The organism is Agrobacterium sp. 22-209-1 (assembly GCF_053522485.1).
Genome location: NZ_JBNWCH010000010.1, coordinates 57161 through 114112, shown reverse-complemented (window position 1 = coordinate 114112; position 56952 = coordinate 57161). Strand labels below are relative to the sequence as shown.

The following is a 56952-nucleotide window of genomic DNA, read 5'->3' as shown; positions in this document are numbered from 1 at the left end:
AGCCGTATCGCGTGCCGGGGCCTGCGTCGGAGACGGTCAACCGGTGAACGTCATCTTCACCGCGCGCCATCGGCAAACGCGCCGTTTCTTTTTCGCCCTTCGTATCGAAAAGGCAGAGATCGATCTGCGAGGCGTGCCGGGAGTAGACCGTGAATTCCGTTCCGTTTTCCGTCTGGATTGCGCCTTTGGGGAAAACGGAAGGTGTCTGCATGGTCGGTCTCTCCGGGAAATGGTGTTTCTCTTCCAGAATGGAGCAGGGAGGCAAGGCCGAGTGAGGGACGCTTTCAGTGCGTCCCTCATGAGCGGGCGGCAAGCCCTTACGTAATAACGCTCGGTGCGTTGCGGCCGGTATGAGCCTTGATGCCGGCGATGGTATCGGCAACGGAAATCAGGTCGGCAAGCGCCTCCTGGGTTTCGATACCGTGGCGGGCCGCATCCGGCTCGTAACGCTCGACATAGAGGCGAAGCGTGGCGCCCGCAGTACCCGTGCCGGAGAGGCGAAGCACGATGCGCGAGCCGCCTTCGAACAGGATGCGGATGCCCTGATTTTTGCTGACCGACTGATCGACCGGATCGTGATAGGCAAAATCATCCGCCGCCGCGACCTTCAGATTGCCATAGCTGGTGCCGGGAAGTGTGGCGAGTTTTTCGCGCAGGGTGGCGACCAGCGTGTTCGCCGCATCCGAATCCACTTCCTCATAGTCGTGGCGCGAATAATAGTTGCGGCCATATTCGGCCCAGTGCTTGGTGACGATGTCCTTCACACTTTCCTTGCGGGCGGCGACAATGTTCAGCCAGTAGAGCACGGCCCAAAGGCCATCCTTTTCTCGCACATGGTTGGAGCCGGTGCCGAAGCTTTCCTCGCCGCAAATCGTTACCTTGCCAGCATCCATGAGATTACCGAAGAATTTCCAGCCGGTCGGTGTCTCGTACATGCCAAGGCCGAGCTTTTCGGCGACGCGGTCGGCTGCAGCACTTGTCGGCATCGAGCGGGCGATGCCGGAAATGCCGGCGGCATAACCGGGCGCCAGTTTCGCATTGGCGGCGATGATGGCGAGACTGTCTGATGGGGTGACGAACATGCCCTTGCCGACAACCATGTTGCGGTCGCCGTCACCGTCGGAGGCCGCGCCGAAATCGGGGCCTTGCGGGCTCATCACATCGTCATAAAGCTCCTTGGCATGGACAAGGTTCGGGTCTGGATGGTGGCCGCCGAAATCCGGCAGCGGCGTTGCATTGCGGACGGAGCCCTTCGGCGCGCCGAGACGCTTTTCGAGGATTTCCACCGCATAGGGGCCGGTGACAGCGCTCATGGAGTCGATGACGACGCTGAAGCCGCCAGCGATGAGCGCACGGATGGCGTCGAAATCGAACAGTTCTTCCATCAGGGTGGCATAGTCTGTGACCGGGTCTATCACCTCGACTGTCAGCTCATCCACCTTGAAGCTGCCGATCTTGTCGAGGTCGATATCGGCGGCATCGGAAATCTTGTAGCTGTCGATGATCTTCGAGCGGGCATAGATCGCGTCCGTGATCTTTTCCGGCGCGGGGCCGCCATTGCCGATATTGTATTTGATGCCGAAATCTTCGTTCGGGCCGCCGGGATTATGGCTGGCGGAAAGAACGATGCCGCCGAAGGCCTTGTATTTGCGGATGATGTTGGAGGCGGCCGGCGTGGAGAGAATGCCGCCCTGACCAACCAGCACCTTGCCGAAACCGGCGGCGGCAGCCATTTTGATCGCCTTCTGGATGACTTCGCGGTTGTAATAGCGGCCGTCGCCGCCGATCACCAGCGTCTGTCCTTCAAAGCCTTCAAGCGCGTCGAAGATCGACTGGATGAAGTTCTCGGCGTAATTTTCCTGGGCGAAGACCGGCACCTTCTTGCGCAGGCCTGAAGTGCCCGGCTTCTGGTCCTGATAGGGCTTCGTCTGAACGGTCTTGATCATTGTTTCAATGGCCTTTCGAAATAAGCTGGCTGTAAAGCGCGGCGTAAAGACCGGCGCTCTTTTCCCAGGAAACATCGGATTTCATTCCGAGTTTCTGCATTTGTGTCCACAGTTTCGGGTCGTGGTAATAACGGACGGCCCGGCGGATCGCCTGTTTCAGACCATCGAGCGTGACGGGTGAAAATTGCACGCCGGTCGCCGATTTATTGGCGATGGCGGCATGGTTGGCGTCGATCACGGTATCGGCAAGACCGCCGGTGCGGGCGACGACCGGAATGCAGCCATAACGCAGCGCGTAAAGTTGGGTGAGGCCGCAGGGTTCAAAACGAGAGGGAATGATGATCGCATCGCAGCCCGCCTGCATCAGGTGCGAGAGTGGCTCGTTATAACCGATAGCGACACCGACGCGGCCATGGTGGCGGGGCGCCGCCGCCAGAAGCGCGCCCTCCAGCGCTACTTCCCCCGCGCCCAGCACCACGAGGCGACCGCCAAGGGAAACGATCTCGTCCACGGCTTCCGCCATGAGGTCGATACCCTTTTGCCAGGTGAGGCGGGAGATGATGCAGAAAAGCGGGCTGTCATCATCGTCGATGCGGAAATGTTCGGCGACCGCCTTCTTGTTCAGCGCACGGTTCTTGAGATTGGCGGCTGAATAATTGTCGTGAATCAGGTGATCGGTGGCCGGGTTCCAGACGTCGGCATCGATGCCGTTGACGATGCCGTGCAGTACATGGGCGCGGCTGCCGATGACGCCGTGCAAGCCCATGCCGAATTGCGGGGTGAGGATTTCCTCGGCATAGGACGGGCTGACGGTGCTGAGCGCCGTTGCCGTCTGCAGGCCGCCCTTCAGGAAGCTCACATCGTTGTAATACTCGATGCCTTCCATGCCGAAGGCATGGGCGGGGAGGCCAAGCTTGCTGAAGATATTCGCGCCGAACTGGCCCTGAAAGGCGATGTTGTGGATGGTGAGAAGGCTCGGAATCTCGGGCGTTTCGGCATAACGCATATAGACCGGCGCCATTGCGGCCTGCCAGTCATGGGCATGCACCATATCCGGCCGCCAACCGGGAAGCGCATCGGCGGCGATGCGGGCGGCGGCCAGGGAAAGCGCCGCGAAGCGTTTCCAGTTGTCAGAATAGTCCTTGCCGGTCTGGTCGAGATAGGGGCCGCCGGAGCGCTCGTAATAGGCGGGCGCGTCAAGAATGAGGAGGTTCAGTCCCTCATGCCGCACTTCGAGCACATCGGCTTTTTCGCCGAGCAGATCGGTAAATTCGAAGCATTTGACGGGATCCGTCACGGCGGCTTTCACCGCCGGATATCCGGGTATCAATGTGCGCGTCGTGACGCCATGGGCTTCCAGCGCGATGGGGAGTGCGCCAACAACGTCGGCGAGCCCTCCGGTCTTGATCAGGGGATAGATTTCGGATGAAACCGAAAGGACATTCATGGGCTCTACAGGTCCAGCTTGTCGATCATCGATTGGGTGATAAGGCAAATGCCGTTTTCAGTGCGGCGGAAACGTTTGGCATCCAGTTCTGGGTCTTCTCCTACAATCAGTCCTTCCGGAATGACCACGCCATGGTCGATGACGACATTGCTGAGCTGGGCGTGACGCCCGATCTTCACACTTGGCAGTACTACGGCATTCTCAAGGCGGGAATATGAATTAGCCCGCACACCCGTAAAGAGGAGGCTGCGGTTGAGGGCGGCGCCGGAAATGATGCAATCGCCGGAGACGACCGAAGACACGGCCGAGCCGCGGCGGTTCTCGTCATCGTGCACAAATTTCGCCGGCGGTGTGATTTCCGCATAGGTCCAGATCGGCCAGGATTTGTCGTATATATCGAGGTCCGGCACCACATCCGTCAGGTCGATATTGGCCTGCCAATAGGCATCGATGGTGCCGACGTCGCGCCAGTAGGGGCCATGCTCGAAATCGGAACGCACGCAGGAATCCGCGAAGCGATGGGCGACGGCTTTGCCGTGCTCGACGATGTAGGGAATGATGTCTTTGCCGAAGTCTCGGCTGGAGCTCGGATCGGCGGCGTCGCGGCGCAGCGCTTCCATCAGGAATTTCGTGTGAAAGACGTAGATGCCCATCGAGGCGAGCGCGAAGCCTTCATTGCCGGGAATGCCCGGCGGATCGGCCGGTTTTTCGATGAAATCAATGATCTCGTCTTTTTCATTCACATGCATCACGCCGAAGCCGGTCGCTTCCATGCGCGGCACTTCAAGGCAGCCGATCGTTACATCGGCGCCGGAATCGACATGCTGCTGCAGCATGTATTCGTAATCCATTTTGTAGATATGGTCGCCGGCGAGAATGACCATATATTCCGGCGCATAGGGCTCAATGATGTCGATGTTCTGGTAGACGGCGTCGGCCGTGCCTTCATACCATTGCGTTTCGGAAACGCGCTGGGAGGCCGGCAGAATATCGAAGCTTTCGTTACGCTCGGGACGGAAGAAGTCCCAGCCGCGCTGCAGGTGGCGGATGAGCGAGTGCGCCTTGTATTGCGTGGCGACGCCGATGCGGCGAATGCCGGAATTGAGCGCGTTGGAGAGCGCGAAATCGATGATGCGCGCCTTGCCGCCGAAATAGACGGCGGGTTTTGCCCGGCGGTCCGTCAGCTCCTTCAGGCGGCTTCCTCTGCCGCCTGCGAGGACATAGGCCATTGCATCGCGTGCCAAAGGCTGAACTCTTTTTTCCGACATGGTGTCCTCCCTCTGTGTCTGTCAGTTTTCCGGCTCGAGCATGATCGTCGCGAGCGGTGGCAGGACGAGCATTGTCCCGATGTCTCCTCCGGCATCGACCGCCTGAACGCGCCCGCCATTTCCCTTGCCGCTGCCGCCATAAATTTCGGCATCGGTGTTGAGAATCTCCCTCCATCGCCCCGCCTGGGGCAGCGGCACATAATAGTTTTCCCGATAGACCGGTGTCAGATTGCAGATGACGGCCACCGGTTTTTCGCCGGGCGCCGTGCGCAGCCAGGCAAAGACGGAGTTCTCGTGATCATCGACCACCAGCCAGCGGAAGCCGTCGGGTTCGCAATCGCGGGCGTGCAGGGCGGCTTTGGATCGATAGGTGAGGTTGAGATCGCGCACGAGGCGGCGCATGCCCTCATGCATCGGATATTGGCGCAGGTTCCAGTCGAGCGAACCCTTCTCGCTCCACTCGCTCCACTGCGCGAATTCCTGCCCCATGAACAGCAGCTTCTTGCCGGGATAACCCCACATGAAGCCGTAATAGGACCGCAGATTGGCGAATTTCTGCCAGTCATCGCCGGACATTTTGGCGATCAGCGATCCTTTGCCGTGCACAACCTCGTCGTGGGACAGCGGCAGCACGAAATTTTCGGTGAAGGCGTAAAGCAGGCCGAAGGTCAGCTCCTGATGGTGGAACTTGCGATGCACCGGCTCACGCGAGAAATAACTGAGCGTGTCGTGCATGAAGCCCATATTCCACTTGAAACCGAAACCGAGGCCGCCCTCGTGGACGGGCTGCGATACTTTCGGCCAGGAGGTGGATTCCTCGGCAATGGTCATGACGCCCGGATGGGTGCCATAAACGAGGGAATTCATCTTCTGCAGGAAGCGGACGGATTCCAGGTTCTCGCGCCCGCCATATTCGTTGGGGATCCACTCGCCTTCCTTGCGGGAATAATCGAGATAGAGCATCGAGGCGACCGCATCGACACGCAGGCCGTCGAGATGGAATTTCTCGGCCCAATAAAGCGCGTTGTTGATGAGGTAGGACATCACCTCGACGCGGCCGAAATTGTAGATGGCCGTGTTCCAGTCGGGATGGAAACCCTGGCGCGGATCGGCATGTTCGTAAAGCGCGGTGCCATCGAACCAGCGCAACCCGTGCTCGTCGGTCGGAAAATGCGCGGGAACCCAATCGAGCAGAACACCGATGCCGACCTTATGGGCGCCGTTGACGAAACGGGCGAAACCTTCCGGATCGCCGAAACGGGCAGTCGGGGCGTAAAGGCCAGTGGTCTGATAACCCCAGGAAGGGTCATAGGGATGTTCGGTGATCGGCAGGAACTCGATGTGGGTGAAGCCCATATCCGTGCAATAGGGAATGAGCTCGGCGGCCAGTTCGTCCCAGCTCAGGAACGTGCCGTCCTCGCGCCGCCGCCAGGAGCCGGCATGCACCTCATAGATACTGATAGGCTGGCGGCGCTGGTCCACCTGCGCCCAATGTTCCCGATGGGCCTGGTCTTCCCATTCCTGGGTGAGTTCAGGCGCGGTAACGGAGGCGTTCTTCGGCCGCAACTCGGCGCGCCGCGCATAGGGGTCCGCCTTCAGCGGCAGGAGCTCGCCGTTTGCGCCGAGGATTTCGAACTTGTAGGCGCAGCCGGCATAGACGTCAGGCGCGAAGATTTCCCAGATGCCGGTATCCTTGCGGAAACGCATGACATGCCGTCGGCCATCCCAATTGTTGAAATCGCCGACAACGGAAACGCGCCGCGCATTGGGCGCCCAGACGGCGAAGTGGAAACCCTCGACGCCCTCGAGCTTCAGCGGATGCGCGCCCATCCTGTCGAAGAGCCGCAGATGCGATCCTTCGCGAACGAAATAATCGTCCATCGGTCCGAGAACCGGGCCGAAACTGTAAGGGTCGGTCACCGCCCATTCGGCATCGTCGCGGCTGGCGCGATACCGCACCGGTTGGCGCTTTGAAAGATCGATCCGGCCTTCGAAAAAGCCGTCGGGATCGAGCCGCTTTAATTCGCCCACGAAGTTTCCGTCCAGCGTCAGGACGGAAACCTCCTCGGCGCCGGGAATGAAACAGCGGGCGGAAAATCCTTCCGGCGTTTCGTGAACGCCGAGAAGGGCAAAGGGATTGGAATGCAAACCGCTCTTGATCGCCTCGATTTCAGCCTTCGTGATATCGCCAGTCTTTTTCTCTTCGGCCGAATTGAGCGGTTTTTTCATCAGGCTCTCCAGATCTCGGTGGCGTATTGGCGGATCGTCCTGTCGGACGAGAACCAGCCCATACGCGCCGTGTTGCGCACTGTCTTGGCATACCAGCTGTCCGGATCGCTCCAGATCGCGTCCACCTCGCGCTGTGCATTGGCATAGGCGTCGAAGTCGGCGGCGACCATGAACCAGTCGCTGTTATAGATACCGTCGATCAGGCCGGCGAAACGGGAGCGGTCATCCGGCGAGAAGACGCCGGAGGCGATGGAAGACAGCGCCTGCGACAACTCCGCCGATCCTTCGATGATCGCGCGGGGATTGTGGCCTTCGGCGCGCGCCTTGGCCACTTCATCCGCCGTCATTCCGAAGATGACGATATTCTCCGCGCCGACATGATCGCGCATTTCGACATTTGCGCCATCGAGCGTGCCGATGGTGAGCGCGCCGTTGAGTGCGAATTTCATATTGCCGGTGCCGGAGGCTTCCATGCCGGCCGTCGATATCTGTTCGGAAAGATCGGCGGCGGGAACCATGATTTCGGCCAGCGAGACATTGTAGTTCGGAATAAATACCACTTTCAGAAGCCCGCGCACGGCCGGATCGTTGTTGATGACCCGGGCAATATCATTGGCAAGCTTGATGATCAGCTTCGCGTTGTGATAACTCGGCGCCGCCTTGCCTGCGAAGAACTTAACGCGCGGCACCCAATCCAGTTCCGGGTGAGAACGGATCTGGTCGTAAAGCGCGACCGTCTCCACGAGGTTCAAAAGCTGGCGCTTATATTCATGGATACGTTTGATCTGGATGTCGAACATGGCCGAAGGGTCGACGCGGATGCCCATGCGCTGCGCTACCGTATTGGCAAGCCGCACCTTGTTCAGACGTTTCACCTCGGCGAATTTTTCGCGGAAACCGGCATCGTCGGCGAAACGGTCGAGTGCTGTCAGCTTTTCCGCATCGTCGAGGAAATCGTCGCCGATCGCCTCGCGCAGCAGGCTGGTGAGGCCCGGATTGCACTGCATCAGCCAGCGGCGCGGCGTAATGCCATTGGTCTTGTTGTTGATACGGTCAGGGTAAAGGCTGTGCAGATCGGCAAAGACCGTTTCCTTCATCAGATCGGTATGAAGGGCGGAAACGCCGTTGATGGAATGTGAGCCGATAAAGGCGAGATTGCCCATGCGCACGCGACGCTCGCCGCCTTCGTCGATCAGCGAGATCGAACGGATCTGCTGATCCGCCATCTTCTTTTCCTTGCGGGCGAAAAGCAGCGTGTTGGCGTTGATCGCATAGACGATCTGCATATGTCTTGGCAAAAGACGCTCGAGCAGCGGCACCGGCCAGCTTTCCAGCGCCTCCGGCAAAAGCGTGTGGTTGGTGTAGGAGAAGGTGCCCTGCGTGATCTTCCACGCCTCCTCGAATTCCAGACCGTGCACATCGCACAGAAGACGCATCATTTCGGCGATGGAGATCGCCGGATGCGTGTCGTTGAGCTGGATCGAGACCTTCTCGGGCAGCGAAGTGAAGTCCGGATATTGCTGGAGGTGACGGCGCAGAATGTCCTGCAGCGAGGCGGAGGAGAAGAAGAACTCCTGTCTGAGGCGCAGTTCCTGACCGGCCGGCGTCGCGTCGGCAGGGTAGAGAACCCGTGTCAGGCTTTCCGCCTTGTTGCTCTCGCGCAATGCGCCGATATGGTCGCCGGCGTTGAAGGCGGCCAGTAAAATGGGGTCGATCGGCTGCGCGGACCAGAGGCGGAGCGTATTGACGCGGGTGCCGCGCCAGCCGACGACCGGCGTGTCATAGGCCATGGCGATCACGCGTTCGGCCGGTTTCCAGACGAAACGCTGCGGATCTTCATAACCGCCGATCGTCTCCACCGATCCGCCGAAGCCGATTTCATAAGAGCTTTCGCGTCGCTCGAATTCCCAGGGGTTGCCATGCGCAAGCCAGGTTTCCGGCAGTTCCACCTGCCATCCATCCGCCATCTGCTGGCGGAAGAGGCCGTGCACGTAACGGATGCCGTAGCCATAGGCGGGAATGTCGACGGTCGCCATGGATTCCATGAAACAGGCGGCTAGACGGCCAAGGCCGCCATTGCCGAGTGCGGCATCCGGCTCCAGCCCGGCGATAACGTCAAGATCGACGCCGAGCGAGGACAGCGCATCGCGAATTTCATGCATCAGGCCGATATTGGAGATGGCGTCGCGCATCAGGCGGCCGATCAGGAATTCCAGCGACAGATAATAAACGCGCTTGGAATTGTTGGCATAGGCCTTGCGGGTGGATTCCATCCACTTGTCGATGATGCGGTCGCGCACGACGAGGATGGTTGCGGTCAGCCAGTCATGGGGCTTGGCGACCTTGACGTCCTTGCCGATGCGATAGGTCAGTCGTTCGATGATTTCCGCGGCCATGATTTCCGGGTTGGAACTGCGCGGGGCGGGGCGGGGAAGATCGGCGGTGTTGAGGTTATTGATCATTGGTCGGTCAGCACCTTGGTGGGAGGAGAGGGTCTGAGAGGTCGATCCGTGTTGCCTTTGCTGATGCCAGTTTATGCATCGATATGGAGGTGTGGCAACAGCAATTTTCGCGGAAAGTTGAGCGGCTTAGGATTATGAAAAATAAGACCTTTTCTTCCGCATCCCAAGGATCGCGCAAGGCATTGCCGGCCCTTTATCCGCCGTTACCGAAAAGGTTTGCGTGGTCATTGCGATGCCGGGCATCGTTCAAAAAAGGGAAAGAGGCTGCAACACTTTTAAATGGTTCACCGGTCCTGAAATCTGTTTCGCTCAATGTATCCTGTTTTAAACACCGGGCCGAAAACCGCTTAGCGGGTTCGGTCTGATACTTAGGATCACACACTAGCCTTCGCGGCTGTAACAATTCAATGAAAATAAATAGGCCTTCGCCGCAGCCGCACCTGTTGCCGGTGGCGGCGGCGTGAAACCGGGCGATATCGCCGTGTTCACCCGAGGCAAAAAGGCCGCGTCATCATTTCCCCGGCGCGGATCGTTACGCAGGTATTGGGTGGAACGGCGCACCATGGGGTGCAATCAAACGAAAAGGGCTCTGAACTCAGCGCAATACCCTCTTCCAACCCACGCCAGTAGAGCGTCGGTGGCTTGTCATCGCTAGACCAGCGGAAGGCATGCACGCAATCGCCGTCCATCAGCACGGCGCTGAAGCGCAGGGCGGAGGAGACGCCCGCTGCGATCATCTTTTCCTGACAGAGGCGAAGCGCGGTGGAAATGGCGCGTACCGGATCGGCATCAAGGCCGAGGCCGGCGGCGATGAGGAAAATAGCTTCGCTGTCGCCGGTGCCGCGCCGGGATGCATAGATATCATCGGGAATAAGGGAGTCGATATCGCGCCTTATCTGCTCGTAACCGCCGATCTGGCCGTTATGCATGAAGAGATATTGCCCATGCGCAAATGGGTGGCAATTGGCGCGGGATACTTCGCCCGACGTGGCGGAGCGGACATGGGCCATGAACATGCCCGAACGAAGCTGGTGACAGAGTGCCGCGAGGTTGGCATCCGACCAGGCGGGTCTGGTATCGCGAAAGACGCCGGGCGTTCCGCGTTCGCCATACCAGCCAAGGCCGCAACCATCGCCATTGACGACGGTTTTCGCTTCCCTTGCGGCCATGGACTGGCTGACCAGCGATGCTTCCGGCTCGATCAGCAGGCTGTCGAGCCAGACGGGTTTACCGGAATAGGCAAAGAGGCGGCACATTCATGCGGCTCTGTTCAGGGCCTTGTTTCCGAGCGCGAAGCCAACGGCGGCCTTCGCGTGAATTGCGGTCGAATCGTAACCCGGCAGCGGCAGGGCATCGGGATCGATCAGCAGCGAAATCTCGGTGCAGCCAAGAATGACGGAATCGACGCCAAGTGCGCGGGCCTTCTCGATGACCGCGAGATAGCGCTCGCGCGAGCAGGACTTGATTTCGCCCCGGCAGAGTTCGCCGAAGATGATGTCGTGGATCGCAGCCCGGTCTTCCGCATCGGGCACGATCACTTCGACGCCATGGCGGCGCATGCGCTCGGTGTAAAAACCATGTTCCATCGTGTAGCGGGTGGCGAGCAGAAGCGGCTTGCGGCGTCCGTCCGCTTTCAGGGCAGCGGCGGTTTCGTCTATGATATCGATAAGCGCCACGCCGGACATTTTCGCTACGGTTTCAGCGACAAGATGCATGGTGTTGGTGCAGATCAGCACGCAATCGGCGCCCGCATTGGCAAGGCGCGCACCGGCATCACCCAGAAGTGCGCCTGCCTCATCCCAGCGATCGGCCTTCTGAAGGGCGACGACCTCGGAAAAATCGAGCGAATGCATGACGATGTCGGCCGACACCAGCCCGCCGCGGCTGTCGCGCACGGCCTCATTGATCATGCGGTAATAGGTTGCGGTGGATTCCCAGCTCATGCCGCCGATCAGGCCGATCCGTTTCATAAGAATTCCCTTATCGAGTTTGATTGAAAATAAGAATGCCATCGTCGGGGCGAAAACGGCATGCGTTTTTGCAAGGATTTCACGATATATATGCAAAATCAGGGCGTTCTTTCTATGAAAATCGCAAATTTATTGCGCTATTGCGTTAACCTGTGCATTCTTTAACGATGATTGATGATCGCGACCGCCGAATCCTTGCGATTCTCCAGGAAAATGCAGAAACGCCGCTCGCCGACATTGCGGAGGAAGTGGCGCTGTCGCTGTCCGCCTGTTCGCGGCGCATCACGCGGCTGCGGGCGGAAGGTTATGTGACGGGTACGATGGCGCTGCTCGACCGTCGCAAGATCAACTTGCCGACCACGGTTTTCCTGCTGGTCAGAACCGGCCTGCATGCGGAGGACTGGCTGGACCGGTTCCATGCCGCCGTCAGCACCATACCCGAAATTGTCGAGGTTCACCGGCTGACCGGCAATTTCGACTATATTCTGAAACTGGTGCTGCCGAATGTCGAATATTACGACACGATCTACAAACAGATCCTGCGCCGCGTCGAGCTTTACGACATGTCCGCCTATATCTCCATGGAGACGGTGAAGCTGTCGTCTTCGCTGCCGACGACACATATCTGAGTGTTCGTCGGGCCTTGATCAGCGCGCCGCCTTAAAACGGACGCCAAAGCGAAAGCTTCGCGTCTCGCCGGGTTGCAGCGTAATCGCATCCGCGAGTTCCGGTTGGTTGAAGGCGTTGGTCGGCGTTTCCACCGGTTCGAGCGCGATGGATTGCCGCCTGCCGCGTGCAAGCGTATCGCCGGTGAAGACATGCATGTGCCCGCGCTCCTGCCAAACCGTCAGGCTCGAACCGTCGTGGCGGTTTTCCAGCCTCGTCTCGTAAAGCCCGTTTTCGGATCCGATGAGATCGGTGAAGCAGACGTCGAGTACATGGCCGGACAGCGGTGCGTAAAGAAAGCGGGTGTCGTCCCGTTTGACCATCCCGCCCTGTGCGCCGCGAAGGGTGATCAGGTCCTCGTCTGTTTCAATCGCCGTTCGCGAGGGCAGCGTGAGGAGAAGATCGTCGATAGACGTCGTGCCGGGCAGGCGGAAATAGGGATGCCACCCGGCGGCGAAAGGCAGGGGCCGGTCATCGCGATTGATGCCGCGTATGTCGATGGTGACCTCATGGCCGGCGAAACGATATTCCACCTCGATGGCGAGACGGTAGGGATAACCCTCAAAATCCGCAGGCGCTATTTCGGCGCGGAAGACGAGAGTGTGAGCGCCGTGTTCCTCGAAAGACTGCGTAAGCGCGAAGGGCAGGGCTCTGGCAAATCCGTGGAAGACGAGGTCTTCATGGGCAAGCACCGGCTCAATGCGGTGCGCTTGTCCGTCAAAACTGAACTGGCCATCCGGGATGCGATTGGTGAAGGGTGCGAGAATGCCATTTCTCACGCCATTATGCGATTGCATTTCGGCAGGCGTCGAATAGCCGTCGACAAGATTTTCGCCTTCGCCGCCATCGGTAGAGACCGGCCGCCAGCTTAGAAGCGTCGCGCCCTCATAAGCGACTTCGGCTGTGAAACCGTTTCCAGAAACGGTCACACCGGCAATCCCCGTGCCTGTCGTGGGGGTAGTCATCGGGAAATTGTCCTTTGCATACATGCATCTGCGGTCATCGGGGCGACTGCCCTGCCGATTCGCCCGATCATCTTCGCTGACGGACAATTTCGCAATGGCCGTTAAGGGCCCGCAAGGGCCGTATCAACAGGCTCCGCCATTCCGGGTCCGCCGTGCAGTCAGTCCGGAAAAGTGCGTTTCGCGCCGCTGAAATATTCCATCAGCGCGGCCTGATCCTCCCCACCCAGCCCGGCCGCCGTCAGCATGCGGTGCACCTCGGCGCAAACGGCTGTCAGCGGCATGGCCGTGTTGGTGCGCCGGGCGAGATCCTGCGCGCCGTTCAGGTCTTTCACCATATTGTCGATGCGTCCGGTGCGGCGGTAATCTTTCGCCACATAACGCGGCATGTATTCCTGCAGGATGGCGCTGTCGGCGCGGCCGCCCTTCAGCGCCTGCGGTATCTTGGCGGCATCGACGCCGGCATCCAGCGCAAGCTGCGTTGCTTCCGCCACAGCAAGGAAATTCAACCCGCACAGAACCTGGTTGATGAGTTTCGTCGTCTGCCCTGCGCCACAGGGACCCATATGGGTGTAGTTGCTGGCCACATGCCGCAGCACGCGATGCGCATCGGCCACATCCTTGTCGCTGCCGCCGGCCATCAGCGTCAATTGCCCGATGAGCGCCTTGGGTGCACCGCCGGAAAGGGGGCTGTCCACCCAGCGCAGGCCTTTTCCCGCAGCGTCGGCCGCCAGTTCCTTCGTCGCTTCCGGATCGATGGAGGACATGTCGATGATCAGCGTGCCGGGTTTCGCCCCCGCCGCGACGCCATCCTTGCCGAAGACGGCGATGCGAACGATTTTCGGTGAATTGAGGCTGAGGATGACCACATCGGAAACCGAAGCCGCTTCCGCAGCCGTCCCCGCGCTCTGCGCGCCGAGGTTCGTCAGCGCCGCCACCTTTTCCGCATCCATATCGAAAACCGTCAGCTGATTTCCGGTCTTGATGAGCCGTGTGCCGATCGCCCCGCCCATGGCGCCGGCGCCGATCAGGGCGACTTTGTTCTTCTCGGTCATGGTGTTCACGGCCTCCTCCCAAAGTGTCGTGGTGTCGTCGGTTCAAAACCGGATGGCGGCCGCAGCCGCCGGTCCGGTTTCGGTGTTTTAAAGCGAAGTGGTGATGCCGCCGTCGACATAGAGAATATGTCCGTTCACGAAGGACGAGGCATCGGACGACAGGAAGATGCAGGCGCCGACAAGCTCCTCGACCTTGCCCCAGCGACCGGCGGGCGTGCGCTTTTCAAGCCATGCCGAGAAGGTTTCGTCCGCCACCAGGGCCGCGTTGAGCGGCGTGTCGAAATAGCCGGGTGCGATGGCGTTGCATTGCAGGCCGTATTTGGCCCAGTCCGTCGCCATGCCTTTCGTCAGGTTGCCGACGGCCCCCTTGGTGGCGGTGTAGGGCGCGATGCCGGGGCGGGCAAGGGCGGTCTGCACGCTGGCGATGTTGATGATCTTGCCACGGCCACGGCCGATCATGTGGCGCGCGGCAGCCTGCCCGGCGTGGAACACCGAGGCGATGTTGGTCTGCAGCAGGCGCTCGAAGGCATCGGCTGGAAAATCCTCCAGCGGGGTGCGGTGCTGCATGCCGGCATTGTTGACCAGAATATCGATGGGGCCGACCTCCGCCTCGAAACCGTCGATGGCCTTGCGCACCGCTTCGTGATCGGTGGCGTCGAAGGCGAGTGTTTTCGCACCCTTGATGCCGGCGGCGGCGGCTTTCAACTTCGCCTCGTCACGCCCGTTCAGCACCACTTCCGCGCCCGCTTCCGAAAGCCCTTGCGCCAGCGCGAAGCCAATGCCCTGGGACGAACCCGTGATCAGGGCGCGGCGGCCGGAAAGATCGAACAAATTAAGGCCCACTGTTTCCTCCAGTCTCTCGACATTGCATTCGTACAGAATTATGTTATCGATAACATTCATCCCTTTCGGGCGTGGATGTCAAGGCTTAAACGCCCGCTCTCGGTACGGGCCGGGCGCGCGGGGAGGCCGCACGACGTGTAAATGCGCGGCAGGCGGCGGTGACAGGGATGCGGATTATTCGTCGCGCCATTCAGGCGCGATGTCGAGCGGGAGATATTTATGAGAGCGATTGTCGCCCATGGGGCAAAGGATGTGCGCATCGAGGAGCGGCCCGAGGAAGCGCCGGGGTCGGGAGAAGTGCGGCTTCGTCTGGTCCGGGGCGGAATTTGCGGCAGCGATCTGCATTATTACAACCATGGCGGCTTCGGCGCGGTGCGGCTTCGTGAACCCATGGTGCTCGGCCATGAGGTCTCCGCTGTCGTCGAAGAACTGGGCGAGGGCGTGGAAGGGCTGAAGGTCGGCGGTCTGGTTGCCGTTTCGCCGTCCCGCCCGTGCCGAACCTGCCGCTTTTGCCAGGAAGGCCTGCACAACCAGTGCCTCAACATGCGGTTTTATGGCAGCGCCATGCCTTTTCCGCATATTCAGGGCGCTTTCCGTGAGGTTCTGGTGGCCGACGCCCTGCAATGCGTGCCGGCCGATGGCCTGAGCGCTGGCGAGGCCGCCATGGCGGAGCCGCTGGCGGTGACGCTTCACGCCACGCGCCGCGCCGGCGATTTGCTGGGGAAACGCGTGCTTGTCACGGGTTGTGGCCCCATCGGCATCCTGTCCATTCTGGCTGCGCGCCGGGCGGGTGCGGCGGAAATCGTCGCCACCGACCTTTCCGATTTCACGCTTGCCAAGGCGCGTGAGGCGGGTGCGGATCGTGTCATCAATAGCAAGGATGAGCCCGACGCACTTGCCGCTTATGGTGCGAACAAGGGAACTTTCGATGTTCTCTATGAATGCTCTGGCGCAGCCGTCGCACTTTCCGGCGGCATTACCGCGCTTCGTCCGCGCGGCATCATCGTCCAGCTCGGGCTTGGCGGCGATATGAGTCTGCCGATGATGGCGATCACCGCCAAGGAACTGGATCTGCGCGGCTCTTTCCGCTTCCACGAAGAATTCGCCACCGGCGTTGAATTGATGCGCAAGGGCCTGATCGACGTCAAACCGTTCATCACCCAGACCGTCGATCTCGCCGACGCCATCTCGGCTTTCGAATTCGCCTCGGATCGAAGCCGCGCCATGAAGGTGCAGATCGCTTTTTCGTAAGCGCGTTTCCCCGAAATAGCGGGCTGGCTTATTGAGTCGGTGGCGGAGCCTCCGCCACCAATTTCTTATTTGCCATCGTGGATCGCGTCATTCCGCCCTGCATGTTATCGATATCATGGGCGTTCGCTCGATGCTTCCTCGCCTCATTGTACGGCTGGTTTGCACATTTTGACGCAGGTCAAAAAGGTGATTTGCCACCTGCCGCTATTTGCGTTATCGAAATTTCAGAAATTACTGAAAATTCAGGAAACGAAGAAATGCCGACCAACCTCTCGCCGCTCGTTCAGTCCTTCGTGCTGCATTTCGGTGAGATGGGCAGCCGCTGGGGCATCAACCGCACGGTCGGCCAAGTCTATGCTTTGCTCTATATCTCGCCGCAGCCGCTGTGTGCGGACGATATTGTGGAGGCCCTCGGTATTTCCCGTTCCAACGTGTCGATGAGCCTGAAGGAGTTACAGGCGTGGAATCTTGCAATTCTCAAGCATTTTCCCGGCGACCGGCGCGATTTTTTCACAACGCCTGACGATGTCTGGCAAATTCTCCGCACCCTTGCCGAAGAGCGCAAGAAACGCGAGATCGATCCCACGCTCAGCGTGCTGCGCGAAATTCTGATGGAAACGCCCGAAAACGAAGACGAGCGGCATGCGCAACAGCGCATCGATGAGATGAAAACGCTGATCGAGCAGCTGACCGGCTGGTATGACGATGTGAAGCGGCTGGAGACGGAACGGCTGGCTTCGCTTCTCGCGCTCGGTTCGAAGGTCACGAAGTTTCTGGAGGCCAAGGACAAGATCGTCTCCCTCGCCAGACCCCGCGGCGCGAAGAAGGACGGGTGAGGAGATCGGCCGTGAGCATATCAGTGGAAATTCGCCAGGGGTCCGATGGTGACGGGGCAGTCTGTCCCGTTCCGGCTGCAGTCTCGCCCGATACGATGGGGCGGCGCAAAGCCAACCGCAAGACCTTTCGCGACAGAGCTGACGGGCGGGCGAAAATGACAGGCGCGCCGGTGGTGGGGAAATTCGTTGCCCTGCCGCATGTGCTGGCGGCGCTGCTCTGGTTGCCGCAGGCAGGTTTGCTTGCCTTTTCAGTCGGAAGAATTGCCGATGGCGCGCCGATGATGGCGATCGTACCCGCCGCGGCTGCGGTTCTCATCCTCGGCCTCATCAAGGCATGGCTGGAAAAGATGGCGGCGCGGCTGTCGTTTCGTGCCGCCCGTGCGGCGCTGTCGCAACGGCGGCTGGAAGCGCTGAAGGCCGTGGCGAAGGTTTCCCCGCTCGATCTGTCACGCACCGCCTCCGGTGAGGCGGCAGGCGTCGTGGCCGAGGCGGCGGAAGCGCTGGTGCCCTATCTTTCCCGTTTCCAGCCGGCGCGGATGAAGGCGACCTTCGTGCCGCTGGTTTTCGTGCTGGCGATCCTGCCATTCACCTGGATTGCGGCGCTGGTGCTGCTGCTCGCCATGCCAACCATCCCGCTTTTCATGGCGCTCATCGGCTGGCAGGCGAAGGCCGCCAGTGAAAAGCAGCTTGTTGAGACCGGCAATATGAATGCCTTCCTGCTTGATCGCCTGCGCGGGCTGGAAACGATCCGCACGCTTAAAGCCGTCGATCTGACTGCAAAGCGTCTTAGCGCCGATGCGCAGAACCTGAAGAAGCGGACGATGACGGTGCTCAGGATCGCCTTTCTCTCCTCGGCGGTGCTGGAGCTTTTCGCAGCGCTCGGCGTTGCCATGACCGCCGTCTATATCGGTTTTCATCTGCTCGGTTTTCTCAATTTCGGCGCCTGGGGCCACAAGTTGACACTCGCCGAAGGTCTTTTCATCCTGCTTCTGGCGCCGGCCTTTTTCGAGCCGCTGCGGGAACTCTCCGCCGTCTGGCACGACTGCGCAGCCGGCGAAGCGGCGCTTGATGCGCTCGGCAAATTGACGGCCGGCGGCGCGGCTATTACGGGCGAGGGCGCGGATGTGGCGTCTGTCCCATCCCCGATGCCCGGCCTGGTGGAGATCAATAATCTCTCTTTCGCTTATCCGAGCGCCCCACCTGTCATCCAAAATCTCAACCTGACGGTTCAGCGGGGTGAGAGAGTTGCGATCCTTGGGCCTTCCGGTTGTGGCAAATCCACTGTACTCTCCTTGATTGCCGGGTTGGCCGAGGCTGGAGAGGGCTCGATCAGGGTCGGTGGCGTCAAGCTCGATAATGCGACGGCGGATGGGCTGCGCAGGACGATCGGCTGGGTCGGCCAGAAGCCGTTCTATTTTGCCGGTTCGCTGAAGGCGAATATTCGCTTCGGCCGTTCGGTTGTCAGTGACGGCATGGTGGAAGAGACACTGCGCCGCACCGGGCTCGACGGCTTGTCGCATGCACGCCGGCGCCTGCAGATCGGCGATGGCGGATATGGAATCTCGGGCGGGGAGGCGGTGCGGCTTGCCATTGCGCGTGCTTTCGCAGACCCCGCAACGCAGCTAGTTCTGGCCGACGAGCCGACAGCCCATCTCGACCGGGAAACGGCTGCTCTCGTCACGGATAACCTGCTGCAACTGGCAAATGGCAGGACATTGATCGTCGCGACCCATGATCCGGTGCTTGCGGCGCGCATGGACAGGATCGTGGATATGACGGCGATCCATTCGAGGGGGCAGCCATGATCGCGCATTTTGCGATATTGAGACCCATTATTGGCCTGTTCTGGTCGACGCGGCGCGGCATGCTGCTGGCGGGCGCGGCTCTGGCGGTAACGACGGTGCTGGCGGGCATCGGCCTTCTCGGCGTTTCCGGCTGGTTCATCACCGCTACGGCGATTGCCGGCCTTCTGCCGGCAACGGCCTATGCTTTCGATGTCTTTGCGCCTTCGGCCGCCATTCGTCTTCTGGCGCTGGCGCGCACCGCCGCCCGTTACGGCGAACGCATGACGACCCATGACGCCACGCTTTCCGTGCTTGCAGCACTTCGGGAAAAGCTGTTTCGTGGCTTTGCCGCTCCGCAGGCTGCGAAATCCCTGGAGGCGAGGCCTGCGCGCCTGCTGAACCGGCTGACGGCGGATATCGACGCGCTGGATTCGCTTTATCTGCGCGTGCTGGTTCCCGCCGCCGTGGCGATCCTGGCTGCAATCGCGACAGGCCTCGGGCTTGCTTTTCTCCATCCTCTGGCGGGCATTCTGGCGGCGGTTTTCCTCATCGCGGCGGGGCTTGGAATTTCGGTGCGCGCCGCCTTGCGGGCGGAAACATTCTCGCGCCGCCGGGCAATCGGGCTGGAAGCCCTTCGCGCCCGCACGGCCGATCTCGTGAACGGGCAGACGGAGCTCTTGACCGCCGGCCGCCTCTCCGCGCAGGTCACGGCGGTGAAACGGGCGGATGATTACCTCTCTGCCTGCGATGATACCCTGAACCGCATCGAGACCGGTGCCGGTTTTTCCTTCGGGGTTTCAGCGGCCGTTCTTTTGAGCGCGGCCCTTCTCGGCATGGCCTGGCTTGCCGAACGGGGGGCGGTCACCGCGCCGACGGCGGCGCTCGGGCTGCTGGTCTGTTTTGCCGCGCTGGAGCCTTTCACGGCGCTGCGCCGCGGGGCGATGGAGCTTGGGCGCACGCTGTTTTCCGCAAGGCGTATCGCGCCGCGTCTCTCGGCAACGGTTGAGGGTCGCTGTCCCGTCTTGCCGGCCAGCGGGATGGCGGCAAAACTCGAAGATGTGCATCTGGAGCGAGAGGGGAACGACAATCCTGTCCTGACGGATATCAACCTTGCAATCGCTGCCGGGGAACGGGTTGCGATCGTCGGCCCGAGCGGCGCGGGCAAGACAAGTCTAATCCAGCTTCTGGGGGGTGAATTGCAGCCGGTTGCAGGCGCGGTCAGCGCCCTGCCGTCCACTCTTATGACGCAGCGAAGCCAGCTTTTCCGCGACAGTATCGAAGACAATCTGCGGCTCGCGAAACCCGCCGCAACCGGGACCGAGCTATGGGACGCGCTTGAGGCGGCAGGCCTTGCCGAACACGTCAAAACCTTGGCCGCCGGGCTGGAGACAAGGCTTGGCGAGGCGGGCCAAGGGTTTTCCGGCGGCCAGTCGCGCCGGCTGGCGCTCGCCCGTTTCCTGCTCGCCGACCGGCCGCTCTGGCTTCTCGACGAGGTGACAGAAGGGCTGGACGGCGAGACAGCCCGCGACGTGCTCACCCGGCTGTTTGCGAGGGCGGAGGGAAAGACTGTCGTGATGATCACCCATAATCGCCGCGAGGCGGAATTTGCCGATCGCATCATCGTGCTGAAAGACGGGCGCCAACTTGATCAATGTCAAAGCGGCACCCCGGAATACGGCGTAGTGCTTGATACACTACGCCCGGACTGAGATTTTTGAGAGCCGGCGTCGTCTTTGAAATGGAAGGCCGGTCTTCCGGAAAAGGTGGGTAAGACTATGGAACTCGACATAGTGGCGCTGTCGCGCCTGCAATTTGCAGTGACGGCTTTATATCACTTTCTGTTCGTTCCCCTGACGATTGGGCTGTCGGTGGTGATCGCCATCATGGAAACGGTCTATGTCATGACCGGCCGCACGGTCTGGCGGCAGATGACGAAATTCTGGGGCACGTTGTTCGGTATCAACTTCGTGCTCGGCGTTTCCACCGGCATCGTCATGGAATTCCAGTTCGGCATGAACTGGAGTTATTACAGCCATTATGTCGGCGATATCTTCGGTGCGCCGCTGGCCATCGAGGGTATGATGGCCTTCTTCCTGGAAGCCACCTTCGTCGGCCTGTTCTTTTTCGGCTGGGACAAGCTGTCGAAACTCGGCCATCTCGTCGCGACATGGTGCGTGGCGCTCGGTTCGAATTTTTCGGCGCTGTGGATATTGATCGCAAATGGCTGGATGCAGAACCCGACGGGCTCCGCCTTCAACCCCCAGACCATGCGGATGGAGGTGACTGACTTCTTCGAGGTTCTGTTCAACCCGGTGGCACAGGCGAAGTTCGTTCACACGGTTTCTGCGGGTTACGTGACGGCCTCCATCTTCGTGCTCGGCGTTTCGGCCTGGTATGTGCTGAAAGGCCGCCATGTCGATCTCGCCAAGCGTTCGATGACGGTTGCCGCTTCCTTCGGTCTGGCGTCCGCGCTGTCGGTCGTCGTGCTGGGGGATGAAAGCGGTTATCTCTCCACCGAACACCAGAAGATGAAGCTCGCCTCCATCGAGGCCATGTGGGAAACGGAGCCGGCGCCTGCCCCCTTCACGGCCATCGGTTTTCCTGATCAGGAAGCACGCGAAACGCATTTCGCGGTGAAGATCCCGTGGGTGATGGGCCTCATCGGCACCCGCTCGCTCGACACGCAAATTCCGGGCATCAACGATCTGGTGGAGCAGGCGAAGAGCCGCATCCGCGACGGCATCAAAGCCTATGATGCGCTGATGCAGATACGCGCCACCGGCAAAGGTGCGCAACTGCCGGAAGAGGTGCGCGGCACCTTTGCGGAACTCGGCCATGAGCTTGGTTATGCCCTGCTGCTGAAACGCTACGTCGATGATCCGCGTCAGGCGAGCGAAGAGCAGATCGCCAAGGCGGCTGCCGATACGATCCCCCATGTGCCGACGCTGTTCTGGTCGTTCCGTATCATGGTCGGCCTCGGTATGTTCTTCATTCTGCTGACGGCGACGTTCTTTTATCTCTCGGCCCGCCGGCGGCTGGATCATTATCCACTGCTGCTGAAAGTGGCGGTCTTTGCCATTCCGCTGCCGTGGATCGCGGCGGAAATGGGCTGGATCGTGGCCGAATTCGGCCGCCAGCCATGGATCATCGAGGGCGTGCTGCCCACGGCGGCCGCCGTCTCCAGCCTCAGTGCCTCCACCGTCCTCATCACGCTCCTGTGTTTCATCGCCATCTACACGGTGCTGTTCATCGTCGAAATGGGGCTGATGCTGAAGGCGATCCGCAAGGGCCCCGAGCCTGACCATGAGCCGGAAGCGCCGCTCGTTCCTGAAAAACTCGTCGCTGCGGAGTAAACGATCATGATATTGCACCAACTCATCGACTATGAAATCCTCCGCGTTATCTGGTGGCTGCTGCTCGGCGTGGTGCTGATCGGTTTTGCCGTGACCGGCGGTTTCGATCTCGGCACCGGCGCGCTCCTGCCCTTCGTGGCGAAAACGGACATCGAGCGCCGTGTCGTCATCAATTCCATCGGCCCCGTCTGGGAAGGCAATCAGGTGTGGCTCATCCTTGGCGGTGGCGCGATCTTCGCCGCCTGGCCGCCGCTTTATGCGGTGTCGTTTTCAGGGTTTTACCTGGCGATGTTCGCCACCCTGTTTGCGCTGATCCTGCGGCCGGTCGGTTTCAAATATCGCTCCAAGCGTGAAAGCACCGCGTGGCGCAGCGCCTGGGATTGGGCGCTCTTCATCGGCGGCTTCGTTCCCGCGCTGATCTTCGGCGTGGCGATCGGCAATGTGCTGCAGGGCGTTCCCTTCCACCTCAATGACGACCTCAGGATTTTCTATGATGGCACGACGCTGTTCGAGCTTCTGAACCCCTACGCCATCCTTTGCGGCCTCGTTTCCGTCGCCATGCTCGTCATGCACGGTGCCGCATGGCTGGTACTGAAAACGGATGGTCCGGTAGCCGCTCGCGCTCGCAGTTTCGGCAGCATCGCGGCGCTTGCCACCACCGTTCTTTTCGCGCTCGGCGGCGTCTTTCTGTGGCTCGGTATCGATGGCTATCGCTTTACCTCGGAGGTCGTGACCGACGGTCCGTCCAATCCGCTGTCGAAGACGGTCGAGGTTGCGGGCGGTGTCTGGTTTGCCAATTATGCGGCGCATCCCTGGATGATGCTGGCGCCAGCGCTCGGTCTTGTCTTCCCGCTCGTCGCTTTCGTCTTGCTCCGGGCCTGCAGGGAAGTGCTGGCGCTGCTTTCCAGCTCACTTGCCATTTTCGGCGTCATCTCAACGGTGGGGCTGACGATGTTTCCCTTCATCCTGCCGTCTTCGGTCGATCCGAAATCGAGCCTGACAGTGTGGGATGCATCTTCCAGCCATATGACGCTGTTCATCATGCTGGTCGTCGCCCTCATCTTCATCCCGATCATCGTCGCCTATACATCATGGGTCTACCGCGTGCTGTGGGGCAAGGTGGATGAAAAGGCGATCCGCGACGACAGCGGTCATGCCTACTGAGACTCAAGAAAGAAGGAGATCGAACATGTGGTATTTCGCCTGGCTGCTCGGCCTGCCTCTCGCCGCCATCTTCGCCGTCATGAACGCGATGTGGTATGAGCTGATGGAAGAAAACGCGAAAAAGGCGCAAGCGAAGCTGGATAAATAAAGCTTCGAGGTTCGTGGCATAAAAAGGGGGCGGCATCCGGTTGGGATGACGCCCCTTTGTGGACAGCAGCCGTGCCTGCGATGCGCGGCTTCAGTGGATCGCGATGCCGCGCTTGTCCGCTTCTTCCTTGATGATGTCTTCGACGATGGCCCTCTTGAGATTTGGATTTCCCAGAAGATAGTCGTCGGCGATCTCGAAGATCGACTTCGGATTCTCGGTCCGGTGCAGGGTGTCGAGGTCTTGGCCGATCTGCTCTCGAAGGCTGGAATAGTCGTCCATCGCAGCGCTCCCGTTTATCTCAATCCAGAAGGTCGGCCGGAACCTTGCCGCCGTTTTCGGAAAGTTTCTTGATGACGGCCTTGTGCAGCCAGATGTTCATCGTCGCCGAATCCGAGGTGTCGCCGGTATAGCCGAGCTCGCTGGCGAGTTCCTTTCTGGCGCTCAGGCTGCTGTCGAGGTCGAGAGCCTTGAGAAGATCGACGATGGAATGTTTCCAGTCGAGCTTCTGCCCGTTTTTCTTGACAGCCTCATCCAGAATGGACGCGACATCGACATTGCCGGTCGGCGCCGGAGCCGCCGTTGTCGGGGCTGGTGCTGCCGGGCTTGCTGCGGTCGGGCTGGCCGTGGTCGGCGGTGTTCCGGCCGGAGCGGATGTCTGCGGCGCGGCCTCGGCCTTGCCGAAAATCGCGTTCTTGATCTTGTTGAAAAAGCTCATTCTGTCCTCCCCTTATCTGCGAAATGCGCGCCCGACGGCGATGAGAATGCAGGCACCGATGAAACCGGCGATGAGATAGCCAATCCAGCCTCCGAGCGAGACGCCGATGAGCCCCAGAAGGAAATTGGCGACGATGGCGCCAACAATGCCGAGGATAATGTTCATGAAAACACCCATATTGCTTTTCATGAACTGTTCGGCGAGCCAACCGGCTACGCCGCCGATGATGATTGCTGCAATCCAGCCAACTTGTGCGTCTTCCATAACAGGCCTTTCCTTTCTAGAGAGAGGTCAGAGGCATATGGACCCGCATTTTTTGCGCACGTCCCCCCGCCTTGAATTGACCCCAGGCGATTATTAACGAAGAGCCGGAAGTTTTGTTCCGCAAGACGTGTGCGTTATCGCAAATTCAACCTTGGCTCTCAAAGTCCAGCCCGATATCGAGGACAGGCGCACTATGGGTGATCCAGCCGATGGAGATGAGATCGACGCCGGTGGCGGCGATGGCTGCCGCTGTCTGCGGATTGATACGGCCCGAGGCTTCGGTGATGGCGCGACCGGCAACGATCTCCACCGCCTCACGCAGCTGTTCCGGTATCATATTATCGAGAAGAACCGCATCCACACCCTCTTCCATGGCCTCCTGCAGCTGCACGAGCGTATCGACTTCCACCTCGATCTTGACGAGATGTCCGACGCCCTGCCTCGCACGGCGGATGGCTTCACGCACGCTGCCGGCAACCGCGACATGGTTGTCCTTGATGAGAACCGCGTCATAAAGCGCAAAACGGTGGTTCATGCCGCCGCCGGCGCGCACGGCATATTTTTCCAGTGCCCGCAGCCCTGGCGTCGTCTTGCGGGTGCAGGCGACCGACGCTTTTGTGCCGGCAATGGCGGCAACGATTTTTGCGGTGACGGAGGCGATGCCCGACAGATGGCCTAGGAAATTCAGCGCCGTGCGCTCCGCCGTCAGAAGGCCGCGCGAGGGGCCTTCGATGGTTGCGATGATATCGCCGGGCGCCATAGTCGCCCCATCCGCAATGTGCCTGTTCATCCTGATCGCCGGGTCCACAAGCTGGAAGGCGAGTTCCGCCGCATCGAGCCCGGCGATGACGCCCGGCTCCCGCGCCGCCATGACGACGACCGAGCAGTGATCGGCGGGGATGACGGCGGTTGAAGTGATGTCGCCCGCCAGGCCGAGGTCTTCCAGAAGGGCGTTGCGTACAAGCGGTTCGATGATGAGGCGTGGCAGGGGAGAAAGGGTCATGTCAGGCGCTCCGCGCAAGGCTGGCCGAAGAATGGCTGGAGGAGGAAAATTCGTGGGCGATGGCGAGGACGTCGCTGAGGCTCAGTCTGCGCCTAGTGGTCGTCGCATCCTTTTCGGGAAAATCATCGCGGAAATGTGCGCCGCGCGATTCCGTGCGCAACGCCGCGAAGACGGCGATGGCAAGGGCAACAAGGGCGGGATCGGATGCCGGGCCGTTCCGCTCGGTCAGTGGGAGAAGATCGCGGATTGCGCCCGTCAGCCCTTCCGCCTGTCTTACGATGCCGAGATGGCGGGAAACGATGGGCCGCACGGAAGAGAGGTCGACTGCCGGGAAGTCAGGTGCGGGGAGTGTTGCGATTTCAGCTGGCTTTTTTCCAGGATAAGTGCGCCTGCCAGCAATATCTTCTGCCGCGTGCATGCCCATGGCGGCCGCTTCCAGCAGGGAATTGCTGGCAAGCCTGTTTGCGCCATGCAGCCCCGTGCAGGCGGTTTCGCCGGCAACCCAAAGACCCGGCACCGAGCTTCGGCCTTTGCCATCGGTGGCGACGCCACCCATATGGTAATGCACCGCCGGGCGCACCGGAACGAGCTCTCGGGCGGGGTCTATCCCGGCTTCGCGGCAGAGCAGGTCGATGGAGGGGAAGCGGGTGGAAAAGCCCGTGCCGAGCGCCTTGCGGGCATCGAGAAACACCCTGCCGCCACGCAATATTTCGCGGTCGATGGCGCGGGCGACAATATCGCGCGAGGCAAGTTCCGCACCCGGAACTCCCGCCATGAAACGTTCGCCGTTTTCGTTGAGAAGCAGCGCGCCTTCGCCCCGCACCGCCTCGCTCACCAGCGCCAGCGGCCGTCTGGGCGAGGAAAGCGCGGTTGGGTGGAATTGCACGAATTCCATGTCGGCGAGGATGGCGCCGGCGCGGGCGGCGAGCATGATGCCCTGCCCGAAGTTGCCGGAGGGATTGGTCGTCGCCTCATAAAGCCCGCCGAGGCCGCCGGTGGCGAGAACGACCTGTGTAACCGGTAAAGTGAAGCAGCCCTTTGGCCCAATGCAGGCGAGACCGGCGATGACGCCGTCCTCGGTCAGCAGGCGGCGCACTTCCGTGCCTTCCAGCATGGTGATGGACGGCGTGCGAAGAACGGCGGCTGCAAGCGCCCTGACGATCGTCGCACCCGACCCGTCGCCTTCTGCATGGAGAATGCGCCGCCGGCTATGGGCGGCTTCCAGCCCGAAGACATAGTTGCCTGAGGCGTCGCGGTCGAACCTGACGCCCGCCCCCTCCAGTGCATCGATGACGGCGGGGGCCGCGGATATAATCTCAACGGCCAGATCTTCATCGCAAAGGCCATCGCCCGCAGCGAGCGTATCGGCAAGATGCAGGGTCGCGCGGTCATCAGGGCCGAGACTTGCCGCGATGCCGCCCTGGGCCCAGGCGCTGGAGGTCTCGCCGCCGAGCGCGCCGCGTGTCAGAAGCAGCACGGGCTGCGGCGCAAGCGTTAGCGCCGCCATCAGGCCCGCAATGCCGCTGCCGACGATGACTGTCCAGTCCCGCTGCGGCGAAAATGCGCTCATACTTCCAACATCCTTTCCACGGCGCGGCGGGCGGCGACAGCGATGGCCGGATCGACCGTCACTTCGTGGCGGTTTTCCTCAAGGGCCGCGCGGATATTGCCAAGCGTGATGCGCTTCATATGCGGGCAGAGATTGCAGGGGCGGATGAATTCGACATCCGGGTGATGCACGGCGACATTGTCGCTCATCGAGCATTCCGTCAGAAGCACCACGCGGGCGGGGCGCTCGCGGCCGACATAGTCAGACATGACGGCGGTGGAGCCGGAAAAATCCGCAGCCTTGACGACATCGGGCGGACATTCCGGATGCGCCAGCACCACGACGCCGGGATGGCTCTCTCTCAATTCCCTGATGTCATCGGCCGTGAAAAGCTCGTGCACCTCGCAATGGCCGCGCCAGGCGATCAGCTCGACATTGGTTTCCTTGGCCACGTTCTTCGCCAGATATTCATCCGGCAACATCAGCACGCGCGGCACGCCGAGCGATTCCACCACCTGGCGGGCATTGCCCGAAGTGCAGCAGATATCCGAAGCGGCCTTCACCGCCGCTGATGTGTTTACATAGGTGACGACGGGAACGCCGGGATAGGCCTTGCGGAGAAGTGCGATGTCTTCGGGCGTGATGGAATCGGCGAGCGAGCAGCCGGCTGCCATATCCGGAATGAGCACGGTTTTTTCCGGATTGAGCAGCTTTGCCGTCTCGGCCATGAAATGCACGCCGGCCAGAACGATGACATCCGCTTCCACCTCCATTGCCTTGCGGGCAAGGGCGAGGCTGTCCCCGACGATATCGGCGACGCCGTGGAAGATTTCCGGTGTCTGGTAATTATGGGCGAGGATGACGGCGTTGCGCTGGCGCTTTAGCGCCAGGATCGCCTCCACATCGTCCTCAAAGCCCATCCATTCGGCCTTGGGAATGACGCGGGCGACGCGATCATAAAGGCTGGCAGCGGAAATCTGCTCGTTCACGGTGCTCTCCCATTTATACTCTTATTGAGTATATCTAGAGCAAAGACATATTCTCATTGTGAGCATATGTCAATTGCGGGAGAGTGGCAGTTTCGTTCCGGAAAGGGCGCGTTCATCGAGAACGGTCTGGCGGAAGCGGAAGAGCTTTGCCGGGCGGCCGCCGGTTTCGGTCGCTATCTCACCGGTTTCTTCCACCAGCTGCTGCTGTTCGATCAGCCGGCGGAAATTCTGTTTGTGCAGCGTCAGGCCGGCCAGCGCCTCGACGGCGCGCTGCAGCTGGAGGAGCGTGAAGGCGTCGGCCATCAGTTCGAACACCACGGGGCGATATTTGATCTTGGCCCGCAGACGGGCGATGCCGGTCGCAAGGATACGGCGGTGATCGGCAAACATCGGCCTGCCAAAATTGATCCGCGGTTCGCCCTGCGCTTCCGCGACCAGCCCCGCCTCATAAAGCAGCTCATAACGTTGCAGGGTCAATTCCTCGTTCCAGCCGCCGCCATCCAGCCCGAAGGTGAAATCGGCCCGCAAATGGCGCTGGTTTTTCGCGGCGGGATCGGAATCCGCCCAGGCGCGCAGCCTGTCGATGATGCTTTCCAGAACGTCCGGGCGTCCCTGACGGTGATCCTCCCAGGGGAAATATTCGTACCAGCCGTGCCAGAGCGGGCGTTTGCCGCCGGAGGCTTCCTGTTCACGAACCAGCCCGAGATAACCGATGGAGATGGTTCTGCCGCCTAAAATGTCGTTATTGCGGTCGCGATCGGCGAAAGTATAGAGCTGCTCGAGGTAGCCCACGGGGTGATGGGTCTGTTCGTGGATCCATTCCCGCAGTCCGCTCTGGAGGGTTCTGTGCCCGAATTCGAACGGTCCCGACGGAAGCGCTGCACCTTCCCGAACGGTCATGACCCGCGGCTCGTCCGTGGTGATGGCGGTGACGACGGCGATGAGTTCGGCATGGGCAAGGCCGATGGTCACGGCGGCTCCTCTGGTCGTTGACGCAAGATCAATCTTCTTTGGCACAAGAAGGTTGCTTCGCCAACATGGCGGCCAAAAAGGGCTGTCGATAAGTAGCCTTACTGAAAAAAGGACGCCATCAGACAAAAAAGATGAATTCTTGTAGTTAGTCGTCCGTCGCCTGATATGGTACAGAGCCGCACGAGCATTTCAGACTGTAGAAGGCCGATGCTGAAAAACATATCTCTCGAAGAGACACTTGTGGGTTACTACACCTGGAATGTCGGGCAAAATCTGGTTTACCTGGATGCCGTGGCCGCCCGCCTGCGCGAATTTTCGCCGGAAGATGCCGCCTGCGGCATCCCGGTCGAAGATTTCATCGCGCAGATCGAAAGCGGCTCGCGGGAGCGTGTCGCCAAGGCGGTTTATAATTCGCTGACAAACGGCGTGTTTTATGATCAGGAATACCGCATTATGCTTAAATCCGGCGGTTTCCGCTGGCTGCGGACAACGGGAAGAGTGATCCTGGATGGCGATCGGATCCCGATCATGGCCATGGGCACGGTGCGGGATGTCAGTGCCAGCAAGGTTTTATTGATGTGATAAGCGGCGAACCTCCTCGCGAGGCGGCGGCCGATCGATTTTAATTCGTTCATCGTTTTGATGTTGCGGTGGAATGGTCCGGCAGATCGCAATTTTGCTGTTTCAGATCGTCTTGGCCATTGGCCTCGGCATAGCCGGCATCCGCATCGCCTCGCTTATCAATGGTGAGGCGACGTCGGCGCCAGTGGGCCTTGCGGTCAATACGGAACTGCTATGGACGACCTCGCCGGTGCGGGTCGATCCGCGTAGCCAAAATTACGAGCGCATTCCGCCGCCTCCCGATCTTTATCCGCTGAAAATGCATGCGGACCAGCGCCTGCGCGTCATCTCCAGCAGCCGCTTCACCTTCAACGGTCAGGAATTCCAACTCGCTGGTGTGGAGGAGGTCGAACGCGACCGCGTCTGCACCGGCCCCGACGGTCGCCGTTACGCCTGCGGCCTCAATGCCTTCAAGGCGCTGCAGAACCGTCTGCACGGCAGATCTCTCGAATGTCGGACGGTGGGTGAGCAGGGCAGTGCGCCCCGGTCTGTGGAGTGCCGGATCAACGGCCAGGATGTGCGGGCGTTGTTGCAATAACGATTGCTTCAGGCGGTGCCGCACAACGATAAACTGGTTAGCCGAATGCGAGATATTTTCGTCTTGGAAATTTGGTGGAGCTAAGCGGGATCGAACCGCTGACCTCTTGCATGCCATGCAAGCGCTCTCCCAGCTGAGCTATAGCCCCATAAGGGTTCCGGCATTTCTTCCGGTTCCGGGAACCGAAGCGGTTGTTGTTCCGTTCGGTGGCGGCTTACTACTGCGGCTTTCCGGCGAGTGCAAGCATAAAAAACGGCCCGGCGTCATTTTTTTGTCGTCGGGCCGAATTATCAAGTAAAATCAAGCTTCTTCGTCGTCGCCGGGTACGCCGATGATCCCGGACATATCGTCGTCGTCATCTTCGTCGTCGGTTTCGAGGAAGGTGTCGTCGTCGTCATCGATTTCGACGTCGTCGTCGTCACCCAGATCAGGGATATCGTCGCCGCTGTTGTCGCCGTCGGCATCTTCCAGCGAGACGAGTTCGACTTCCGTGTTTTCGGTATCGACTTCCGCCACTTCCTCTTCTTCAGCCTGTTCCATCTTGGCCTGGGCGGTGCTTTCCTCGAAGAAGGAGAGCGGCCAGGACTTGCCGGTGTAGGGAGAAACGACCGGATCGCGGTTCAGATCGTAGAACTTCTTGCCGGTATCGGGGTCTGTGCGCTTGGTACCAAGTTCCGCTTTTGCCACTGTCTAAGCCTCAAATTGTCGAATGAGTTTCGGTGTGTACGCCGTAAAACCGGCATAGACGGTAAAATTTATAGCCGGTCCCCTTAATCGTTGCGCTCTTTCGTGTCAAAGACAAACTTCGGGTGCGGCCTCCGCTGGCGCAAGCCCTATGCGTCAATGCTGATGTAATAGGAGAGGCTTTGCACACTTTATTATAATGACGACGAATGCACGGACGGAACGCTTCATGACCTTTACGATTGCCATAGACGGGCCGGCTGCGGCGGGCAAAGGAACGCTTTCGCGGAAGATCGCGGAGACCTATGGCTTTCATCATCTCGATACCGGGCTGACCTACAGGGCAACCGCCAAGGCGCTTCTGGATGCCGGCCTGCCGCTCGATAACGAGGCGGTCGCGGAAAAAATGGCGCTGGAACTCGACCTTGCCGGGCTAGACCGCGCCGTTCTTTCCCGGCACGAGATTGGCGAGGCGGCGTCGAGGATTGCTGTCATGACGCCGGTGAGGCGGGCGCTCGTCAAGGCCCAGCAGCTTTTTGCCTTGAGAGAGCCGGGCACGGTGCTTGACGGCCGCGATATCGGCACGGTTGTCTGCCCTGACGCGCCGGTGAAGCTCTATGTCACGGCCTCTGCCGACGTGCGGGCGCGGCGCCGTTATGACGAAATTCTGGCCAATGGCGGCAATGGCGATTATGATGCCATTTTCGCCGAGGTGAAACAGCGCGACGAGCGCGATATGGGCCGCGCCGACAGCCCGTTGAAGCCGGCTGAAGACGCGCACTTGCTAGATACGTCGGAAATGAGTATAGAGGCGGCGTTTCAGGCCGCGCGCACGATTATCGACGCCGCCCTGAAGAGATAGGTTTTTCGCGGAACGGCTTGCCGCCCTCTGCGTTTAGTCCGGAATTGCCTGAAGACATGTCCTTGCGCCGGAAAGCCTTTTGAAAAGGCGGGCATGGGTTCGGGTATCAACAACACTAGCCCACCGGCGCTTTGTATTCGCGCTCACGCGGATGCATTCAGGAGATTTCATGTCAGTATCTACCCCCACGCGCGACGATTTCGCAGCGCTTCTCGAAGAATCCTTTGCCTCGAACGATCTTGCCGAAGGCTATGTTGCCAAGGGTATCGTCACGGCAATCGAGAAGGACGTCGCGATCGTTGACGTCGGTCTCAAGGTCGAAGGTCGCGTTCCGCTCAAGGAATTCGGCGCGAAGTCCAAGGACGGCACGCTGAAGGTCGGCGACGAAGTCGAAGTTTACGTCGAGCGCATCGAAAACGCTCTCGGCGAAGCTGTTCTGTCGCGTGAGAAGGCTCGCCGCGAAGAAAGCTGGGTCAAGCTCGAAGCCAAGTTCGAAGCTGGCGAGCGCGTCGAAGGCGTCATCTTCAACCAGGTCAAGGGTGGTTTCACCGTCGATCTGGACGGCGCTGTTGCGTTCCTGCCGCGTTCGCAGGTCGACATTCGTCCGATCCGCGACGTTACCCCGCTGATGCACAACCCGCAGCCCTTCGAAATCCTCAAGATGGACAAGCGTCGCGGCAACATCGTTGTTTCGCGCCGTACGGTTCTCGAAGAGTCGCGTGCCGAGCAGCGTTCTGAAATCGTTCAGAACCTCGAAGAAGGCCAGGTTGTTGACGGCGTCGTCAAGAACATCACCGATTACGGTGCGTTCGTTGACCTCGGCGGCATCGACGGCCTGCTGCACGTCACCGACATGGCATGGCGCCGCGTCAACCATCCTTCGGAAATCCTCAACATTGGCCAGCAGGTCAAGGTTCAGATCATCCGCATCAACCAGGAAACCCACCGTATCTCGCTCGGCATGAAGCAGCTCGAGTCGGATCCGTGGGATGGCATCTCCGCCAAGTACCCGGTTGGCAAGAAGATCTCCGGTACGGTCACGAACATCACCGACTACGGTGCATTCGTTGAGCTGGAGCCGGGCATCGAAGGCCTGATCCACATTTCCGAAATGTCCTGGACCAAGAAGAACGTACACCCCGGCAAGATCCTGTCCACGAGCCAGGAAGTTGACGTTGTCGTTCTCGAAGTCGATCCGTCCAAGCGCCGTATCTCGCTCGGTCTCAAGCAGACGCTTGAAAACCCGTGGCAGGCATTCGCTTACAGCCATCCGGCTGGCACGGAAGTCGAAGGCGAAGTCAAGAACAAGACCGAATTCGGCCTGTTCATTGGCCTCGAAGGCGATGTCGACGGCATGGTTCACCTGTCGGACCTCGACTGGAACCGTCCGGGCGAGCAGGTCATCGAAGAGTACAACAAGGGTGACGTCGTTAAGGCTGTCGTTCTCGACGTTGACGTTGAGAAGGAACGCATCTCGCTCGGCATCAAGCAGCTCGGCAAGGACGCTGTTGGCGAAGCCGCTTCTTCCGGCGACCTGCGCAAGAACGCAGTCGTTTCCGCTGAAGTCACCGCGGTCAACGATGGCGGCATCGAAGTGAAGCTCGTCAACCACGAAGACCTCACCTCGTTCATCCGTCGCGCGGACCTTTCCCGTGATCGTGACGAGCAGCGCCCTGAGCGCTTCTCGGTTGGCCAGGTTGTCGACGCCCGCGTCGTCAACTTCTCGAAGAAGGACCGCAAGGTCATGCTTTCGATCAAGGCTCTGGAAATCGCTGAAGAGAAGGAAGCCGTCGCACAGTTCGGTTCTTCCGACTCGGGCGCTTCGCTCGGCGACATCCTCGGCGCGGCTCTGAAGAACCGCGGCGAATAATCGCTCCGATCTTTGAAATGAAGAACCCGCCGGAATTTTCCGGCGGGTTTTTTGTTGCTTCCAGGTCGCGCCGGTGGGCGGGCAATGGCCCCCGCTTGTCAGAGCATGCCGCTCATCTTGAGATAATAATTTTCTGCGTTGTCGTCGGAAGCCGCTGCAGGCGTGCTTTCCTGCTCGTCGGTCGGGTCATTGGCAGCAATGCGTTCTTCCGTATCATCCTGACCATCGGAATTTTCAGCCTCGGTCTCGGCCTCACCTTCCGCCTCATCCTCGGAAAAGGGACCGCCTCCGCGTGGCGGTGTTTCCGATTCATAGTCTTCGTCCGCCGGCGGATAGGCGATGAGCGGCAGCGGCGTGCCGTCTTTTACCAGGGCGGCGGCGATCAATGACTGCGAAGCCGATTGCTCCAGCATCGCCATTCTCGCTTCCGGGTCCAGTGTGGCGCGCGACAGGGGCTGGGCTTCTGGACGATGGGTCGCCGTCTCCGTTTCTTCACCCGAGGGGCGGGCGGCGGCCGTTGCGACGGTGGCTTTTTCAGCGGCCTGGTCGTCGGGCGGTTGCTGTGCGCCACTTTGCGGCGTGGGCAGAGGCTGCTGTGTACCGGCTGCCTTGGCAGGAAGCTTGCCGGCTGTGGCGGCAAGCAGCAGGGTGTTCATGGTCTCGGCGTCGTCCGCGAGCGGACCGGATGGCGGGGTAAATCCCGTGCGGATTTCTTTCTGCTCCGGCTTCATCGTCTCCCGATGCGGAAGGGCGGGGCGGGCTTCGCCCGTTTCGGCGCGGGGCGGATTTGCCGGGCGGACCTCGGCCGATACTTCCTTCGTCACGCTGCCGGTTTGTGGCGGAAGCGGACGTGCCGCGTTTTCGGCTCTTCCATCCGGCTTTGCGGCATTGGTCGACATCTCAAGTGTGTCGGCAGGCGGAGTGGAAGGCGCAGGCCGGGGGTCCAGTTGCGCCGTTAGCGCCGCCACCGTTGCTTTCATTGCTGCGCCGCTGAGGGCGAGCGGCCCGATGAGCAGCGGCAGGAGCCGGCTGACGGTGGCGGAATTTGCCGCCTGCGCTGTCGCGGCCGGAGACGGGCGAGCTTCCGCATTCTGCCTCTGCGCGTTCTGCTGTTTTGGCTGGGCCGATTGCGCGGGCGCGGGATTGGAGGAATTGTTCTGCTGATAGGAGGAAATCACCGCCTTCGCCGCAAGATCCATTCCCCTGTAACGGGAAAGCTCGACCAGTAGCGCGAGGCGGGCGGCATCCGGTCCGGTCGGCTGTTTCAGGATTTCGGCGAGCATCGAAAGGGTCAGACCCTGCAGGGCCATGCCGACCTGCTGTTCCAACGCCAGGCGTTGTGACGCCGGCAGGGTGCGGAGCGCTTCCGTCAGCCGCGTCACATAGGTCTCTATGGCCTCGCCATCCCGCCGGGGCAGGTTCATCAGCTTGCCGAGTGCTTCCGCGAGAATCGCGGTGCTGCGCGAGAGCTGAAACTCACTGGTAAGGGAGGCGATTGCCGCACGGGCAAAAAGGCTGCTGTTTTCAGGGGCGGGGGTGCTCGGCAATGGCGGTGCGATCTCTTTCACCTGCTCGCGCGGTGTCAGTGAAACCGTGGCTCCATAGGCGGCGTCGGTTGCCGCAATTTTCGCGACAGGCGGTAACATGCTGCGCTCCGTTTCTATCGGTGACCGCCGCTGGCGGCGAAAGGGCCAATCCCCATTGGCTCTGTGATCCGCATCTGGCTTGAATGTTGAAAAAATCGCCGCGCCGGTGATGGACAGGTGTCATCTCGCCCGCTCATGCGGGAGCGCCGTATACGCCTCTGCCCGCAATGCGGGCGGCAGCACATACAGAATCATCAAGCTCAATCTTGGCTTGCAGATATTAAGATTTGGCTAACCAACGAATTGGCGTCCGTTAGGGAGAAACGCCGATGAACATCCGGTAAAGGCCGTTATCGTCGGAATTGACAGAGGAAATATGGTCGGGATCGCTGGGTGCCGTCTCAAAAGCTTCCGGCGGCATGGCGTCGAGCCAGCTTGCCTTGGGAAGTCTTCTTTCGGGTTGAGCGTTCGCGGGGTCGATGGGGCTGGCTTCGTCAGCGGGCGCGGTGAAGGCCGCATCATCGGGGACGAGCGGCGGGGCGGCCATGGATAGCAGCGCCTGCGCGGCATTGGGTTCTGTGTCGTAAGCGGCGCTGCCAGCCAGGCCGGAAATATCGGTCATGTCTGAACTCACATCATGTTTTGTTCAAGGGAATGATCGGGAGCGGCAATCATGCCGCCTTCTTCTTCAGCAGTTCATAAAGGCCATTGTCGTCGATCGAGATCGGCAAAATGGCTCTGCGGGCGTCTTCGACAAGCGCCTGCGCATCGAGCAGTTTTTGGCCGTCCGTTTCCGTCTCGGCCCGATTGCGGCCGGTGTCTGTCTCCGCGGGCACATTTTCGGTTTCCGCCGGGGCGGCCTGCTCAGCGGGCGCAGCTGCAAGTACGGAGATCAGTGTCGTTTCCGATGACGTGTCGGCCGGCGCCTGCGGGTCGTCGCCTGCCGTTTTTTCGTCGCCGGAAGCATCGATATGCTCCTTCACGACGTCCTGGAGCTCTTTAACGTCGTCAAGCTTGCCCTGCGCATTGCGGGCCTGAATATCCTGTTTCCTTTCGGCCTTCACTTCGGCATCGTTGATTTCGCCGATGCGTTCTTCACCACGTTCGGCCTGCAACTCTTCCTTGGTTTTGGGATCGGCGACGTCTTCCAGACGCTGGATGACCTTCAGGGTTTCACGCGTCATGAAACTGGCGCTCTGCGTCTGGTGGTTCAGCGCGTCCTTAACGGCGCGCGCCTCATCGCCATAGGGGTTGGCGATGGCGGCGATCATCTGCCGGGCGGAGACGCCGAGTTGTTTGATGCCGGTCGATTCTTCCAGATCGTCGACGTTTTTCGGCAGGGTCGCGCGCGCCGCCATGATGGCATTCGACATCTGCTCGCCGAAATCCTCTTCCGTGCCGGTCAGGCCTGCGCCCTTCGCAATGCGGGCGGCAAGCGCGGCCATGGGAGCGGTCTTGGCGTCGGCGCCGTCGTTCAGCACATCCACGACCTGCGCTTCCGAAACGCCAAAGGATATCAGGGAAATTTTCCTGGCATTTCCCAGTGCGTCGGATTTTTCGAACTGGGTCAGCGTAAGCGCGTCCTGGAGCCGGCTTGCGAAGGCAAAGCTCGATTCGTTTGCTTCCTGCGTGACGCCAAGCGCAGAAACAAACCGGGAGATGAGGGACAAGAAAGCGTCAGGATCGAGTTTCATGGCGCCGAAGAGATAGGCGCTTATCTTCTCGTTGGCGGCGCGCTGGCTTTCGTCCGGGAGCGGGTTTGTCTTGACCGCATCGTTCTTTTTGGTGCCGTTGGCCTTTTCCTGCTCTTCGCGCTGGCGTTCTTCGATAGTTTCAACCATCGAGCGCATGAGGTCGCTGACTGCAATGCCCGCCGTCCGCTGTAACGGAGTAATCATCTGGAAAATCCCCGGCCGCCCAAAGTTGCGGCCGAGAATAGGCAATTCTGGTAAATCAGTGCTTAAACGAAGCGGCAGAAGGCTCAGCTATGGGCGAAAATATCGGTTTCTTCCCAGCCGAGGAGATCGAGCTTCGCGCGGGTCGGCAGAAAGGCGAAACAGGCGTCGGCATGGTCGAGGCGGCCGTCACGCACGAGACGCCCCGTCAGCTTGTCGCGCAGCGCGTGCAGGTGCAGCACGTCGGAGGCTGCATATTCGAGCTGGGCCGGCGACAGGGTCTCGGCAGCCCAGTCGGAAGATTGCTGGGCCTTGGAAATATCGACTTCCAGCATTTCCTTGAGATTATCCTTCAGCCCGTGCCGGTCGGTATAGGTGCGGGTCAGCCGCGAGGCGATCTTGGTGCAGAAGACCGGCGTGGTCGTCACGCCGAAGGTGTGGAACAAAACAGCGATATCGAAACGGCCATAGTGAAAGATCTTCTGGCGGGCGGGGTCGGCAAGCATCCGCACGAGGTTTGGCGCTTGCCTCTGGCCGGCGGCGATGCGAATGACGTCCGCGGTGCCGTCGCCCGGCGAAAGCTGAACGACGCAGAGGCGGTCGCGGCGCGGCACCAGTCCCAGCGTTTCCGTATCGATTGCGATGGCGCCGTTGTAACGCGCGGCATCTTCGGCAGAAATATCGCCTTCGTGGTAACGGATGGGTGCTGCCATGTCCTGCTCCAGAAATTCCAGTTTCCTGCTCCGGCTATAACGGAAAGAGCGGCGGGACGATACCGTTTTATCGGCTCGCCCAGCGCATCGCGCTCCACCGCCCTTGGTACTTGCCTTTGCGAAAGTCCCCGGGTTAGGGTCAGACATTCTTTCCTGACAAATCGCATGAATTCCTGATGACAAAGAAAATCTATCTCGCCGGACCGGAAGTCTTCCTGCCGAACGCGCGCGAAATGCTCGATCTCAAGGCCTCGCTGGCGCGGGAAGCCGGTTTCACGCCGCTTTCGCCGGGCGATCTGCAAATTCCGCCGGCGGATACCAGGGTCGGTCACGGCTGCAACATCAATGCCGTCGATGAGCGGATGATGCTGGAAGCGGATGCGGTGATCGCCAATCTCACGCCGTTTCGCGGGATCGCGGCCGATACGGGAACCAGCTATGAACTAGGCTTCATGTGCGCGCTGGGCAAGCCGGTCTTTGCCTATACCAATGTTGCGGCCAATCACTTCACCCGCATCAAGGCGCATTATGGCGGCGTCGCCACCCTGGATGAAACGGGCCGTTATCGCGGGCCGGACGGGCTGTCGATCGAGAATTTCGACATGGTCGACAATCTCATGCTGCATGGCGGGATTTTGCGGCGCGGCGGCGTCATCATCATGGGCGATGCTCCCGAAGAGGCCTTGTATACGGATCTCGAGGCCTACAGGCGCTGTCTCGCGGCGGCGGCCGAAAAGTTACTGACACCGATTGACCCTGAAAAAACGAATAGAGTGGAGGTATCATCATGAGCGGAACCATCCTCATCACCGGCGCGACATCCGGCTTCGGACAGGCCACGGCGCGGCGCTTCGTCAAGGAGGGCTGGAAGGTCATCGGCACGGGTCGGCGGGCGGAGCGGCTGGAGGCGCTTTCCGCCGAACTCGGCTCCGCCTTTCATGGCCTCGCCTTCGATATCACCGACGAGGGGGCGACTGGAAAGGCGCTGTCCGGGTTGCCGGAGGGCTTTCGGGATATCGACGTTCTCGTCAACAACGCCGGTCTGGCACTCGGCACCGCGCCCGCACCGCAGGTGCCCTTGAAAGACTGGCAGACCATGGTGGACACCAACATCACCGGTCTCCTCAACGTCACCCATCATCTGTTGCCGACGCTGATCGGGCGCAAGGGTATTGTCGTCAACCTCTCGTCAGTGGCGGCACATTACCCCTATACGGGCGGCAATGTGTATGGCGGCACCAAAGCGTTCCTGCGGCAGTTTTCGCTTGGCCTGCGTTCCGACCTGCATGGCAAGGGCGTGCGGGTGACATCCATCGAGCCCGGCATGTGCGAAACGGAATTTACGCTGGTGCGCACCGGCGGCAATCAGGAAGCCTCGGACAATCTCTACAAGGGCGTCAATCCGATTACGGCGGACGATATTGCCAACACCATTCACTGGGTCGCCTCGCAGCCCAAGCACATCAACATCAACAGCCTCGAACTCATGCCGGTCAACCAGTCCTTCGCCGGTTTCCAGGTCTATCGGGAAAGCTGATTTTCCCACGATTCCGGGGAGTGCTGAAAAACCGGGCAGGAATTGTCGAGCTATGCAGAAATGCAATGCTGCATTGCGAGACTTGCTCTGTTAAAAATCACGGATACCGCTATATTCAAATCATCGAAGCGACGCACTCCTCCTCCCAGCGTTGCTCGATGCGGATCGGTGGTACTCCTCCTCCCAATCGCCGATCAAGTTTGAAGCCTGCCGCACCTCCTCCCGCGGCAGGCTTTTTCCTTTTTGGGCGTGTTTTCCTTGAATATTTTTGGCTGACGACTTCCTGCGCGCCGGCTCAGTGCCGAGGGCGAGCCGTGATCGCCCTTGGATTTCCAGGGGATTTTGAATTTCTCCGTCAAGGCAACGCGTGTTGAAATCAGGCGTGCGTCGATCACATTTCCGTTATGTCTAGATAAATTTGCACAGTTTTGTCGTGGTGCGCCCGGCCGGGCCATTGCTTAGCCCCCGCCCTGTGTTTAAGCATGTGCAAAAGAACGCTTGGGAGGTTGCCGGCACGCCTGTGTCTGCGGCCCGAAAGCGGCGGGGAGAGAATGGCAGACTTTCAAGAGACGCTGAAGCGGTTTCAGCCGATCGCGGTTTCATCGATCGCTGAAGACGAGCTCGGGTTGCGGCTACGCGGCCTGCAGGCGCGAATGATCCAGCAAAATATCAAGGCGGTCTGGCTCGATGCATCATCGTCGCTGACCTATTATACCGGCCTGTCGCTTGGTCTTTCCGAGCGCATTCATGGCGCCCTGGTGCCGGCGGAAGGCCCGCCGGTCTATGTCAGTCCGACCTTCGAGGAGCCGAAGCTTCAGACGCTCATCCGCATTCCGGGTGAGGTTGCCGTCTGGGAAGAGGATGAAAGCCCCTTCGACCTGATGGCAAGGCGCATTGAGGCGCTGGCCTGTCCCGGTCATCTTGTCGCCATCGATCCCGCCACCCCCTTTGTCTTCGCATCGGCCCTCATGCAACGTCTGGAAGGCCGCATCATTTCCGCCCAGCCGATGATCGTCGCCCAGCGGCAGGTCAAATCCGCAGCCGAGATCGCCATCATCCAGACGGCGATGGACGCGAGCTACCGCGTGCAGAAGGCCGTTTTCGAAGGGCTGAGTCCCGGCGTTTCCACCACGGAAGTCGCCGATTTCGTCAACGCGGCGCATATTGCCCTTGGCCTGAAGCCATTATTCGTGGCCGTCCAGTTCGGCGAGGCGACGGCCTATCCGCATGGAGTGCCCCATGCGCAGACGCTCAGCGAAGGCGATATGGTGCTGGTCGATCTCGGCGGCATTCTTCACGGTTATCGTTCCGATATCACCCGCACCTATGTCTTCGGCGAACCGACGGAACGGCAGCGTTTCCTCTGGAACGCCGAGCGCGACGCGCAGGCGGCGGCATTTGCCGCAGCCCAAGTCGGCGCTGCCTGTTCGGATGTGGACAAGGCCGCGCGCGAGAGCCTGAAAGCGGCCGGTTTCGGCCCGGATTATCAGCTTCCCGGCCTGCCGCACCGCACCGGCCACGGGCTTGGGCTGGATATTCACGAAGAACCCTATATCGTTGCAGGAAACACCACGGCGCTTAAGCCGGGCATGTGTTTTTCCATCGAGCCGATGCTGTGCGTTTATGGCGAATGCGGCGTCCGTCTCGAAGACATAGCCTATATGACGGAGGCGGGACCGCGCTGGTTCTGCCCGCCGGAGAAGAACCTCGACCGGTTGTTTCAGCCGGTCGCCGGGTAATTGGTCGGGAGGCAAAGGACCGAACGGCGACATGGGGCTCCCGCGTCGCTGCTGACCAGAAGAGGTAGGCCCCGGGACGGGGCCGCAGGAACTCAGAAAAAGAGGGAAAGGACCACCAGATGAAAACGCTGACCCGCAGTTTGCTTATCGCCTCTGCGATTGCGATCACTTCCGCCATGCCCGCCATGGCGAAGACCTTCGTTTATTGCTCCGAGGCATCGCCGGAAGGCTTCGATCCGTCGCCTTATACCGCAGGCGGCACCTTCGACGCTTCCGCGCATCCGGTCTACAACCGCCTGACCGAGTTCAAGAAGGGCACGACCGAAGTTGAGCCCGGCCTTGCCGAAAAATGGGAAGTTTCGAGCGACGGTCTGGAATATACCTTCCACCTGCGCAAGGGCGTGAAGTGGCACTCCAACGACAAGTTCACGCCGAGCCGCGAATTCAACGCCGATGACGTGATCTTCAGCTACGACCGCCAGCGCGATGCGAAGAACCCGTGGAACCAGTATATCGCAGGCATCACCTACGAATATTTCAACTCCATGGAAATGCCGTCGCTGATCAAGGACATCGTCAAGGTCGACGATTACACCGTCAAGTTCGTGCTGACGCGTCCGGAAGCGCCGTTCCTCGCCAATATCGCCATGCCTTTCGCCTCCATCGTGTCGAAGGAATATGCCGATACGCTGGAAAAGGCCGGCACCAAGGAAGACTTCAACAACCTGCCGATCGGCACCGGCCCGTTCAAGTTCGTCGCCTATCAGAAGGACGCGGTCATCCGCTACCAGAAGAACGCCGACTACTGGGGTGAAGCACCGAAGATCGACGATCTGATCTTCGCGATCACGCCGGACGCCGCCGTTCGTCTGCAGAAGCTGAAGGCCGGCGAATGCCACCTGATGCCGTACCCGGCTCCGGCCGATCTTGCCGCCATCCGCGCCGATTCCAACCTCAAGCTCGACGAACAGCCGGGTCTGAACGTCGCCTATTTCGCCTATAACACCACCGTTGCGCCTTTCGACAAGCCGGAAGTCCGCAAGGCGCTGAACATGGCGATGAACAAGCAGGCGATCATCGACGCCGTGTTCCAGGGCGCCGGTCAGGTTGCCAAGAACCCGATCCCGCCGACCATGTGGTCCTATAACGACAGCATCAAGGACGATGCGTACGATCCGGAAGCGGCCAAAAAGGCTCTCGAAGCCGCTGGCGTCAAGGATCTGTCGATGAAGATCTGGGCAATGCCGGTTCAGCGTCCTTACATGCCGAACGCGCGCCGCACCGCCGAACTCATCCAGGCGGATTTCGCCAAGGTTGGCGTCAAGGCCGAGATCGTCTCCTATGAATGGGGTGAATATCTCAAGAAGTCGACGGAAGTGAACCGCGACGGCGCCGTCATCCTCGGCTGGACCGGTGACAACGGTGACCCTGATAACTTCATGGGCGTTCTGCTCTCCTGCGCTTCGGCAGGCGAAGGCGGCACGAACCGTGCGCAGTGGTGCAACAAGGAGTTCTCCGACCTGATTTCCAAGGCGAAGCAGGCGACAGATGTTGCCGAGCGCACCAAGCTTTACGAACAGGCGCAGGTGATCTTCAAGGAACAGGCTCCGTGGGCGACGCTTGCGCATTCCACGCAGTTCGTTCCCATGTCCGCCAAGGTCTCCGGCTTCACCATGAGCCCGCTTGGCGACTTCACCTTCGAAAACGTCGACATCGCGGAATAATCCCAAACAACGGACGCGCGGAAGGACCCTGTTCTTCCGCGCGTCTTTTCAGGAAAAAGCCATGATCCGGTTCATTCTCGGCAAACTTCTCTATCTCGTTCCGACATTTCTCGGGATCACTTTTGTCGCCTTCTCCTTCGTGCGCGTCCTGCCGGGAGATCCCGTGCTGCTGATGGCGGGCGAACGCGGCATTTCACCCGAACGGCATGCGCAGCTTGCCGAACAACTCGGTTTCAGCCAGCCCATCTGGCAACAATATCTTCATTTTCTCGGACGGTTGCTTCAGGGCGATCTCGGCAATTCGCTGGTTACCAAGAAGCCGGTTCTGACCGAGTTCCTGTCGCTCTTCCCCGCGACGGTCGAGCTTGGTCTCGTCGCCATCATCATCGCAACCTTGATCGGCGTGCCGGTCGGCGTCATCGCTGCCATCCGTCGCGGTTCCTGGTTTGACCAGATTTCCATGACGACCGCGCTTGTCGGCTTCTCCATGCCGATCTTCTGGTGGGGACTGCTGCTGATCATCATGTTCTCCGGCATTCTTCAATGGACGCCGGTGTCGGGCCGCATTTCGCTGATGTATTTCTTCCCCTCCGTCACCGGTTTCATGCTGATCGACAGTCTGATTTCGGGCCAGAAGGGCGCCTTCGTGTCGGCCTTTTCGCATCTTATCCTGCCCTCCGTCGTGCTCGCCACCATTCCGCTGGCGGTGATTGCGCGCCAGACGCGCTCGGCCATGCTGGAAGTCATGGGTGAGGACTATGTGCGCACCGCCCGCGCCAAGGGTATGTCTCCAGCCCGTGTCGTCGGCATTCATGCGCTGCGCAACGCCATGATCCCTGTTATCACCACCATCGGCCTGCAGATCGGCGTGCTGATGGCGGGCGCCATCCTGACCGAAACCATCTTTTCCTGGCCGGGCATCGGCAAGTGGATGATCGATTCCATCTCGCGCCGCGACTATCCTGTCGTGCAGAGCGGCTTGCTCCTGATTGCGGGTCTGGTGATGATCGTCAACCTGCTCGTCGATCTGACCTATGGCCTCATCAATCCGAGGATCCGTCACAAATGACCGATGTGACCACCACTCCCGGCGTCCGCCTTTCGGACGCCGCCATCCGCCGCCGGATGCTTGCCGATTTCTGGTTCTATTTCCGCCAGAACCGCGGCGCCGTCATCGGGCTTGCCGTCTTCATTCTTCTCGTGCTGGTCGCGATTTTTGCGCCGCTGATCGCGCCGCATGATCCGACCCAGCAATATCGCGATGCGCTGCTGGTGCCGCCGGTCTGGCAGGAAGGCGGCCGTGCCGGCTTCTTCTTCGGCACGGACGCCGTCGGGCGTGACATGTTGTCCCGCCTGATCTACGGCGCGCAATATTCGCTGTTCATCGGAATCGTTGTCGTTTCCATCGCGCTCGTCGGCGGCATCGTCATCGGTCTCATTGCCGGCTTCTTCGGCGGCTGGGTCGATACCGTCATCATGCGTGTTATGGACGTCATCCTGGCGTTTCCGTCGTTGCTGTTGGCGCTGGTGTTGGTCGCTATCCTCGGTCCGGGCCTCACCAATGCCATGATCGCCATCGCCATCGTCTATCAGCCGCATTTTGCCCGTCTGACGCGCGCTGCCGTCATGAGCGAGCTCAGGCGTGAATATGTCACGGCCGCGCGCGTGGCCGGTGCGGGCAATCTCCGGCTGATGTTCAAGACCATCCTGCCGAATTGCCTTGCACCGCTGATCGTGCAGGCAACGCTTTCGTTCTCGTCTGCGGTTCTCGATGCCGCCGCACTCGGCTTCCTCGGCATGGGCGCGCAGCCGCCTGCCTCCGAATGGGGCACGATGCTGGCGGAAGCGCGTGAATTCATCCTGCGTGCCTGGTGGGTCGTGACCCTTCCGGGCCTGACGATCCTGATCTCGGTGCTCGCCATCAACCTCATGGGTGACGGCCTGCGCGATGCGCTCGATCCCAAACTGAAGCGGAGCTGAGCGATGAGCCTGCTGAAAATCAAGAACCTCACCGTCAAATTCGCCACCGCCACCGGCGCCTTCACGGCCGTCAACGGCATCGATGTCTCCGTCGACAAACACGAGGTGCTGGCCATCGTCGGCGAGTCCGGTTCCGGCAAGTCGGTATCGATGCTCGCCGTCATGGGGCTTCTGCCCGATACGGCGACGATCACCGCCGACGAGATGACCTTCGATGGCAAGAACCTTTTGGCCATGACGCCGCAGGAGCGCCGCAGGGTGATCGGTCGCGAGATCACCATGATCTTCCAGGAACCGGTCGCCTCGCTCAACCCGTCCTTCACGGTCGGTTTCCAGATCGAGGAGGTCCTGCGCCTCAATCTCGGCATGAGCGGCGCTGCCGCGCGCGCCCGCGCCCTTGAACTGTTCCGGGCTGTCGGCATTCCCGAGCCGGAAACCAAGCTCAAGGCCTATCCGCACCAGATGTCGGGCGGCCAGTGCCAGCGCGTGATGATCGCGATTGCAATCGCCTCCAAGCCGCGCCTGCTGATCGCCGACGAGCCGACCACCGCGCTCGATGTGACGATCCAGAAGCAGATCCTCGATCTGCTGATGAATCTGCAGGAAGAATACGGCATGGCGCTGATTCTCATCACCCATGACATGGGCGTCGTGGCGGAAACCGCCGACCGCGTCGTGGTACAATATAAGGGCCGCAAGATGGAGGAGGCGGATGTCTTGAGCCTGTTCGAAGCCCCGCAGCATCCCTATACCAAGGCACTGCTTTCGGCCCTGCCGGAAAATGCCACCGGCGACCGTTTGCCCACGGTTTCCGATTTCTTCGGCAAGGAGGGCGTTCAATGAGTATCGTTGTCGAAGGCAAGGGCATTACCCGCGACTATCACGTTCCCGGCGGCATGTTCGGCGGCGCCAAGACGGTGCAGGCCCTGAAGGGCATCGACTTTACCGTCGAGCGCGGCAAGACGCTCGCCATCGTCGGTGAATCCGGCTCCGGTAAATCGACGCTGGCGCGGATCATCGCGCTGATCGATCCGGCATCCGGCGGCGAACTGAAGATCGAAGGCAAGCCGGTCGATATCGCCAGACGCCGTCCCGATACGGAGATGCGCTCCAAGGTGCAGATGGTGTTCCAGAACCCCTATGGCAGCCTCAATCCGCGCCAGAAGGTGGGCGACGTCCTGATGGAGCCGCTGGTCATCAATACCAAGATGCCGGCTTCCGAGCGACGCGAGCGGGCCGAAGCCATGCTGGTGAAGGTCGGGCTCGGTCCTGAACATTTCAACCGCTATCCACACATGTTCTCCGGCGGCCAGCGCCAGCGCATCGCCATTGCGCGCGCACTGATGCTGAACCCGGCGCTGCTGGTGCTGGATGAGCCGGTCTCCGCGCTCGATCTTTCGGTGCAGGCGCAGGTGCTGAACCTTCTCGCCGACCTTCAGGAAGAATTCGAGTTGACCTATGTTTTCGTCAGCCACGATCTTTCAGTGGTGCGTTACATCGCCGACGATGTGATGGTCATTTCGAAGGGTGTGGCGGTGGAGCAGGGCACGCGCGAGGAACTCTTCGCCGATCCGAAGCACCCCTATACCCGCCAGCTTTTCGCCGCGACGCCGATTACGGATGTCGATGCCATCCGCGCCCGCGTGGAACGCCGCAAGGCGGCACGGCTGGCAGCGACGGCCTGACGGCTGACGACCGAGGTTAAGAACAGGCCGGATTTCCGGCCTGTTCTTTTTTCAGGACTTTAGGAAACGCTCGATTGCCGCAAGCGCGCCGTGTTCTCGAATGTCTCGATAGGCGGCTTTCAGGGCTGGGACGAAGGTTTCGTTCCTGGGAAGGTCGCTGCCAAATGTGCGCTCGAAAGTCAAAAATCGGTCGACGACTGCATCCGGCGTCATTGCCAGTTGATCCGGCGCATCCCACTCCTTGAAAGCGGGATCGAGAATGGTGATCGGCTGCCCCTTTTCATTCTTGTCCGCGCAGGACCTGATCCAGAGCGCGACGGCGAAAATGACCGCCCGGCTTTCAGCCTTCTCCGCAAGCAATTCGCGCAAGGGGCCAAGAATGCGCAGCGGCACTTTCTGCGACGCATCGGAGGCGATCTGCATGGTCTTGTGCTGCAATGAGGGGTTGGCGAAACGCTCCCGCAGGCCGTCTGCGAATTCCGCCCCGTCGACGGCGGGGTCGAGCGTCCGTTCGATCTCGCGCCAATAGGCGTCGATGAAATCGCGCACGGGCTTTTCATTCCATGCATCCGCCACCGTCGCAAGGCCGGCAATCTGGCCGATGGCGGCGATGGCGCTATGGGAGCCGTTCAGCATTCTGAGCTTCATATGCTCGTATGGCTCGACATTGCCGACGAATTCCACGCCCGATTTCTCGAGCGCCGGCCTTCCATGCGGAAAACGGTCTTCAATGACGAAACGGAAATAGGGTTCGGCCACCACCGGCCAGGCGTCGCTGAGGCCGAGTGCGGTCGAAATCGCCTCGCGGTCGGCATCCGTGGTGGCGGGAACGATCCGGTCCACCATCGAGCAGGGGCAGGCAATATTGGTTCTAATGAAGGATGCCAGTTCCGGATCGGTCAATTCCGCAAACTCCAGCAGAATCTTTTGCAGCACATGGCCGTTGGCGGGCAGGTTGTCGCAGGAAAGGAGCGTCAGGGGCCGGGAACCCTCTTTACGCCTGCGCCGTGTGGCCGCAAGGATGAAGCCGAAGATGGAGCGGGGCCGCTCCGGGTTTTCGAGATCATGGACGATATCGGGGTGATCGCGCAGCAGGCTGCGGGAGGCGAGATTGGTCAGGTAACCTTTTTCCGTCACGGTCAGGGTGACGATGAGGACGCGCGGATCGGCCATCCGCTCCAACAGCCGTTCAGGCACTTCCGGCGCGACGATGGTTTCGAGAATAGAACCGATCACGCGCATGCGCTCGCTCTCACCGTCACGCAGGCAAAAGGTGTAGAGATTATCCTGCGGCTCGATGGCGTCGCGCGTATCAGGGCTGCGCAGCGATGCCGCGACGATGCCCCATCGGGTTTCGCCGCGATTAAGGCAATCGTCGATGAAAACCGCCTGATGCGCCCGATGAAAGGCTCCGACGCCGAGGTGGACGATGCCGGGCGTGACGCTTTGACGGTCATAGGCGGGTGTCGTGACGGATAGCGGCAGGCGGGGCAGGGTTGCAGCGGAAAGCCGATCTGTCATCGATGCAAAATCCCCATGCGGAACGGGGCGGTTGTGGCTTGCGCCGCTCTCGTTGCGACGTCCGGCTTGTGGCGCATCATGTCGGTTCCTCCCCTCACATGCGGAATGATCAGGCGCCGGCCTCTTTGAGTAGCCGGACCTGGCGCAGCGTATTCTGGCGGCTGCGCTCGAGATGCCGCCACAGGGCATCGACGATCTGGGCCTTGCTACCGGCGGCGATGGCATCGGCGATATTCTGGTGCTCCTCAACCGAGCGGGCGTAATCGCCGAGGATATAGACGAAAACCGTGTGGGTCTGGTCGAGAATGCGCTCATGCGAGCCGGAAATGACCGGAATGCGCGCCGCCGACACAAGGGTCGCATGGAAGCTGCGGTCGTAAAAAAGCGCTTTCGACAATTCGTCGAGCGTCGAGCCTTTGGCGAATTCGCGATGTTTCGCAAGGCTTTCCAGAAGCTCCGCGTGCAGGGCTCCATCCAGTTGCCCGGCATCGAAGGCCACTTCCACCGCACCTTTTTCGAGCAGCATTCTGGCGGCGTAAAGTTCCTCCACATCCTCCACGGTGAAATCGCGAACCACCATGCCGCGCCGGGAGGAATTGACCACCAGCCCATCGGCCTCGAGTTTCAGGCACGCTTCCTTGACCGGCGTGGGGCTGATGCCGAGATCGGCGGCAAGCTCGTTCGGGAGCAGGCGTTCGCCGCCGCGCAATCTGCCGCTGACAATGCGCGCGCGCAGTTCCTGATGCGCCTGTTCGGCGAGCGTGACTTTGACCAGCGAGTTCATGGCGGCATCATCGCCCAGCTTTGCGGGACTGGCAATGGTGGAATATTAAAAATAAAAAATTTTTTATTTTACAAAGGCCATTTTTGCTTTAGCTCTATCCGTCATTGGAAGCTGGCTGCTGGAGGAGGGCGGTCTGGCAATTTCCCGAAAGCCATCTTCGCGGTCCGTGGTCGCGGGGCGCGGCGTCTATTCCTCCCCGGAAGCGATCAAGCATCGAGGAATGACCGATCATGAGAATTACCGCTGTCGAACCTTTCATCCTGCACCTGCCGCTGACATCGGAGTCCATTTCCGATTCCACCCATAGCATCACCCATTGGGGCGTCGTCGGTGCAAAGATCAACACCAGCGATGGCCTTGAGGGCTATGGTTTTACCGGCACCCACGCGCATCTGCCGTCGGACAGGCTGATCACATCCTGCATCAGCGATTGTTACGCGCCCTTGCTGGTGGGGGAGGATGCGTCGGAGCATTCGAGGCTCTGGACGAAATTGGCCCGTTATCCGGCTCTACAATGGGTCGGCAGGGCGGGCATCACCCATCTGGCGCTGGCGGCAGTGGACGTTGCGCTCTGGGACCTGAAGGCGAAAAAGGCGGGCGTGCCGCTCTGGCACTATCTCGGCGGCGCGCGCACGGCGGCGGTGGAGGCTTATAATACCGATATCGGCTGGCTTTCCTTCGCGCTGGAAGATTTGCTGGCGGGCAGCGCAAGGGCGGTGGAGGAAGACGGTTTCACCCGCGTGAAGATCAAGGTCGGGCATGACGATCCGAATATCGACATTGCCCGCCTTGCCGCCGTTCGCAAACGTGTCGGTTCCGCTGTTCGTATTGCCATCGACGGCAACGGCAAGTGGGACCTGCCCACCTGTCAGCGTTTCTGCGCGGCGGCAAAGGATCTGGATATCTACTGGTTCGAGGAACCGCTCTGGTATGACGATGTGACGAGCCATGCGCGGCTGGCGCGCAATACATCCATTCCGATTGCGCTCGGGGAGCAGCTCTACACGGTGGATGCGTTCCGCTCATTCATCGATGCGGGTGCGGTCGCCTATGTCCAGCCGGATGTGACCCGGCTCGGCGGCATCACCGAGTATATTCAGGTCGCCGATCTGGCGCTTGCCCATCGCCTGCCCGTTGTGCCGCATGCCGGCGAGATGAGCCAGGTGCATGTGCATCTGAGCTACTGGCACCCGGCCTCGACTGTTCTCGAATATATTCCGTGGATCAAGGATCATTTCGAAGAGCCGATCCATGTGCGGGACGGTGTTTACAAACGTCCGGAGCGCGCCGGCGCTAGCACCACGCCGCTAGCGGAAAGCTTCGCCCGCTACGGCAAGGCGGTGAAATAAAAGGGCGGCGCATAAAATGCGCCGCCCTCATTTCCAAGCGTGCCGTTAGCGCCAGCCGAGGGCCGGTGCTACCTGCTTGAGGATTGTTTCGATCACATGGGCGTTGTAATCGACGCCCAACTGGTTCGGCACCGTCAGGAGCAGCGTGTCGGCCTCGGCGATGGCTTTATCTGCCTTCAGCTGTTCGATCAGCTTTTCCGGCTCGGCGGCATAGCTGCGCCCGAAGATCGCGCGCGTCTTGTCGTCGATATAACCGATCTTGTCGTCGCCTTCGTTGCCGTAACCGAAATAGGACCGGTCGCGGTCGTTGACGAGCGCGAAGATGCTGCGGCTGACCGATACACGCGGCTCGCGGTTATGGCCTGCTTCCTTCCAGGCTTCCCGGAAGGTGCGGATCTGCTGCGCCTGCTGGACATGGAAAGGTTCGCCCGTTTCATCCGTCTTCAGGGTGGAGCTTTGCAGGTTCATGCCAAGCTCTGCCGCCCAGACCGCCGTCGCATTGGAGCTTGAGCCCCACCAGATGCGCTCGCGCAGCCCTTCGGAATGCGGCTCTAGCCGCAGAAGGCCGGGCGGGTTGGGGAACATCGGGCGCGGGTTCGGCTCAGCGAAACCTTCGCCCTTCAGAAGCTCGAGGAAGACTTCGGTGTGCTGGCGCGCCATGTCTTCTTCGCTTTGGCCCTCGGCCGGGCGGTAACCGAAATAACGCCAACCATCAATCACCTGCTCGGGCGAGCCGCGGCTGATGCCGAGCTGCAGGCGCCCGCCGGCGATGAGATCGGCCGAACCGGCGTCCTCCGCCATGTAGAACGGGTTTTCATAGCGCATGTCGATGACGCCGGTGCCGATCTCGATCTTCTTCGTGCGCGCGCCGACGGCGGCCAGCAGCGGAAAGGGTGAGGCAAGCTGGCGGGCGAAATGGTGCACGCGGAAATAGGCGCCGTCAGCGCCCAGTTCTTCCGCAGCCACGGCAAGGTCTATCGATTGCAGCAGCGTGTCCGCAGCCGAGCGGGTTTGCGACTGGGGCGAGGGCGTCCAGTGGCCGAAGGACAGGAATCCGATCTTTTTCATGATGACCTTCCAGATGTCGTAGGATGCCGGCTTTGCCAGCCAGCTTTGTTGTTGTCAGTCATATAAGCAGTTGGGCGCGTTCTCCAATTCGCCACCGGTAGACACGGTGTCGCCGAAATGTGAACGATGCCGCTCAAGCGGTCGTCTTTCGATCGAGCACGAAGAGATTTTGGTGGGCGCGGGCGGTGGTGAGAATGAAATCCATAAGCGAGCGCACCCGCGGCACGTTGGCAAGGTCCTGGTGGCTCGTCAGCCAATAGCCTCGACGCAGCTCCACTTCACCGGAAAGCACCATTTGCAGATCCGGAAAGCGGGCGGCGATGAAATTCGGCAAAATGCACAGCCCTCTGCCGCTTAGCGTTGCGGTCAGCTGCGCAAAAATGCTCGAGGACTGGAAACTCGGCCGCAGACCGGGCAGCACGTCACGCATATAATCGAGGCCCGGTGAGAAGATCAGGTCCTGCACGTAGCCGATGAAGAAGTGGTCGAGCAGGTCCTCGCGCTTTACAATTTTCGGCCGCCCGGCGAGATAGGAACGCGAGGCATAGATATGCAGCGTGTAATCGATGATCTGTTCATTGATGTAAGGACCGGCCTTTGGCGGATCGAGCGTTACCGCCACATCCGCCTCTTTTTTGGACAGCGCCATGATCTGCTGGATCGTCACCATCTCCACCATGATGTGGGGATGGGTGACGGCGAAGTCTTTCAGCCTCTCCACGAAGAAAAAATTGGAAAAACCTTCAGGCGCGCTAAGGCGCACCACTCCGCGCAGCAAGCTGCCGCTTTCGGAAATGTCCGATTGCAGCCTTTCCGCTTCAGCCTCTATGCGCTCGACGGTATCGACCAGCCGCCGCCCGACGGTCGTAAGTTCATAACCGCGCGGATTGCGCTCGAACAGCTTGGTTTTCAGGGAAAATTCCAGCCGGTCGATATGGCGGGAGACGGTGGCGTGGCTGGTGCGCAGGCTTCGGGCGGCCGATGAGAGCTGTCCGGTGCGGGCCACGGCCAGAAAATATTGTAGGTCGTCCCAGGTGAAAGGGGTGGCCATATTTGTCTCCCATCAAAAGTTCTGTTCAAAAATGAACAGTTCCTGTTCGCAATTTGATGATGCCCCGCTCTTGTGTCAACGGCCGAATTCGAGAAGTCTAGGCTCAGGATGCATCGCTTTGAGGAGGGCGGTGTAACCGTTCAAGCGCAATGGTTTCGTTCACCGTTGCACAGACAATCTGAGGCTCGCAATCATCTCTGGGAGGAGAAGTCATGCGCAAGAGTATCGTTTTATCCACGGCCATGGTGCTGGCCGCTGGCACCGCCGCTTATGCCGCCGAGATTTCGGACGGCAAGGTCAAGATCGGCATTTTGAACGACCAGTCGGGCGTCTACGCCAATTTCGGCGGCAAATACTCTTATGAGGCCGCGAAGATGGCGGTTGAGGATTTTGGCGGCAAGGTGCTCGATGCGCCGGTGGAAGTGGTGACCGCCGATCATCAGAACAAGGCGGATGTCGCCTCCAATATCGCCCGCCAGTGGTATGACACCGAACAGGTCGATTCGATCATGGAACTTACCTCGTCGTCGGTGGGTCTGGCTGTGCAGGCGCTGTCGAAGGACAAGAAGAAGATCACCATCAATACGGGTGCGGCAACCACCGAACTGACCGGCAAGCAGTGCAGCCCCTATGGTTTCCACTGGGCCTATGACACCTATTCGCTGGCGGTCGGCACCGGCGGCGCGCTCGTCAAGCAGGGCGGCGACAGCTGGTTCTTCCTGACCGCCGATTATGCCTTCGGTTATTCGCTGGAAGAAAACACCGGCAATTTCGTCAAGGCCAATGGCGGTAAGGTGCTGGGTTCCGTGCGCCATCCGCTCGCCACGACGGATTACTCTTCCTTCCTTTTGCAGGCGCAGTCCTCGGGCGCGAAGGTCATTGGTCTTGCCAATGCCGGTCTCGATACCTCCAACGCCATCAAGCAGGCGGCCGAGTTCGGCATCGTCGCCGGTGGCCAGCGGCTCGCGGCGCTTCTCTTCACACTCGCCGAAGTTCACGGCCTCGGTCTCGAAGCGGCTCAAGGGTTGACGCTGACGGAAGGTTTTTACTGGGATCGCGACGATGAATCGCGCAAATTCGGCGAACGCTTCAAGGAGCGCACCGGCGCCATGCCGAACATGGTCCATGCGGGCACCTATTCCGCCGTGCTGCACTACCTGAAGGCCATAGAAAAGGCCGGCACCGACGATGCCGATGCCGTTGCAAAGGCCATGAAGGAAATGCCGGTCAATGACGTCTTCGCCAAGGATGGCCAGGTCGCCGCCAATGGCCGCATGATTCACGACATGTATCTCATGGAAGTGAAGAAGCCGGACGAAAGCAAGCAGCCCTTTGATTATTACAAGGTGCTCGCCACCATCCCCGGCAAGGAAGCCTTCATGGACCCCGCAAAAAGCGGTTGCCCGCTGGTAACGCAGTAAAGAAGAATAAAAAGGGGAAAGCTTGATGATGATCGCTCCCGCCCCCGCCGGGCAGGCCGAACCTCGCGTCGTTCTTTCGGCGCGTGGTCTCTCCAAGACCTTCGGCGCATTCGCGGCCGTGAAAAACGTCGATCTCGACGTCCACCATGCCCGCGTGCATGCGCTTATCGGTCCGAACGGCGCCGGCAAAACAACGGTCTTTAATCTATTGACCAAGTTTCTCCAGCCGACGGGCGGGGCGATCACCTTCATGGGAACGGATATAACAAGGACGCCGCCGGACAAGGTGGCGCGTCTCGGCCTCGTCAGGTCTTTCCAGATATCGGCGGTGTTTCCGCATCTGACGGTTCTGGAAAATGTGCGGGTGGCGTTGCAGCGGCCGAATGGCCTTGCAACGCAGTTCTGGCTGCCGCTCTCCTCACTCGACAGGCTGAACGCCCGCGCTGAGGAACTGATCGCCACGGTCGGCCTCACACGGGAAAAACATGCGCTTGCGGCCGATCTTTCTTACGGCCGCAAGCGGGTTCTCGAAATCGCCACCACGCTGGCGCTGGATCCGAAGGTTCTGCTGCTCGATGAGCCGATGGCCGGCATGGGCGGGGAAGATGTCTCCCATGTGGCCGAACTCATCCGGGAGGTGGCCAAGACTCGCGCGGTGCTGATGGTGGAACATAATCTGAAAGTCGTGGCGGATATCTGCCATCAGGTCACGGTGTTGCAGCGCGGCGAAATTCTGGCGGAGGGTGATTATGCCACCGTTTCAGCCGATCCGCGGGTGCGCACGGCCTATATGGGCACGGAGGAGGCCTGATATGGCGGCAATGCTCGAAGTCTCCAACCTCAAATCCTGGTATGGCGAAAGCCAGGCGCTGCACGGTGTCGATCTGTCGGTCGGCGAGGGCGAAACCATCACCATTCTCGGCCGCAACGGTGTGGGCAAGACCACGACGCTGCGCACCATCATGGGTATCATCCGCAACCGCAAGGGTTCCATCAAGCTGGGCGGCAAGGATATGATGCCGGTGCCGCTGCATCGCACGGCAAAATACGGCCTCGGTTTCGTGCCGGAGGAGCGCGGCATCTTCGCGACGCTGAGTGTCGAGGAAAATCTGATGCTGCCGCCCGTCGTCGCCTCCGGTGGCATGACGCTCAATGAAATCTACGAGCTGTTTCCCAATCTATACGAACGTCGCACCAGCCCCGGCACCAAGCTCTCCGGTGGCGAACAGCAGATGCTGGCCATGGCGCGCATCCTGCGCACCGGCGTAAAGGTGCTGCTGCTCGACGAGCCGACAGAGGGACTTGCGCCCGTTATCGTGCAGCGCATTGGCGAGGTGCTGCAAAAGCTGAAGAGCCGCGGCATGACCGTTGTTCTGGTCGAACAGAATTTCCGTTTCGCCAGCCGTATCGCCGACCGTTTCTACCTGATGGATCACGGCCAGATGGTCAGCAACTTTCCGGTCAGCGAGCTTTCCGGCCGTATGGGCGAACTCAACAAAGTGCTGGGGGTTTAACGATGACGATGCTCTTCGGTATTCCAATTCAGGCGCTGCTCGGGCAATTGCTGGTGGGCCTTATCAACGGCTCGTTTTATGCGCTGCTGTCTTTGGGCCTTGCCGTCATTTTCGGCCTGCTGCGCGTCATCAATTTTGCGCATGGGGCGCAATATATGCTCGGCGCTTTTGTCGCCTTTCTCGGCCTGCAATATTTCGGCATCAATTTCTGGGCGGCGCTGGTGGTGACACCGCTCGTTGTTGCGCTTTTCGGCGCGATCGTCGAACGCTTCCTGCTGTCGCGGCTTTATGATCTCGATCCGCTTTACGGGCTGCTCTTCACCTTCGGCTTGGCGCTTGTGGTGGAAGGCACGTTCCGCTGGCTTTACGGCGCTGCCGGCCAGCCTTATTCGGTGCCGCGTGAGCTTGCCGGCGGCACCAATCTCGGCTTCATGTTCCTGCCGAACTACCGCGCCTTTGTCGTCGTGATTTCGCTCATCGTCTGCATCGCCACCTGGGCCTTGATCGAAAAGACGCGTCTCGGCTCTTATCTGCGTGCTGCGACGGAAAACCCGACACTGGTGCAGGCCTTCGGCATCAACGTGCCGGTGCTGCTGACGCTGACCTATGCCCTGGGCGCTGGCCTTGCCGGTTTCACCGGAGTTCTCGCAGCGCCCATCTATCAGGTCTCGCCGCTGATGGGCACCAACCTCATCATCGTCGTCTTCGCCGTGGTCGTCGTCGGCGGCATGGGGTCGATCATGGGCGCCATCGTCACCGGCTACATGCTGGGCGTCGCCGAAGGCCTGACCAAGGTGTTTTATCCGGAAGCCTCCAACATCGTCATCTTCGTCATCATGGCCTTTGTGCTGCTCATCCGCCCCGCCGGACTTTTCGGAAAGGACGCCTGATATGTCCAAAGCCACCCACAACCCCACCGCCGGTGCGATGCCGCAAACCGAAGTCTCTGCGACCGCCGGCACCATCAAGACCGTGCTTATTCTGGCTGGCCTTGCTGTCCTCGTCGCCGCGCCGATGTTCGTTTATCCGATCTTTCTGATGAAGCTGCTGTGCTTTGCGCTTTTTGCCTGCGCCTTCAATCTGCTGATCGGTTACACGGGACTGCTGTCCTTCGGCCATGCGGCATTCTTTGGCGGTGCGGCCTATTTCACGGCCTATTCGGTGAAGGAATGGGGCGTCACGCCGGAGATCGGCCTTGTCATCGGCATGGCAGGGGCGGCCCTTCTCGGCTTGGTCATCGGCTTTTTCGCCATCCGCCGCCAGGGCATCTATTTCGCCATGATCACGCTGGCACTGTCGCAGATGTTTTATTTCTTCTGCCTTCAGGCGCCGTTTACCCATGGCGAGGATGGGTTGCAGGGCGTGCCGCGCGGCCATCTCTTCGGCCTTCTCGACCTTAATGCGCCGCTCAATATCTATTACACGGTGCTTGCAGCCTTTGTGCTGGCACTGCTGGTCATCTGGCGTTTCGTCAATTCGCCCTTCGGCATGATCCTGAAATCGATCCGCGAAAACGAGCAGCGCGCCATTTCGCTGGGCTACAGCGTGCAGCGCTACAAGCTCGGTGCTTTCGTCATGTCGGCGACGCTGGCCGGTCTTGCGGGTGGCCTCAAAGCGCTGGTGTTCCAGTTCGCAACGCTCACCGACGTCACCTGGCAGATGTCCGGCGAAGTGATCCTGATGACGTTGCTCGGCGGTATCGGCACCATGATCGGCCCGATTTTTGGTGCGGGTCTCGTCGTTACCTTGCAGAACTATCTCGCGACATCGGATTTCCCGGTCACCATCATTACCGGCCTTGTCTTCATGGCCTGCGTCCTGGTGTTCCGGCGTGGTCTTATCGGCGAATTTTACGCGTCGCGGCTCGGGAGAAAACTCGGCTTTCAGCACCGCAGCTAGACATTTTTAAAACACTTGGAAGGCGGCCTCCGCGT

The 56952-nt window shown here is 60.4% G+C and carries 53 protein-coding genes and 1 tRNA gene (1 of these 54 running past the window's edge); 26 read left to right on the top strand and 28 right to left on the bottom strand.

Annotated features, from left to right (window positions below):
• From glgX to ACQZ48_RS19565, 8 genes are all read right to left on the bottom strand, one after another.
• Positions 1-211, bottom strand: the 5' portion of a protein-coding gene (glgX, locus tag ACQZ48_RS19600) for a glycogen debranching protein GlgX (RefSeq protein WP_448729216.1). The gene continues 1745 nt to the left of window position 1, outside the view; 211 of the gene's 1956 nt are visible here — the first part of the coding sequence; the start codon lies at positions 209-211; its stop codon lies beyond the left edge, outside the window.
• Positions 212-317: 106 nt separating this feature from the next.
• Positions 318-1946: an alpha-D-glucose phosphate-specific phosphoglucomutase gene (locus ACQZ48_RS19595; protein ID WP_448729215.1), complete on the bottom strand. Its 1629-nt coding sequence runs from the start codon at positions 1944-1946 to the stop codon at positions 318-320.
• Between the two features lie 4 nt (positions 1947-1950).
• Positions 1951-3393, bottom strand: a complete 1443-nt coding sequence (glgA, locus tag ACQZ48_RS19590; RefSeq protein WP_448729214.1) for a glycogen synthase GlgA — start codon at positions 3391-3393, stop codon at positions 1951-1953.
• 5 nt (positions 3394-3398) lie between these two features.
• The gene (glgC, locus tag ACQZ48_RS19585; protein ID WP_077984795.1) at positions 3399-4661 is read right to left on the bottom strand and encodes a glucose-1-phosphate adenylyltransferase; all 1263 of its coding nucleotides are present in this window, start codon (positions 4659-4661) and stop codon (positions 3399-3401) included.
• A 21-nt stretch (positions 4662-4682) separates the two neighbouring features.
• Positions 4683-6890, bottom strand: a complete 2208-nt coding sequence (glgB, locus tag ACQZ48_RS19580; protein ID WP_077984796.1) for a 1,4-alpha-glucan branching protein GlgB — start codon at positions 6888-6890, stop codon at positions 4683-4685.
• On the bottom strand, positions 6890-9352 hold the full coding sequence (locus ACQZ48_RS19575; protein WP_137412494.1) for a glycogen/starch/alpha-glucan phosphorylase: 2463 nt from the start codon (positions 9350-9352) through the stop codon (positions 6890-6892). The genes glgB and ACQZ48_RS19575 overlap by 1 nt, the downstream gene beginning before the upstream one ends.
• Before the next feature lie 485 nt (positions 9353-9837).
• Positions 9838-10608, bottom strand: coding sequence for a class II glutamine amidotransferase (locus ACQZ48_RS19570; protein ID WP_077984798.1), 771 nt, complete (start codon positions 10606-10608; stop codon positions 9838-9840).
• Positions 10609-11322, bottom strand: a complete 714-nt coding sequence (locus tag ACQZ48_RS19565; protein ID WP_448729213.1) for an aspartate/glutamate racemase family protein — start codon at positions 11320-11322, stop codon at positions 10609-10611.
• A gap of 167 nt (positions 11323-11489) precedes the next feature.
• Between ACQZ48_RS19565 and ACQZ48_RS19560 the strand changes: the two genes are divergently transcribed.
• On the top strand, positions 11490-11951 hold the full coding sequence (locus tag ACQZ48_RS19560; protein WP_077984799.1) for an Lrp/AsnC family transcriptional regulator: 462 nt from the start codon (positions 11490-11492) through the stop codon (positions 11949-11951).
• A gap of 18 nt (positions 11952-11969) precedes the next feature.
• Here ACQZ48_RS19560 and ACQZ48_RS19555 read toward each other — a convergent pair whose 3' ends face one another.
• The 3 genes from ACQZ48_RS19555 to ACQZ48_RS19545 form a co-directional block, all read right to left on the bottom strand.
• On the bottom strand, positions 11970-12953 hold the full coding sequence (locus ACQZ48_RS19555) for an aldose epimerase family protein (RefSeq protein WP_448729212.1): 984 nt from the start codon (positions 12951-12953) through the stop codon (positions 11970-11972).
• A 158-nt stretch (positions 12954-13111) separates the two neighbouring features.
• The gene (locus ACQZ48_RS19550) at positions 13112-14005 is read right to left on the bottom strand and encodes an NAD(P)-dependent oxidoreductase (protein ID WP_448729247.1); all 894 of its coding nucleotides are present in this window, start codon (positions 14003-14005) and stop codon (positions 13112-13114) included.
• An 87-nt stretch (positions 14006-14092) separates the two neighbouring features.
• Positions 14093-14848, bottom strand: coding sequence for an SDR family oxidoreductase (locus ACQZ48_RS19545; RefSeq protein ID WP_448729211.1), 756 nt, complete (start codon positions 14846-14848; stop codon positions 14093-14095).
• Positions 14849-15067: 219 nt separating this feature from the next.
• On the opposite strand from ACQZ48_RS19545, the gene ACQZ48_RS19540 reads away from it, so the two are divergent.
• The 7 genes from ACQZ48_RS19540 (at position 15068) to cydX (ending at position 23384) form a co-directional block, all read left to right on the top strand.
• A complete protein-coding gene (locus ACQZ48_RS19540; protein WP_448729210.1) occupies positions 15068-16099 on the top strand; it encodes an L-idonate 5-dehydrogenase in 1032 nt (343 codons plus the stop codon).
• A 257-nt stretch (positions 16100-16356) separates the two neighbouring features.
• Positions 16357-16935 carry a GbsR/MarR family transcriptional regulator gene (locus ACQZ48_RS19535; protein WP_137412489.1) on the top strand — a complete coding sequence of 193 codons (579 nt, stop codon included), beginning with the start codon at positions 16357-16359 and terminating at the stop codon, positions 16933-16935.
• A gap of 17 nt (positions 16936-16952) precedes the next feature.
• Positions 16953-18740: a thiol reductant ABC exporter subunit CydD gene (gene cydD / locus ACQZ48_RS19530; protein ID WP_448729246.1), complete on the top strand. Its 1788-nt coding sequence runs from the start codon at positions 16953-16955 to the stop codon at positions 18738-18740.
• On the top strand, positions 18737-20428 hold the full coding sequence (gene cydC / locus ACQZ48_RS19525; protein ID WP_448729209.1) for a thiol reductant ABC exporter subunit CydC: 1692 nt from the start codon (positions 18737-18739) through the stop codon (positions 20426-20428). The genes cydD and cydC overlap by 4 nt, the downstream gene beginning before the upstream one ends.
• Before the next feature lie 66 nt (positions 20429-20494).
• Positions 20495-22072 (top strand): cytochrome ubiquinol oxidase subunit I, encoded by a 1578-nt coding sequence (locus tag ACQZ48_RS19520; protein WP_077984862.1) that lies wholly within the window; start codon positions 20495-20497, stop codon positions 22070-22072.
• A 6-nt stretch (positions 22073-22078) separates the two neighbouring features.
• The gene (gene cydB / locus ACQZ48_RS19515) at positions 22079-23236 is read left to right on the top strand and encodes a cytochrome d ubiquinol oxidase subunit II (RefSeq protein WP_448729208.1); all 1158 of its coding nucleotides are present in this window, start codon (positions 22079-22081) and stop codon (positions 23234-23236) included.
• A gap of 25 nt (positions 23237-23261) precedes the next feature.
• Entirely contained in the window at positions 23262-23384 is a 123-nt protein-coding gene (cydX, locus tag ACQZ48_RS19510; protein WP_077984806.1) for a cytochrome bd-I oxidase subunit CydX, read from the top strand.
• 90 nt (positions 23385-23474) lie between these two features.
• Here cydX and ACQZ48_RS19505 read toward each other — a convergent pair whose 3' ends face one another.
• The 7 genes from ACQZ48_RS19505 to ACQZ48_RS19475 all read right to left on the bottom strand — a co-directional run bounded on the left by ACQZ48_RS19505 (position 23475) and on the right by ACQZ48_RS19475 (position 28876).
• Entirely contained in the window at positions 23475-23663 is a 189-nt protein-coding gene (locus tag ACQZ48_RS19505; protein ID WP_003522463.1) for a hypothetical protein, read from the bottom strand.
• Between the two features lie 19 nt (positions 23664-23682).
• The gene (locus ACQZ48_RS19500; protein ID WP_077984807.1) at positions 23683-24099 is read right to left on the bottom strand and encodes a DUF3597 domain-containing protein; all 417 of its coding nucleotides are present in this window, start codon (positions 24097-24099) and stop codon (positions 23683-23685) included.
• 12 nt (positions 24100-24111) lie between these two features.
• Complete coding sequence (locus ACQZ48_RS19495) at positions 24112-24363, bottom strand: GlsB/YeaQ/YmgE family stress response membrane protein (protein ID WP_046801707.1); 252 nt, start codon at positions 24361-24363, stop codon at positions 24112-24114.
• Between the two features lie 145 nt (positions 24364-24508).
• Positions 24509-25366 carry a carboxylating nicotinate-nucleotide diphosphorylase gene (gene nadC / locus ACQZ48_RS19490; protein WP_448729207.1) on the bottom strand — a complete coding sequence of 286 codons (858 nt, stop codon included), beginning with the start codon at positions 25364-25366 and terminating at the stop codon, positions 24509-24511.
• A gap of 1 nt (position 25367) precedes the next feature.
• Positions 25368-26936, bottom strand: a complete 1569-nt coding sequence (locus ACQZ48_RS19485) for an L-aspartate oxidase (protein ID WP_448729206.1) — start codon at positions 26934-26936, stop codon at positions 25368-25370.
• Positions 26933-27904, bottom strand: coding sequence for a quinolinate synthase NadA (gene nadA / locus ACQZ48_RS19480; RefSeq protein ID WP_448729205.1), 972 nt, complete (start codon positions 27902-27904; stop codon positions 26933-26935). Before nadA ends, ACQZ48_RS19485 begins: the two co-directional genes overlap by 4 nt.
• A 69-nt stretch (positions 27905-27973) precedes the next feature.
• The gene (locus ACQZ48_RS19475) at positions 27974-28876 is read right to left on the bottom strand and encodes an NUDIX hydrolase (protein ID WP_077984863.1); all 903 of its coding nucleotides are present in this window, start codon (positions 28874-28876) and stop codon (positions 27974-27976) included.
• Positions 28877-29083: 207 nt separating this feature from the next.
• Here ACQZ48_RS19475 and ACQZ48_RS19470 point away from each other — a divergent pair, with 207 nt between their 5' ends.
• Together ACQZ48_RS19470 and ACQZ48_RS19465 are read left to right on the top strand one after the other, a co-directional pair.
• Entirely contained in the window at positions 29084-29458 is a 375-nt protein-coding gene (locus ACQZ48_RS19470) for a PAS domain-containing protein (protein ID WP_077984811.1), read from the top strand.
• Positions 29459-29531: 73 nt separating this feature from the next.
• Positions 29532-30035, top strand: coding sequence for a thermonuclease family protein (locus ACQZ48_RS19465; RefSeq protein ID WP_173991381.1), 504 nt, complete (start codon positions 29532-29534; stop codon positions 30033-30035).
• Between the two features lie 72 nt (positions 30036-30107).
• On the opposite strand, the gene ACQZ48_RS19460 is transcribed toward ACQZ48_RS19465, so the two are convergent.
• Together ACQZ48_RS19460 and ACQZ48_RS19455 are read right to left on the bottom strand one after the other, a co-directional pair.
• Positions 30108-30183 (bottom strand) — tRNA-Ala (locus ACQZ48_RS19460).
• Positions 30184-30335: 152 nt separating this feature from the next.
• Positions 30336-30722 carry a TIGR02300 family protein gene (locus ACQZ48_RS19455; RefSeq protein ID WP_063947181.1) on the bottom strand — a complete coding sequence of 129 codons (387 nt, stop codon included), beginning with the start codon at positions 30720-30722 and terminating at the stop codon, positions 30336-30338.
• A 226-nt stretch (positions 30723-30948) separates the two neighbouring features.
• Here ACQZ48_RS19455 and cmk point away from each other — a divergent pair, with 226 nt between their 5' ends.
• The gene (gene cmk / locus ACQZ48_RS19450) at positions 30949-31581 is read left to right on the top strand and encodes a (d)CMP kinase (protein WP_269834935.1); all 633 of its coding nucleotides are present in this window, start codon (positions 30949-30951) and stop codon (positions 31579-31581) included.
• 169 nt (positions 31582-31750) lie between these two features.
• On the top strand, positions 31751-33451 hold the full coding sequence (gene rpsA, locus ACQZ48_RS19445) for a 30S ribosomal protein S1 (RefSeq protein WP_063947182.1): 1701 nt from the start codon (positions 31751-31753) through the stop codon (positions 33449-33451).
• A 98-nt stretch (positions 33452-33549) separates the two neighbouring features.
• Here the strand turns inward: rpsA and ACQZ48_RS19440 are convergent, their stop codons facing one another.
• The 4 genes from ACQZ48_RS19440 to ACQZ48_RS19425 form a co-directional block, all read right to left on the bottom strand.
• Positions 33550-35097 carry a hypothetical protein gene (locus ACQZ48_RS19440; RefSeq protein WP_448729204.1) on the bottom strand — a complete coding sequence of 516 codons (1548 nt, stop codon included), beginning with the start codon at positions 35095-35097 and terminating at the stop codon, positions 33550-33552.
• A 253-nt stretch (positions 35098-35350) separates the two neighbouring features.
• Positions 35351-35659 (bottom strand): hypothetical protein, encoded by a 309-nt coding sequence (locus tag ACQZ48_RS19435; protein WP_077984815.1) that lies wholly within the window; start codon positions 35657-35659, stop codon positions 35351-35353.
• 49 nt (positions 35660-35708) lie between these two features.
• Positions 35709-36935, bottom strand: a complete 1227-nt coding sequence (locus tag ACQZ48_RS19430; protein WP_448729203.1) for a hypothetical protein — start codon at positions 36933-36935, stop codon at positions 35709-35711.
• Positions 36936-37018: 83 nt separating this feature from the next.
• The gene (locus ACQZ48_RS19425) at positions 37019-37645 is read right to left on the bottom strand and encodes a ribonuclease D (protein WP_077984817.1); all 627 of its coding nucleotides are present in this window, start codon (positions 37643-37645) and stop codon (positions 37019-37021) included.
• A gap of 176 nt (positions 37646-37821) precedes the next feature.
• Here ACQZ48_RS19425 and ACQZ48_RS19420 point away from each other — a divergent pair, with 176 nt between their 5' ends.
• From ACQZ48_RS19420 to ACQZ48_RS19385, 8 genes are all read left to right on the top strand, one after another.
• Positions 37822-38436 carry a nucleoside 2-deoxyribosyltransferase gene (locus ACQZ48_RS19420; RefSeq protein WP_448729202.1) on the top strand — a complete coding sequence of 205 codons (615 nt, stop codon included), beginning with the start codon at positions 37822-37824 and terminating at the stop codon, positions 38434-38436.
• Positions 38433-39182, top strand: a complete 750-nt coding sequence (locus tag ACQZ48_RS19415; RefSeq protein WP_448729201.1) for an SDR family oxidoreductase — start codon at positions 38433-38435, stop codon at positions 39180-39182. The genes ACQZ48_RS19420 and ACQZ48_RS19415 overlap by 4 nt, the downstream gene beginning before the upstream one ends.
• 551 nt (positions 39183-39733) lie before the next feature.
• Positions 39734-40921 (top strand): M24 family metallopeptidase, encoded by a 1188-nt coding sequence (locus tag ACQZ48_RS19410; protein ID WP_448729200.1) that lies wholly within the window; start codon positions 39734-39736, stop codon positions 40919-40921.
• Between the two features lie 119 nt (positions 40922-41040).
• Positions 41041-42645: an ABC transporter substrate-binding protein gene (locus ACQZ48_RS19405; protein ID WP_077984820.1), complete on the top strand. Its 1605-nt coding sequence runs from the start codon at positions 41041-41043 to the stop codon at positions 42643-42645.
• Between the two features lie 61 nt (positions 42646-42706).
• Positions 42707-43714: an ABC transporter permease subunit gene (locus tag ACQZ48_RS19400; RefSeq protein ID WP_077984821.1), complete on the top strand. Its 1008-nt coding sequence runs from the start codon at positions 42707-42709 to the stop codon at positions 43712-43714.
• A complete protein-coding gene (locus ACQZ48_RS19395; RefSeq protein ID WP_448729199.1) occupies positions 43711-44625 on the top strand; it encodes an ABC transporter permease subunit in 915 nt (304 codons plus the stop codon). The genes ACQZ48_RS19400 and ACQZ48_RS19395 overlap by 4 nt, the downstream gene beginning before the upstream one ends.
• Before the next feature lie 3 nt (positions 44626-44628).
• Positions 44629-45468: an ABC transporter ATP-binding protein gene (locus ACQZ48_RS19390; protein WP_448729198.1), complete on the top strand. Its 840-nt coding sequence runs from the start codon at positions 44629-44631 to the stop codon at positions 45466-45468.
• Positions 45465-46310, top strand: a complete 846-nt coding sequence (locus ACQZ48_RS19385) for an ATP-binding cassette domain-containing protein (protein ID WP_142913437.1) — start codon at positions 45465-45467, stop codon at positions 46308-46310. Before ACQZ48_RS19390 ends, ACQZ48_RS19385 begins: the two co-directional genes overlap by 4 nt.
• A gap of 51 nt (positions 46311-46361) precedes the next feature.
• Here the strand turns inward: ACQZ48_RS19385 and ACQZ48_RS19380 are convergent, their stop codons facing one another.
• Together ACQZ48_RS19380 and ACQZ48_RS19375 are read right to left on the bottom strand one after the other, a co-directional pair.
• A complete protein-coding gene (locus ACQZ48_RS19380) occupies positions 46362-47831 on the bottom strand; it encodes a mannitol dehydrogenase family protein (RefSeq protein WP_448729197.1) in 1470 nt (489 codons plus the stop codon).
• Between the two features lie 109 nt (positions 47832-47940).
• Complete coding sequence (locus ACQZ48_RS19375) at positions 47941-48615, bottom strand: GntR family transcriptional regulator (RefSeq protein WP_448729196.1); 675 nt, start codon at positions 48613-48615, stop codon at positions 47941-47943.
• A 230-nt stretch (positions 48616-48845) separates the two neighbouring features.
• Here ACQZ48_RS19375 and ACQZ48_RS19370 point away from each other — a divergent pair, with 230 nt between their 5' ends.
• Complete coding sequence (locus ACQZ48_RS19370) at positions 48846-49964, top strand: mandelate racemase/muconate lactonizing enzyme family protein (RefSeq protein WP_448729195.1); 1119 nt, start codon at positions 48846-48848, stop codon at positions 49962-49964.
• Positions 49965-50009: 45 nt separating this feature from the next.
• Here ACQZ48_RS19370 and ACQZ48_RS19365 read toward each other — a convergent pair whose 3' ends face one another.
• On the bottom strand, positions 50010-51032 hold the full coding sequence (locus ACQZ48_RS19365; RefSeq protein ID WP_448729194.1) for an LLM class flavin-dependent oxidoreductase: 1023 nt from the start codon (positions 51030-51032) through the stop codon (positions 50010-50012).
• A gap of 133 nt (positions 51033-51165) precedes the next feature.
• Positions 51166-52083, bottom strand: a complete 918-nt coding sequence (locus tag ACQZ48_RS19360) for a LysR family transcriptional regulator (protein WP_077984978.1) — start codon at positions 52081-52083, stop codon at positions 51166-51168.
• A 212-nt stretch (positions 52084-52295) separates the two neighbouring features.
• On the opposite strand from ACQZ48_RS19360, the gene ACQZ48_RS19355 reads away from it, so the two are divergent.
• Genes ACQZ48_RS19355 through ACQZ48_RS19335 form a run of 5 tightly spaced genes read left to right on the top strand, consistent with a single transcriptional unit; the run spans position 52296 to position 56917 of the window.
• Entirely contained in the window at positions 52296-53504 is a 1209-nt protein-coding gene (locus ACQZ48_RS19355) for an ABC transporter substrate-binding protein (RefSeq protein WP_077984977.1), read from the top strand.
• Between the two features lie 25 nt (positions 53505-53529).
• Positions 53530-54315 carry an ABC transporter ATP-binding protein gene (locus ACQZ48_RS19350; RefSeq protein WP_077984976.1) on the top strand — a complete coding sequence of 262 codons (786 nt, stop codon included), beginning with the start codon at positions 53530-53532 and terminating at the stop codon, positions 54313-54315.
• Between the two features lies 1 nt (position 54316).
• Positions 54317-55018 carry an ABC transporter ATP-binding protein gene (locus ACQZ48_RS19345; RefSeq protein WP_448729193.1) on the top strand — a complete coding sequence of 234 codons (702 nt, stop codon included), beginning with the start codon at positions 54317-54319 and terminating at the stop codon, positions 55016-55018.
• A gap of 2 nt (positions 55019-55020) precedes the next feature.
• Positions 55021-55908 carry a branched-chain amino acid ABC transporter permease gene (locus tag ACQZ48_RS19340; protein WP_077984974.1) on the top strand — a complete coding sequence of 296 codons (888 nt, stop codon included), beginning with the start codon at positions 55021-55023 and terminating at the stop codon, positions 55906-55908.
• 1 nt (position 55909) lies between these two features.
• Positions 55910-56917, top strand: a complete 1008-nt coding sequence (locus tag ACQZ48_RS19335; RefSeq protein ID WP_173991395.1) for a branched-chain amino acid ABC transporter permease — start codon at positions 55910-55912, stop codon at positions 56915-56917.
• Positions 56918-56952: the final 35 nt, after the last annotated feature.

Bases quoted from the DNA above. Each gene is read 5' to 3' on its own strand.
- cydB (WP_448729208.1), top strand. From the start codon at position 22,079: ATGATATTGCACCAACTCATCGACTATGAAATCCTCCGCGTTATCTGG.
- ACQZ48_RS19425 (WP_077984817.1), bottom strand. From the start codon at position 37,645: ATGGCAGCACCCATCCGTTACCACGAAGGCGATATTTCTGCCGAAGAT.
- ACQZ48_RS19415 (WP_448729201.1), top strand. From the start codon at position 38,433: ATGAGCGGAACCATCCTCATCACCGGCGCGACATCCGGCTTCGGACAG.
- ACQZ48_RS19595 (WP_448729215.1), bottom strand. From the start codon at position 1,946: ATGATCAAGACCGTTCAGACGAAGCCCTATCAGGACCAGAAGCCGGGC.
- ACQZ48_RS19485 (WP_448729206.1), bottom strand. From the start codon at position 26,936: ATGAGCGCATTTTCGCCGCAGCGGGACTGGACAGTCATCGTCGGCAGC.
- ACQZ48_RS19435 (WP_077984815.1), bottom strand. From the start codon at position 35,659: ATGACCGATATTTCCGGCCTGGCTGGCAGCGCCGCTTACGACACAGAA.
- ACQZ48_RS19405 (WP_077984820.1), top strand. From the start codon at position 41,041: ATGAAAACGCTGACCCGCAGTTTGCTTATCGCCTCTGCGATTGCGATC.
- cydX (WP_077984806.1), top strand. From the start codon at position 23,262: ATGTGGTATTTCGCCTGGCTGCTCGGCCTGCCTCTCGCCGCCATCTTC.
- ACQZ48_RS19365 (WP_448729194.1), bottom strand. From the start codon at position 51,032: ATGAAAAAGATCGGATTCCTGTCCTTCGGCCACTGGACGCCCTCGCCC.
- ACQZ48_RS19345 (WP_448729193.1), top strand. From the start codon at position 54,317: ATGGCGGCAATGCTCGAAGTCTCCAACCTCAAATCCTGGTATGGCGAA.
- ACQZ48_RS19550 (WP_448729247.1), bottom strand. From the start codon at position 14,005: ATGACCGAGAAGAACAAAGTCGCCCTGATCGGCGCCGGCGCCATGGGC.
- ACQZ48_RS19495 (WP_046801707.1), bottom strand. From the start codon at position 24,363: ATGGAAGACGCACAAGTTGGCTGGATTGCAGCAATCATCATCGGCGGC.
- ACQZ48_RS19360 (WP_077984978.1), bottom strand. From the start codon at position 52,083: ATGGCCACCCCTTTCACCTGGGACGACCTACAATATTTTCTGGCCGTG.
- ACQZ48_RS19410 (WP_448729200.1), top strand. From the start codon at position 39,734: ATGGCAGACTTTCAAGAGACGCTGAAGCGGTTTCAGCCGATCGCGGTT.
- ACQZ48_RS19430 (WP_448729203.1), bottom strand. From the start codon at position 36,935: ATGATTACTCCGTTACAGCGGACGGCGGGCATTGCAGTCAGCGACCTC.
- ACQZ48_RS19400 (WP_077984821.1), top strand. From the start codon at position 42,707: ATGATCCGGTTCATTCTCGGCAAACTTCTCTATCTCGTTCCGACATTT.
- ACQZ48_RS19505 (WP_003522463.1), bottom strand. From the start codon at position 23,663: ATGGACGACTATTCCAGCCTTCGAGAGCAGATCGGCCAAGACCTCGAC.
- ACQZ48_RS19555 (WP_448729212.1), bottom strand. From the start codon at position 12,953: ATGACTACCCCCACGACAGGCACGGGGATTGCCGGTGTGACCGTTTCT.
- ACQZ48_RS19535 (WP_137412489.1), top strand. From the start codon at position 16,357: ATGCCGACCAACCTCTCGCCGCTCGTTCAGTCCTTCGTGCTGCATTTC.
- ACQZ48_RS19500 (WP_077984807.1), bottom strand. From the start codon at position 24,099: ATGAGCTTTTTCAACAAGATCAAGAACGCGATTTTCGGCAAGGCCGAG.
- ACQZ48_RS19385 (WP_142913437.1), top strand. From the start codon at position 45,465: ATGAGTATCGTTGTCGAAGGCAAGGGCATTACCCGCGACTATCACGTT.
- ACQZ48_RS19575 (WP_137412494.1), bottom strand. From the start codon at position 9,352: ATGATCAATAACCTCAACACCGCCGATCTTCCCCGCCCCGCCCCGCGC.
- ACQZ48_RS19520 (WP_077984862.1), top strand. From the start codon at position 20,495: ATGGAACTCGACATAGTGGCGCTGTCGCGCCTGCAATTTGCAGTGACG.
- glgC (WP_077984795.1), bottom strand. From the start codon at position 4,661: ATGTCGGAAAAAAGAGTTCAGCCTTTGGCACGCGATGCAATGGCCTAT.
- nadC (WP_448729207.1), bottom strand. From the start codon at position 25,366: ATGACCCTTTCTCCCCTGCCACGCCTCATCATCGAACCGCTTGTACGC.
- cydC (WP_448729209.1), top strand. From the start codon at position 18,737: ATGATCGCGCATTTTGCGATATTGAGACCCATTATTGGCCTGTTCTGG.
- ACQZ48_RS19370 (WP_448729195.1), top strand. From the start codon at position 48,846: ATGAGAATTACCGCTGTCGAACCTTTCATCCTGCACCTGCCGCTGACA.
- ACQZ48_RS19465 (WP_173991381.1), top strand. From the start codon at position 29,532: ATGGTCCGGCAGATCGCAATTTTGCTGTTTCAGATCGTCTTGGCCATT.
- ACQZ48_RS19420 (WP_448729202.1), top strand. From the start codon at position 37,822: ATGACAAAGAAAATCTATCTCGCCGGACCGGAAGTCTTCCTGCCGAAC.
- ACQZ48_RS19355 (WP_077984977.1), top strand. From the start codon at position 52,296: ATGCGCAAGAGTATCGTTTTATCCACGGCCATGGTGCTGGCCGCTGGC.
- ACQZ48_RS19340 (WP_077984974.1), top strand. From the start codon at position 55,021: ATGACGATGCTCTTCGGTATTCCAATTCAGGCGCTGCTCGGGCAATTG.
- ACQZ48_RS19395 (WP_448729199.1), top strand. From the start codon at position 43,711: ATGACCGATGTGACCACCACTCCCGGCGTCCGCCTTTCGGACGCCGCC.
- ACQZ48_RS19470 (WP_077984811.1), top strand. From the start codon at position 29,084: ATGCTGAAAAACATATCTCTCGAAGAGACACTTGTGGGTTACTACACC.
- cmk (WP_269834935.1), top strand. From the start codon at position 30,949: ATGACCTTTACGATTGCCATAGACGGGCCGGCTGCGGCGGGCAAAGGA.
- ACQZ48_RS19540 (WP_448729210.1), top strand. From the start codon at position 15,068: ATGAGAGCGATTGTCGCCCATGGGGCAAAGGATGTGCGCATCGAGGAG.
- rpsA (WP_063947182.1), top strand. From the start codon at position 31,751: ATGTCAGTATCTACCCCCACGCGCGACGATTTCGCAGCGCTTCTCGAA.
- glgA (WP_448729214.1), bottom strand. From the start codon at position 3,393: ATGAATGTCCTTTCGGTTTCATCCGAAATCTATCCCCTGATCAAGACC.
- ACQZ48_RS19375 (WP_448729196.1), bottom strand. From the start codon at position 48,615: ATGAACTCGCTGGTCAAAGTCACGCTCGCCGAACAGGCGCATCAGGAA.
- ACQZ48_RS19565 (WP_448729213.1), bottom strand. From the start codon at position 11,322: ATGAAACGGATCGGCCTGATCGGCGGCATGAGCTGGGAATCCACCGCA.
- ACQZ48_RS19440 (WP_448729204.1), bottom strand. From the start codon at position 35,097: ATGTTACCGCCTGTCGCGAAAATTGCGGCAACCGACGCCGCCTATGGA.
- ACQZ48_RS19390 (WP_448729198.1), top strand. From the start codon at position 44,629: ATGAGCCTGCTGAAAATCAAGAACCTCACCGTCAAATTCGCCACCGCC.
- ACQZ48_RS19380 (WP_448729197.1), bottom strand. From the start codon at position 47,831: ATGACAGATCGGCTTTCCGCTGCAACCCTGCCCCGCCTGCCGCTATCC.
- glgB (WP_077984796.1), bottom strand. From the start codon at position 6,890: ATGAAAAAACCGCTCAATTCGGCCGAAGAGAAAAAGACTGGCGATATC.
- ACQZ48_RS19560 (WP_077984799.1), top strand. From the start codon at position 11,490: ATGATTGATGATCGCGACCGCCGAATCCTTGCGATTCTCCAGGAAAAT.
- ACQZ48_RS19350 (WP_077984976.1), top strand. From the start codon at position 53,530: ATGATGATCGCTCCCGCCCCCGCCGGGCAGGCCGAACCTCGCGTCGTT.
- ACQZ48_RS19335 (WP_173991395.1), top strand. From the start codon at position 55,910: ATGTCCAAAGCCACCCACAACCCCACCGCCGGTGCGATGCCGCAAACC.
- ACQZ48_RS19570 (WP_077984798.1), bottom strand. From the start codon at position 10,608: ATGTGCCGCCTCTTTGCCTATTCCGGTAAACCCGTCTGGCTCGACAGC.